Raw genomic sequence first — 57,671 nt, forward strand, 5'->3', positions numbered from 1 at the left:
GACACCTTCTATGGTCAGGCGCAGTTTACAATTATAATTAGCAATGGTAGGATCCTGCAGTCGCACGCTAAGCCAAAAGCGTTGTGAACCGATGGCAGTTAGGTCAGCCAGGTAGGGACTATAAGGTGGATTGAGTACAAGGTTGCCTTGTACGGGAAATACCTGCGCATGAACTGAAAGTGATAGCACGATCGCAATAAAAAGTAAAACATGTTTAGGTGTTGACATGTGTGCCCGCTTACTGTACAAAGAGTTTAAAGTCTGACAGGGGGCGTGTCATACGCAGCAGAAATGATCTGCTACCTTGCTTAAGTTAGTGCAGGTGTATTGTAAAAAACAATGCTCGAATGAGAGCAGAAAGTCTGAAGCTTGTTTTTCAGCGTAATTTCGAAGGGTGATGAATTTTTACGATGAAGATTGAGCTGGAGAGGATGAAGATTTTTTGGGGTAGATGGAGGTTCGAAGTTGGAGGCTCGAAGCTCGAAGTTCGATGAACAATTTTTGTTCTTTAAGTCGCTCAAACAAATCAGGTCTTATGGTGAGCCTCTTTTTTCTAAGTGATGCTGGTTGGAAAGAATCAACGAATCAGCAAATTACCGAATCAGCACATCAACCTAGATTGCTTCGTCATGCAGGCGCACTTCCCACCCTAATTCCTCGCAATGACGTGTATATTTTATTTAATTCTTTAATCACCGAATCAGCACATCAACCCATCAGCACATCACCCCAGATTGCCATAGACGTTAAAATAGCCACTTCCGCTAACAGTACACCATTAACCGCCATTTCACCAAGCAAGGGTAAGAAAATTCTAAAATAAATCTACTGAAGTGTGACTTTTTCAGTCAATCGTACACTAATAAGGCATAGAAACATAAACAGCAAAAAAAATAGTGGACAAAAGAGAAAGTTTTATAAAGGCTGTAAAAGCAAACGAGGGTTTTGTTCACAAAATTGCATCAGTCTATACTGATAATAATGAGGACAAGCACGATTTAATCCAGGAAATTCTATACCAACTTTGGAAATCCTTTGACACATTCAATCAAAAATCAAGTGTAAGCACCTGGGTGTACAGAGTGGCCTTAAATGTTTCTATTTATCAACTAAAACAATCTAAGAAAAGAGTTTCCACAATTTCTATTCATGAAGGGATGCATAATACTTTCAAAGAAGACAATACCGACTACGAAGAAAAATGGAATATTTTCAAACAGCACATTGAAAATTTAAACTTGCTCGACAAGGGAATTGTGATGCTTTATTGTGAAGACAAAAGCTATGATGAAATTGCCGAAATTATTGGGATTTCAAAAAGCAATGTTGGAACAAAGCTGCTTAGAATAAAAGAAAAATTAAAACTGCAAATCAATAAATCTTTATAACAATGGAATTAGATGATTTAAAAAATACATGGGATAAGGCTGGAAACAAAAAACAGCAACAAAATTTAACCTCCAACATAATTGACCAAATGTCACAAATAAGATATACTTCTAAAATAAATAGAATTGCTTATCCGGAAATAATTGGAAGCATAATATGCATACTCACTGCAATATTGATTGGTTTTACCTTTTACAAGTTAGAGACCATTTTTTTTCAGGCTGTTGGCATAGTAACCATTTTATTATTATTGTCAATCTCCGTAATTAGTTTTTTAAGTATTCGACAACTAAAATCATCAAACGATTTTAACCGACCATACGCAGATACGCTAAGAATGTTTGCAACGCAGAAATTAGTCTTTTATAAGTTACAAAAAATCAATATCACTTTAAGTTACTTGTTATTGGTTGTCGTCATTATTCTAATTCCCAAACTTTTTAGTGACCAGGATGTGACAGATAGCAAATATTTTTGGATGTTTTCCTTCAGCTTTGGTTACATTTTTTTATTCTATTTCTCTAAAAAAGTATCGAAGTATTATCAAAACACACTGAGAAAGTCAGAAGAATTATTAAATGAATTACCGCAATAGTCAAAAGTTATATACTTTGCTGTTCCAGATGTTCCCAAGATCATCTGGAACTTTTAATGTGCGGATTTAACATCCTTAGATAAGACTTCCGAATTACAAATTCGGAAGAGCTTAGGAGTTGAGAAATTGTTAGCTTTGTTTACTAACGCTAAATAGCATGGATATCAAATCAGAAAAAGCCCTCTTAATCAGGGAACTCGAACAAGTCGAAGATATTTCATTATTGCGGGCAATCAAGGCTATACTTCATTATGGTTTGAAAAATGAAGGAAAGATCAGTATTGAGCAGTATAATCAAGAATTGGATCAAGCAGATGCGGAAATTGATCGTGGTGAATTCATAAGCCATGAAGATTTTAAGAAGCAAGTAACCAAATGGCATTAAAATAGCAGCCAGCAATTATCTGGAACAAAAATGCTGCAACTACTTTTGAAAAAACTTATCGGTATATCAGGCAAGATTCTTTTGATAATGCAGAGAAAGTTAAGTTTGAAATAATCAAAATTATTGACAATTTGTTTGATCATCCCGAAAAATTCCCCTTGGATAAATTCAAGAAACCTAATCCAGGAAACTATCTAGCTTTTGAAAAGTATTCCCTTAGAGTTGCTTATAAGCATGATGAAAAAGAAATCCGCATTCTAAGATTTCGCCATATTAAGCGAGAGCCAAAAGAATACTAATGAAGGATTATTCAAAACTACCTCCAATTGGCGCAAGTCTTATCCCGTATTCTACTGCACACAAGCTCTCTTTAACCCAGATTAAAAATCCTTTGATAAGGCTTCCGAATTATAAATTCGGAAGAGTTAGCAAAGACAAAAAATATGAAAAAAGTAATAGCGGCTTTCAATATGATGCTTGACGGTGTTTGCGACCATACAGCAGGCATTGCAGACGAAGGACTACACCAACACTATGCCGACCTGATCAATAATGCAGGCGTACTTGTATACGGACGAACAACCTACGAGCTTATGCAGTTTTGGCAAACTCTCTTGCAAAATCCTTCAGGTGAAAAATCAATGGATGACTTTGCCGTTTCAATAGATAACATTCAAAAAATTATTTTTTCCAATACACTTAAAGAAACCGCTTGGGACAGTGCACGATTGGCCGATAAACCTCTTAACGAGGAGATTTTAGCACTTAAACAGCAAGCAGGAAAAGACATACTGGTAGGAAGTCGGAGTTTAATTATTCAACTTTTAAACGACAACCTGATTGACGAGCTTCAAATTTGTATTCACCCGATCCTAGAAGGAAAAGGGATGTTACTATTTGACCAAATTAAGCAAAGAATCGCCTTGAAACTCCTGAAGACAAAAACATTAAACTCGGGTGCAGTCGTATTGTATTATGAACCTGTACGAGCGGACGCAAGTCTTCAGCCCTAAGTGAAAGCATGTACGGAATTTGTGCTCCATTTTAATATACACAAGTTCATTGTAACCGGATTTAAATCCGGCATTATTCGTAGTTCGAGATGCGCTTCGCTAAACTGTACAATAGCTATAACAATCGGTCTGACCGCTGTATACAATAACAAGAAGCGGTCTGACCGGTCGCTGTTGTTGAACCAAAATCAATTTTTAAAATCGCTGGAAACATCTCGAACAGCGGGGCAAGAAAAACCACACATAAAAAAATCAGCGCCCCTTCCGAAACGCTGATTTAAGTTTTATCAAATCATCAAATCGATTTAAAGACTCGCCACTTCTGCCTCCGGTGAAATTTTCTTTACTAAACCTTGTAACACTTTTCCAGGACCACATTCTATATAAGTCTTTGCTCCGTCTGCTGTCATCTGTTGTACGGATTGTGTCCAACGCACGGGTGCTGTTAATTGCGACACTAGATTTTTCTTGATGGCTGCTACATCCGTTGAAGGCTTTGCATTTACATTTTGGTAAACCGCACAACGTGGCTGACTAAAATGAGTGGCTTCAATGGCTGCTGCTAATTCTTCTCTGGCTGGCTCCATCAAGGGTGAGTGAAAAGCGCCACCCACTTGCAATACCATAGCACGTTTGGCACCTGCTGCCTTCATTTTTTCACAGGCGATTTCTATACCTTTCAGTGACCCGGAAATTACTAACTGGCCCGGGCAATTATAATTGGCTGCTACTACTATCTCTTCTTTAATCGATGCGCAAACTTCTTCTACAACAGCGTCATCTAAACCAAGAATGGCTGCCATGGTGGAAGGATTTATTTCGCAGGCACGCTGCATGGCCAGAGCACGTTTGCTTACCAGCGTTAAACCATCTTTAAAAGATAAAGCTCCGTTGGCAACCAACGAGGAAAATTCACCTAATGAATGTCCCGCCACCATATCAGGGGCGAATGCATTGCTTGACAACGCTACGGCTACTGAATGAATAAAGACTGCAGGCTGTGTTACTTTGGTCTGCTTTAACTCATCGGCAGTACCATTAAACATGACTGACTTAATATCAAAGCCAAGGATGTCATTGGCTTCATCAAAAAGATTTTTAGTTGCGGTGCTGGACTCATACAAGTCTTTACCCATTCCGGTAAATTGTGCACCCTGCCCTGGAAAAATGTATGCTTTCATCTGTAAATAATTTTAATTGTAAAGACAGATAAAACCTTGCTGTTTTCATTACCCTGTGTGGGGAATTCATTCACGCCCGGTTTCATGTGCTTTAAGCCTGGGTTTGTATTAGGCCTGCAAATTAAGCATGAATTTTTAATTCACTAATCCAGAAAACGATTCTTCCACTCGGGTGAGGGAATCATACAAGCATCTTTCTTACCAAAAAACCTGTACCGATTGCGCGAAATCCAATCGTAAATGCCATCGCGTATAAACCTGGGTATAATTATAAAAGCATAGAACAATGGCCAGGCACCTGATAATCTTCGGGCAATTGTTAAGGCCGCTGTACTCTGCGAAAACCACTTATCGTTCTGCAACAGAATAATGGTTTCTACACTTGTGTTTACTTTATATTTTGACAGTAAAGTTTTGCCAGCTTCTGATTGAAGTGAGGCAAAAACGAATTGTTTTTTATTATCTCTTTTTAGAATAAATTGAACAGCTCCACTGCATAAATTGCAGACGCCATCAAAAAGTATAATGGATTTTTCTGTTGTCACCTGATGAGATGTACCCAACCTTTAATCGTCTGAATTCGATTGTCAGGATTAATTACATTAAAGGTAACGTCAGCTGCGTAGTAGTATACTCCTGAGTTCAATAGTCTGCCACTGTTATCGCGGCCATCCCAGTCTATATAAATTGTTTTATCTACGCTGTCGCCTTCAACAGATTCATAGGTATATACTTCAACACCCCAGCGGTTATATACCCTGAACAAAACTTTTTCCACAAAGCGGGCACATCTTGTTTTATCAACAGGCTGACAATTTATGCCACCACCATTGGGTATCTCCTCTCCGCCTCCATCGCGGTCACTAAAAGCACTGAATAAATCATTGCAGCCATCGCCATTGGGTGTAAATACATTAGGCAATTCGTAATACGGACAGTTGTCGTTGCAAATGGCTTCGCTCAATTCGCTCTCATTTCCGGAACGATCTACTACAGAAATTTTATAACACCTGGCAAATGAGGTCAGGTTATTGTCAACAAAAACGGTGTCTCTGGTAAAAGTTTGTCCATTAATTAATACTGGCTGAAACTCTCCGTTACTTTCATTGGCAACGTAAACACGATAACCCAATACATCGCCTTCACATTCTGTGGTGGTTACACGGTTCCACCTTATTTCATTGCTGAAAGTATTTATCCGACAAGTCGACTGATCTGCAAAAAATTCTTCGCAGGGTCTGATGCTGGCCAACACTGGTGCAGGCACACAAACGGGTGGTTCGTCATCTGCGGGTCGAGCACAAACTATCTGTGAGTAATTTTCTAAAGGTTCAGTTATGGCCGGGTTTCCATAGGTACCTCTTGTCATGATACGGTAACAATACTCTTCGTCTTCAGACAAAGGCGGCCCTCCTTCTGCAGGATCGGAGTAGATGAAACCATTAACGCTAACATTTACCTGTTGATATAAAACCAACCCTGAGCTTTCTGTCGAGCCTTCTCCTCCTCTGTAAATATCATGTAAAGGAAAATTCTGCGACAAATTTGACCAGGGTGTAAATGCCTGCCAGCTTAAGTCTAAACGCTGATCACCTGATTCCACTTCCAATCGTACCATACTGGCAGCGGCTGACGTGTCTACCGGAGCGATAGCAGGATTATTGATTGTCGCTGAGTAAAGTACTACGTGATAGCTGTAAATTTTATCTACGGTATTGAGGGCATTGTCTACAGCAGTTGTATCTGATGTAGTGCCTGAGTTAACTGCCACCCAAGGCAGTGACCCTGTGAAACCCTCTGATCTCCATACTTTGTATTGGTATGGCGGAGGAAACTGCACCTGATCAATTTCAAAAGGTTTGCGCCAGCTGATTCTTATTTGTCCATCATTTCCACTGGTCTTCTCAACAGTTACATGCGTAATAACAGGTGCATCGGCTATGATAGGATCAATGCAAAGCTCTTCTGACATATAACTTTCACCTCCTCGTGGCAGGGGGAAAAGCGCAACAAGTCTGTAACAATATTCAGCACCAACTGCCAATCCTGCACCACGGTTGGTGTCGGTATAGCTAATGGACGAGGCTGGTACTTCTGCAATCATTTCATAGCCGAGCCCGGGCGAAATACCTGTTTCGCAATTTGCTGGTGTATAGGCAAAAGAATCTACACGCCTCCATACCTGAATAGTGGATGCGTTCTGGCAAGTGTATTCATCCCAGTCTAGTTTTACATGCCTTTTGGCAAAGTCGACCGTTGCCTGATTCCATTCCGGAGCAGGGCCGACAACTTTAACAAACCATGTTTTAAAAGTAACAAGGTTGGGTTGCCCGTTATCAGTGACTTTAAATACAATCTGATAAGGTTGATCTTTTACATGCTCGCAAACAGTTTCCCATTCAAATGTTAACTCAGCGGGATTAGGAACAACCGGTTGAAAAACTGCAGGATTAGGAGATACCCTGGCCGGACTGATAAAGGTTGAACCAAACAATTCGCTAAAGGCTTCAATCTTAACATTGTTGTTATCAATGTCAATACCAAAAATAGTAACGTTAAGGGTTGTACCTGCTACAACGCATGTATCGCTGGGTATGATCAAATCCGGGCGTTCATTATCACACTCATCAATAACAATTTGCATGTCGCGTCTTACATAACCAATTTCCACCCATTCACCCGCTATCTCTCTCCACTCTACTATGTGAAAGGCAATGTTAAATTCACCTCTTATTCCCGGTGCATCCCAGGTTATTGTTCCTGTTATCGGATTAATGGCGAAGGTTGGCGGTCCACTCTGATTCTCATTAGCAGTATTATAATTACCAGTATAAAAATCAGTGTTATTAGGATCTCTGTAACCTGTCACTACGGTATTGCGATCCCTGAAAGGTATAACCATTTCATAAGATAAACTGTCTCCGTCCGGATCGAAAGCACCTGGGTTGTGCTGGAAAGCAACACCTGTACAACCCTTGTCTACTGGTGCAATTAATAACTTGGGACTATTGTTACACCCAAAGAAAGGGTCTGTATTGATTTCTGTTTCTATATAAAAGGTAGTGAGCACAGAGTTAACCATGTTTAGCACACCGATATTTCTGTTGGGCTCCTTGTACGAAATCAAATAACGGCCTGAGCCACCATAAGTATGCTGTGTGGTAAAAGAGGCAACACCAATGTTGAGTCCAAGATCGGGTCTGGCAGTACTGGGTGTTTCCGGAATAATAATTCTGGTGCCATCTCCAAAATCAAGCACATCCAAACCGTCTGACTGCCTGCCCCCAAAAACAACGGTCGATTCAGTATCTGTATAAACTGTAACAGTGATGGTAAAAGTTAAAGCTGCACAATTATCGCGCACTACTGTGATTTCTCCTGCACGCAAATGGGTTGCGTGGGCAGTAATTGCACTACTCAGTACAAGTAGAAAAACTATTAAAAATCGAGACATTGCCATGTGTGCTTTGCAAATAAATTGCCGGAACAGGTTACAAGATATAACTCTAAACGCTTTTAACGAAACTCTTGTTAGAAACGATAAGTTTCTTCTGATCGTCTATTCCTCGAAAAACTTTTTTGAAATATCATTTTGTTGATAATCTGTATGGAAAAAATGCTTTCAATCGTTATCTTGGCAGATAATAACCTAAACTAGTCATTTTTTAGACTTCATGAATTCTGAAAAAGAAAGCCTTCGCAAGCGCGAATTGGAGGTGCAACGACTGATGAGACAAATGAAGTTTGATGAACTTCAGAAAAGTCAGGTATACCGCAATTTGGAGCACGAGCTACAGAAGATTCAACAAAACCTGAATTCCCTTGCAGAACAGGGAAATTTCTCACCAACAAGCGCGAGCTACTCCGACAGCGATCGAAAGTAGTAGAATCCGAAATCCACCTTATTTCCTAAAAACCAATTAGAAATCTCATCTTTGCGCGCAATCCGGTTTTATAAACATGAGAGTTTTAAAGGAAATACCAACCCCGCACTACAAAATAACCCTATACGCCTGGAACAACCGTTACATCATTAAACTTGAACAAGGCCTGCTGGAGCAAACCTTTAAAGTGAATGAATTTGATGTAACCAGCGAGGCTGATATTGAGAAAATGATTGATGAAACCTTCATTAAAGAGGCTATGGAGCGATTTAACACCATGTCGCGCTCATTAGGAGAAGCCCTGAACAGGGTATAATTAAGACCAAAGGCTCCAATTCCAATGGTAGAATTGTGTTATTTTGCGCACCCAATAGCTGGCGATGGATATTCAGGAAAAGAAGAATAAGAATAAGAAGTACAAGCCAATTTTGGAGGGTATTCCCGATTGGCCTGTCTATAAACTCAGTAAAAACAGAAAGGAATTTATTGAAGAAGTAGCACAAAAGTCCTTTAACAGGGTTAAGGAACTTCGTGCCTCCACTAAACAATTGGTGGACGAACTCGAGGCTACCGTGTACCGGGAACAGCAACGCATGAAGCGAAACCGCTGGCGTGCCGACCCAGTAGACGAACCTAAATTCTGGAGCAAAGTAAAAGAAGATCTTCAAGTTCTTGCGGGTAAGTCTGAGGCTGAACAGCAGGAAAAGGCCAATGAAATTCTCAAACGAATAGTATCGCGTTACGCAGATGAAATTGCTGGTAATTTCAAGCCAAGCAGATACCGTTTTGCGCGCGAGGTAATTAAATTTTGGTTTGCCCGCTTGTTAAATGGCGCCCGGGTAAAAAAATTTGGAGCCTTCTGGCGCAACCAATACACCCTACGCGATAAAATCCATATTGTTGGAAAAGTAAAGCAGTTGCGAAGGCTAGCCCGTAAGGGCACCGTTGTTATGGTGCCCACGCATTTCAGTAACCTGGACTCTATCCTGATCGGATGGGTAATTCATTCCCTGGGCTTACCTGCTTTTATTTATGGTGCAGGACTAAACCTGTTCAACATTAAAATATTCGCCTACTTCATGAACAGTCTGGGTGCGTATAAGGTAGACCGCAGAAAAAAGAACATGCCCTACCTTGAAACACTCAAGCTCTATTCAACACTGGCTTTGCAAAAAGGCGCGCATAGCTTATTCTTTCCGGGAGGTACACGCTCACGGTCAGGTATGATCGAAAAACAGCTTAAGCTTGGCTTGCTGTCTTCAACTGTTGAAGCACAACGCGATGCCTATATGAATGCCTCACCGGGAGAAGAGGTTAGAAAAATTTTTATTGTACCCGTCACACTCAATTACCATTTTGTGCTGGAAGCCCCCGACCTTGTGGAAGATTATCTCTCTTCTAAAGGGCAGGATCGCTACATGCCTGAGCAAGATCGTTATGGCAGCTGGCAGCTCATTCAGTTTATGTTTAAATTCTTTACCAAAGGCTCGAGCATTTCGGTGTCTATTGGCAAAGGGCTCGACATCATGGGTAATTATGTGGATGACGAGGGCAACAGCATAGATGAGCATGGTAGACCGATCGATACCAGAGATTATTTTATAACCAACGGCCAGCTTTCAGCAGACAGACAGCGTGAAGATGAGTATACCCGTATGCTCAGCCAAAAAATTGTAAGTGAATATCACCGAATCAATCGTGTTTTTGCCAGCCACTTGGTGGCCTTTGTTGCATTTACCATGTGGCAAAAGCGACATCCTAAACTTGACCTCTTCAGCTTGTTACGCTTGCCTGAAGAAGACCTCGCATTGCCTTATGAAGAATTTCGCGATACCTGTAAGCGTGTGCGCAAGCAGATATACAGAATGAAAATCGAAAACAAAGTCAATATCGCCTCTCACCTGAAAGGTGATATTGATGAGGTGATTAAACGCGGACTTTACAACGTAGGTATATTTCACTTAAAACGCCCCTTACTCCGCAACCGTGATGGCAACATCATCACGCGCGATCTGAACGTATTGTATTATTATCACAACCGCCTGGTAGGATATGAACTCGATAAATTTATCGGACAATAAGCCTGTGGGCGTTATCGGTGCCGGTAACTTCGGCTCAGCTGTTGCCAATTTACTGGCAAGGCAGCGTCCTGTATTGCTGTATGCGAGAGATCCTGAGGTTGTTCATCGCATCAATACAACCCGCGATAACCGGGGGCATATCATAGACAAAAACATAACTGCTGTTAGTGACCTGGCCCAGGTGGCTGCAGCATGCGATGTTATTTTCCCTATTATTCCTTCATCACATTTTCGTTCTGTTATTCGCAGCCTCTCGCCACACCTGCACCCATATCATATTTTAATTCATGGTACCAAAGGCTTCGACATTACTCTGCCCAAGCACAATACCATTGAGGACATAGAAAAGCTCAACAGGCATCAGGTTAAAACCATGAGCGAAGTCATTCGCGAAGAAAGTGCTGTAGTACGGGTAGGTTGCCTGGCTGGTCCTAATCTTTCAAAAGAGTTGGCAGCCCAACATCCGGCAGCTACGGTAATTGCCAGCCCTTTTAATGAGGTAATTGAGCTGGGTAAAAAACTATTGCGCAACGACTACTTTCAGGTTTATGGCAATAACGATTTAACCGGTGTTGAGCTTGCCGGTGTATTAAAGAACGTAATCGCCATTGCTTCGGGCGCGCTTAGCGGATTGGGCTATGGTGAAAATGCAAGGGGCTTACTGATCAGCCGGGGTGTAGTTGAAATGATCTACCTGGGGCGCGCCTTGGGTGGTAATACTAAAGCATTTTTAGGGGTTGCCGGCATAGGCGATCTGGTTACTACCTGCAATAGTTCATTGAGTCGCAACTTTCAGGTGGGCCATAAATTAGCCCAGGGCAAGACTTTACAGGATATATTGAATGAGACAGATGAGGTAGCGGAGGGTATCAATACAATAAGAATTGCAAAAAAATGTGCCGATTACTACCAGGTAAAAGCACCCATTACCCATGCACTTTATCGCGTTTTATTCGAAAAACTAACAGTTCAGCAAGCTTTGCAATACCTGATGCGTTACCCCCTTAATGTCGACATTGACTTTCTGGACAAGTAACATTTGAGGGTTACATTTCTTATTCTAATTTAGCGTAGTAAACCAACCCGTTTCCTCTCAACCATGGAAATTTTCTTAACAGCCGAGGCCTGGCTAGCCCTAGTAACACTTACCTTTTTTGAGGTAGTGCTCGGCATCGATAACATTATTTTTATTTCAATTGTATCCAACAAACTCCCTATTGAGCAGCGAGCCAAAACGCGCAATATGGGCTTAGCATTAGCCATGATCGTTCGTATTATGCTCTTGCTGGGTATTACCTGGGTCATCACTTTTACTGAACCTCTATTCTTCCTGTCAGATATACTGGGGAATGGTTTAGTAGATCGATTCATTGGTCATGATCACCCCTTTAGTGGACGTGACCTGATACTTATGTTTGGTGGACTTTTTCTCATTGCAAAAAGTACCCGAGAAATGAACCATGAAGTAGAGGGTGACGATGAAGAGGGTGAAATACAGGCAAAGGCTACTAAAAGTATCACCAATGTGATCATTCAGATCATTTTGCTAGACATTATCTTCTCTTTCGATTCTATCCTTACAGCTGTGGGCCTGACACAGGAAATACTAATCATGGTGATTGCGGTGGTGATCTCCATTGGTATCATGATGGTGTTCTCCGGCAGAATTAGTGATTATATTCACAAACATCCATCGCTGGAAGTATTGGCCTTAGGTTTCCTGATCCTCATTGGTTTTATGCTCTTTCTGGAAGGATTGGAGTATGATATACCAAAAGGCTATATATACTTTGCCGTTGTCTTCTCTCTGCTGATTGAAATGTTCAATATCCGTGTGCGTAACCGAAGGGAAAAAGCCAAGCAAAAATTAAAAGCTGAAAAAGCACTGGCTAAAGAAGCTAAGACGCATGCTTGACATTGATCAACTACGGTACCCTATTGGCAAATTTGCACCACAGCCATCTTATACCAAAGAGGAAAAGAAAAGGCTGATTGCTGATATTGCTGAGCTGCCCGCTCAACTAGCGGAGGCTGTAAAACATTTTTCGAAAGAACAATTCGCGACACCCTATCGGGATGGAGGCTGGTCTGTACAACAACTGATTCACCACATTGCTGACAGCCACATGCATTCTTACATACGCTTTAAATGGACGCTTACAGAAGAGAAGCCTGTTATTAAAGCGTATGAAGAAAAGACCTGGGCAGAAACTATTGACAATCAACTCGACCCGGCTCTATCATTGGCATTCATTACTGCTTTCCATGCAAAGTGGTCAGCCATGCTCAGCTTACTTCCTGAAGAAGCCTGGCAACGAAGTTTTATTCATCCACAAACACAAAAAGAAATCAACCTGGAGCGTATGCTTGCCTTGTATGCGTGGCATGGCAAACATCACCTGGCCCATATTACATCTCTTAAAGAAAGAATGAAATGGTCTTGAGTAAAAAATATTTTATTTTAATATAAGTTGATAAAATTTAATAGTTACCAGCGTCCACCACTATTTTTTCATCCTCACGTTGAAACTATTTTTCCTTCGCTGTTCAGAACAGTAACCCTCAAGCCCTACCAGCGTGAACGCATCACAACACCTGATGATGATTTCCTGGATTTAGATTGGCTGAAACAAGGATCAGAAAAACTTGTCATTATCTCGCATGGCCTTGAAGGCAATACAGAGAGAGCCTATATGAAGGGCATGGCTAAGATTTTTTACAATCAAGACTACGATGTACTCACCTGGAACTACCGTGGCTGCAGTGAAGAAATGAATAAGCAAAGACGTTTCTACCATAGTGGCGCTACCGATGATCTGGATGTTGTGGTGCAACATGCACTTGCTCAATCTTATCAGGAGATCACACTGATTGGATTTAGTCTTGGTGGAAACTTAACATTAAAATACCTGGGTGAAAACAAAAGAGATGAACGCATTCGCAGAAGTGTTGTATTCTCTGTACCCATGCATTTACATTCCAGCTGCGTACAACTAGCGATGCCATCAAATCGCTTATATGTAAACAGGTTTTTAAAAACACTCAAACAAAAGGTAAAAGACAAAGCTGCTTTACGCAACGACCTTGACGTTAGTCGCATAGATCAGATAAATGACTTGCAAAGCTTTGATGACCAGTATACTTCTGTATTGCATGGCTATCGCGATGCTGTTGATTATTACACACAGTGCAGCTCAATCCACTTTGCAGAATTTATTCAAATACCCACATTGATTGTCAATGCCAAAAACGATCCTTTTTTAAGTGAAGCCTGCTTTCCAATTCAACTGTTTAAACAGCACCCCTTGGTTCGGTTAGAAGTAACTGACAAAGGTGGACATGTTGGTTTTGCGCAGTTCAATAAAAAGAATGTATTTTGGAGCGAAGAACGAGCTCTTCATTTTGTACAACACCATGATTGAACGCTACACCCTAACCGCCACCCGTGAACAACTGCAGCAGCGCTTTGGGGTAGATGTGCCTGAATTTTATAAACCTCTGTACAACGCAGGGCCTACGCATTTGCTGCCCGTAATATTACAAGGCTCGGCCGGTATTTCTTTTTTTTACTGGGGTACACCTCCCGAATGGGCCAAAAACAAACACGTTAGTGAAAAGCTTATCAATATAAGGGCTGAGAGCTTTGGCGAGCGCCCAGCCATGCGCAAAACACTCAAACGCTATCGTTGCCTAATTCCTGCGGATGGATTCTATGCCTGGAAAAGGGTTGGTAAGAAAACACTCATTCCTCACCGCTTTATTATTACAGATAAGAGTGCCATTTCATTTGCCGGTATCTGGGAAGAGTTTGAAGACAATGAAGGGCAGACGCATCATACCTTTATGCTGATTACAACACAGGCAAACTCATTGGTACACACCATGAACGAACGTATGCCTTTGATTTTTGAAAAAGCGCAGGAGCAAATATGGATGGATGCCGATGCCAGTGAAGAAGCTTTACTCGCATTGTTTAAAGCGTATCCGGAAAGTAAAATGAGTCTGTATACAGTGTCTCCAAGGATTAATGATAACACATTGAATGTACCTTCATTAATTATTGCTACACCGCCAGCCGACCAGTTCGGTAATCTTACTTTGTTTGATTGACACTCGAAGCTAGATGCTCGTAGCTAGCAACTCAAATCAGCATATCATCAAAACCCGTCATCTTCATCCTCCTCTTCTTTCTTAGCAGGTGTTGGCGTTGTCTCAACTGGTTTCTTCTCTTTCTTCTTCTTTACTTTCTTTGACTTACCGCTATTGGGTAATATGGTTGCCGAAGTTGTGCCTTCATAACCTTCTACGCTATCAGCCTTTGCTTTCGATTTCTTGAATAAACCTCCGCCACCTTCACGTTTAGTTTTTCCTTTGGCTTTCGGCTCATCCTTTTTCTCACCTTTCGCCTCCATGGCAGCCAGCTTAGCATCCGGTAATACAAGCACATGGCGCAAATACCACATGTAGTTATCCTGATCGTTGTTATAACCAAGGGTATCTACCCAGTATTGTCTTTTATTATTATCGTACTTCAATACCCTGATCTCAGCATCTTTAGAAATCTTATATTCTTCCACCGTAGCAAGGGTATCAATACGCACCACAGCGGTACTGTCGTTTACATTACGTTCGGCCATGGAAAAAGCTTCCTCCGGCCGCTGATATCCTTCTTTTAAAGAATCCGGCACTGCTACCCACACGGCTTTCTTCTCCACTGTTTGGATGGCCCTTTCTCTTTTTTTATACGTGGTAGGTTCAATAATCAAGAATTTCGACTTACTGGCCGCGTACACTTTGGGGGCAGAATCATTCACAAAATAGCTGAATTTCTTGCGCAAAGCGTCTTTATCATGAATGTAAGCACTTTGATAGGCAGGACAAGTCATCGGCTGGTAGGCACAGCTACTCAGCAGGGTGGTGAGTCCAACAATGACGAAAAGGCCCCTAAACATGAATTGGTTAATGCTTAAGCTATCAAAATTAAGGAAATAACTGAGAAATCCGATTTCAGAGTTCCTTTAAGATTTCTCTGTCCTTCTTTGGTAATGAGGCACTTACCAGGTTGTAGGAGTCGTCTATCCATTGGCATAACAGGCTGTCTTTTATAGTTCCGTCCATCATAACGCTGATCCAGTGCTTTTTATTCATATGATAGCCTGGTAAAACTGAAGAAAATCTTTCCTGCAGTGCCACCACCTGCTCAGGATCTGCCTTGAGGTTGATGCTTTCGAAGTTATCCAGATCGGTCAGGGCAAACATTTTACCCATAACCTTATAAACAAGTGTATTGGCATCGAAGGGAAATTCCTCTGTTACGCCTTTCTTCGCCAGGCAATATGCACGGAAGCCTTCGATGTTCATGATTAGAAATAGTTACGCACAATAATGCGGGTAACAATAATAATCACACAAGCAAGAAACATCAGTATGGATAGTTTATTTACACCATGCATCATTTTTAAACTTGCATTGGTAGGTCGGTTAGGATCTTTCGCCCTGAAAAAATAACCACCTACCTCACCTAGCTTGAAGAAATCCTTCCAGCTTTTCTTCACTCCCTGCTTTGTTATATCTCTTTGCTCTTCCATAACATTAGTTTTCTTGTTCTACCCAATCACCATGTTCACGAATCAGATTTACCAATTCATCTACTGCTTTTTCTGTTGGAATATTTCTGCGCACTACCTCTTTACCTTTATACAGGGTGATCCTGCCTGGACCTGAACCTACATACCCATAATCTGCGTCTGCCATTTCTCCTGGGCCATTCACAATACAACCCATGATGCCAATCTTCAAACCCTTTAGGTGGTTGGTGCGCACGCGAATCTTATTAGTGGTCTCTTGTAAATCAAACAAGGTTCTTCCGCACGAAGGACAAGAGATGTATTCTGTTTTTGAAATGCGTGTACGGGTAGCTTGCAAAATATTAAAGGCAGTTTCGTTCAGCATTTTTTCAGGACCACAATTAATAGCCGATAAAAATATACCATCACCCAAACCATCCAATAGCAAGGCCCCAACGTCAGTGGCTGCATGCAATTGCAATTCCTCTTGCGAGAGGTTTGCATAATTTCTTCTGATGATTACTGGTACAGAACAATCTCCATCAATAATGTTCAGCATAAGCCTTCGCTGTTCTGCCATACCATGTTCGTTGTCGGTAGTGATTATTAATACAATGTTTTTGTAGGCACGAATCATTTCTATAAAAGTTGTGCTGACATCTTCAATGGATACTTGCACAAAATTGAGAACAGGCGAAAGTGCTTTACCTTCCAATAAAGTTTTTACATCCAGTAATGGGTAGGCTCTGTCTTTTTCTTTTTGTGTAAGCCAGGTTGCGTAATCATAAATAATACCGAGGGTGCCGGGTATAGCAAAGTCAACAAGTTTATTACCTGTGTAGACATAGTCACAAGCCATGTCAGCAATATTCCACTTATCTAAAGGAACAGAGTAGTGATAACCCAATGAAAACAAAGAAGCAGGACTGATTGCTTCGCGTTGCGACAGATCAGCAATTACCCTGGGTACCCAATGCTCACCACCCATATTGACTACTTCGTGGGTAGTTCTTCTTGTGTATTCGAAAGGATTAATGGAGTAATGCTTTATTTCAGGAATGCTCTTATGGTTGGCACGTTTATCATAACGCCTGGCCAAAGTATAGGCTACCGGAACTTCTGCTTCTGGTTCTTCGGTTAATGATACACGGATGGTATCGCCTAATCCATCTTCCAGTAAAGTACCAATACCCACGGCCGATTTTATTCTGCCATCTTCACCATCGCCTGCCTCGGTAACACCTAAGTGCAAAGGATATGGTTTAAAACCACCTTCATCTAATTTTTGCACCAGCAGACGATAAGCCTGCACCATCACTTGCGGATTGCTCGACTTCATCGAAACGACAATGTTGTAGAATTGTTCGTCTTCACAAATGCGTAAAAACTCCAGTGCAGATTCGACCATGCCCAGTGGTGAATCACCATAGCGACTCATGATTCTATCAGATAAAGAACCATGGTTGGTGCCTATGCGCATGGCTGTACCGTGTTCTTTACAGATTTTTATCAGTGGTGTAAACTTATCTCGTATGCGATCCAGTTCTGCCTGATAAGAAGCTTCTGTGTAATCGATGGTTTCAAATCTTTTTTTATCTGCGTAGTTACCTGGATTAACCCGTACTTTCTCTACAATGCGTGCTGCTAATTCTGCAGCGTTGGGTGTAAAATGTATATCCGCCACCAGCGGCACATTATAACCACGCTTTCTTAATTCTTTTTTTATCTCAGCGAGATTTTGCGCTTCCTTCAAACTGGGTGCGGTAATGCGCACATACTCGCAGCCAGCCTCTACCATGCGTATGGTTTGCTCAACCGATCCAAGTGTATCCATCGTGTCGATAGTGGTCATGGACTGTACACGAATGGGGTTATTGCCCCCCATCGGCACATCGCCAATTTTAACTTCAACAGTTTGTCTGCGGTTGTACTGCACCAGGCTGTCGCAGTATTGTTTTAAAGAGGCTATTGAGTTATTCACAAGAAAATGCTTTACCCAAAATTAACCATTACTTATTGAAAATGTTCAATTAAGAGCGTCTCAAAAAATACGCGAATTACAAGCAAATACAGGTTTTAGCAGAAATCAAGTATGAGTCACTGCACCTGAAAGTGTTGAATGGCCACAAGATTAAAGCGCAGCCTTGATTTTTTCAGTGATGGCAGTCAACTCGTCTTTGGAAGGACTAAGCTTGGGTTTTGTGAAGTTGATATCACCCATGCTGTTCATAGGCACAAGATGAACATGCACATGAGGAACTTCAAGACCAATGACAGCTACCCCTACCCTTTTGCAAGGCACAGTTTTCTTGACTGCTTTGGCTACTTTTTTAGCAAAAAGCATTAAACCCGAAAGTGCATCATCTTCCAGGTCAAAAATATAATCAGATTCTGGCTTGGGGATAACCAATACGTGCCCCATTACTAAAGGACTAATGTCGTGTATGGCAATGTAACGTTCATCTTCTGCCACAATGTAACCAGGTATTTCCCTGTTAATAATTTTGGTGAAAATGCTGGCCATCGTATTAAGCAGTTATGTCCATTACCTGAAACTCAATATCACCTGCAGGTGTCTTGATTATGGCACTCTCGCCTTTCTTTTTGCCCAACAAACCTTTACCTATTGGTGATTGGGTTGACAAGCGACCTATTTTCAGGTCTTGCTCTTCTTCAGAAACCAATGTATAAGTAAAAGTGGCTCCATTCTTCATGTTCTTAATGGTAACCTTAGAAAGAATGGACACTTTAGAAGTATCAATATTGGTTTCATCTAATAAACGTGCATTAGACACCAGGTCTTCCAACTGCGCTATTTTTGCTTCGAGATGACCTTGCGCATCTTTTGCAGCATCATACTCAGCATTTTCACTCAAGTCTCCTTTATCACGCGCTTCAGCTATTTGATAGGCAATTGCAGCACGACCTTTACCTTTCAGCTCAGCTAACTCCGTCTTCAACTTCTCAAAACCTTCTTTGGTATAGTAAGATATTTTCTTGCTCATAATTATCGACTTTACTAAAAAAACAAACAACGGCTTTGCGGGGCAAAACCGTTGTCGTGTTACACAAAGGTATAGGATTCTTTTATTTAGTCAAAATCAGGTTCCAACCAGCTCTGGCAGGTTAGTTTTGATCTCTTCCAGTATTTCATCATCAAATCTTGCCATATACAGGGTTTTGGCCTTGGATAATTGTTCAATAGTAAGCCCTTTTGCCCCTCTTAAATCTGCTTTATACAAACTGGCATTTTCAAAATCGGCACCCATCAGGTAGCTGTTTTGCATGTTTGCCTCCATTAAATAAGCATTGTTGAAATTCGCCTTAATCAGGAAGGCACCTTCAAACTGAGTTTTAATCAAAAATGAATCTTTAAAATTAGCGCCACTGGCATAAGCGCCTTTCAAATTAGCCTGATTCAGGTTCGAGTTTTCAAAATTGGTTTGATTCAGGCGAGCATTTTCAAGATTTGACTCAATCAAGGATGACTGCTGTAAATTACATGAGTTGATGTTCGACCCAGCCAGGTTCACATAGTTCAAGTTGGTGCGCGCCAGATAGCAGTTTACAAGATTGATCTCATGTATTTTATGACGATTTAAACGCTTGATATTACCCACAGTACGAAAGGCAGCTTCTTCAGATTCCCACAAACGAAAATCGTCAATCTCATCTTTATAAGTACGGATACGCTGGCGTACTTCTCCATTTTGGTTGAGCCAGAATATCAAAATACCGATCACCGCGATATCGAAAATCATACCGTGTGCTTCACTCAATACCTGACCCACAAAGTTGTAGGTATCATTTACATAATAGTGGAGACTCAATGCAAGCACCAGAATGGCGACAAGCACCAATACGATGGTAGATGTAAGCAATGGCTTTTCTATGATATTATCATAGAATTCACTAAAACGCTTCATCTGCTTCTTATAAAAACCCATTTTCTTGTTCCTGTCCTTAAATTATCAAATTCTTTTGTTCAAAGAAAATTTTCTCTGCAAATCAGAAGCCCAGGGCTTGTAACTTTTGCACGAGTATTTGATTGATCTTATAATGCGATTCCTGCGTCCAGCCAGCAATATGTGGTGTAAAGATCACATTTCTCTGTTGCGTAAGAAAGGTAAAGGCTTTTGTCTGCTCCACAGTAAGTGATGTAAGTTTTTCATTCTCCAATACATCTAATGCTGCTCCCCTTATTTTACCTGACCCGATAGCAGAAGCCAAAGTAGTCATTTTAACAATCTCACCCCTGGCGGTGTTCATGAATATGAATGGTTTATTAAAACAATCAATAAATTCCAGATTAACCATGTCCCGGGTTTCATGGGTTAATGGAATGTGCAAACTCAGGATGTCGCATGCGTCAAAAATATTTTGCAATGAAGCTTCGCGCACCCATTCGTCTGAAATATTCTGCTTGTACTTATCATAGGCCAGCACTTTACATCCGAAACCCGAAAGCCGTCTTGCGAATGCCTTGCCCATATTGCCGTAACCGATGATGCCTACGGTTTTGCCCATAAGTTCCTCACCACGGTTCTCTTCTCGCAACCAAACAGATTGTCTTACCTCTGCATCTGCCCTGGGTATATTTCGCAGTAAGGAGAGCAGGGCTGCAATTGCGTATTCACCTACTGCATCCCTGTTGCCCTCTGAAGCATGCAACACTTTAATGTTATGCTTTTCTAAAAAATCAAGGTCGATGTTATCCAGACCCGCACCTGCTCTGGCTACAAACTTTATGCTGGGCTTTACACCCAGCAATTGTTCATCTACTCTCGTTCTTGTTCGTACAAACAATCCCTCATATTGATTAATCAGTGGTTTAATAACGTGTATTTCTTTGTCTGATACATCTACACCTTCCCAGCCAATTTCGCCCAGCATAGTAAAAATGCTTGCATGCATAGGATCAATAATCAAACATTGACGCAAGGAAGACATTAAATCAATAATAAGTTAACTGTGAAGAAATAAATGGTGAGGCCCAACAAATCATTGGTGGTAGTAATAAAGGGGCCCGAAGCCAAGGCAGGATTAAAACCAAAATAGTTAAGCACCATCGGGGTAACTGTACCCATAAAAGAGGCAAATAATACAACACTAAACAGCGCTATAGAAACAGTGAGTGAAAGTTCAAACTCTGTAAAAAGCAAAACATTGGCACCAAACACGATGCCAGCCAGGAAAACACCATTGAGCATGGCTACTAAAAACACTTTCACCAAACGTGGCCACAAACCTTCCACCACAAAACCCGGATTAGCCAAACTTTGCACAACAATAGAAGCCGATTGTATACCCACGTTTCCACCGGTTGCCTGAATCAGCGGAATGAAGAATGCTATGGCTGTCACCTGGATCAATTCTGCTTCAAACAGCCCCATGAATTTTGCATTCATTAAACCACCCAGTATACCAATAATCAACCAGGGCAAACGGGCACGGGTATTGCGCCACACGCTATCATCTTCTTCAACGTCTTCACTGATACCGGCCATGATCTGGCGCTCTTCTTCTGCCTGCTCTTTAATCACATCTACCACATCATCAATGGTAATGCGGCCTACTAACTGTCCATTTACATTAACAACGGGTACCGATTCCAGATCATACTTTTGCATGATATCTGCTACCTCAATATCCTCCAGGTAAGTTTCAACGGAAACAATCTCTTCCTCTTCTATAATTTCTGCTACTGATTTAGAGGCATTAGCCAAGACCAGGCTTTTTAATGAAACCCGTCCTACAAGTCGGTCAGTATTATCTACAACATAAACGGCATAAAACTTATCGACATTTTCTGCCTGCTTTCTGATTTCTTCTATACATTGGTTAACCGTCCAGGTTTGGCGAACTTTTATTAATTCTTTCGCCATTAAACCACCGGCAACTGTTTCTTCATAACGCAGCAAGTCAACTACCTGCAAACGAAGATCCGCATCAATCAAGGCCAAGACCTCCTCGCGTTCCTTCACAGGCAACTCATGCAAAATATCTGCTACATCATCTGAATTTAACTGGTTAAGCACACTTCCAATCTCAGTTGGGGTATATATCTTAAGGAAAGATTTGCGGGTATCTGAGTCCAGGTCGCGGATAATTTCCGCATGTACTTCATTATCGAGGATGTCCAATACATACTTAGACTCCTCCGAACTAAACTCGTACAAAAGAGCTGAAATATCTGCCGACTGAACAGACTCCAGCGTTTCGACAATAAAAGTATTATCACGCTCATCAAGCGCTTGCTGAAACCGATCTCTAAACTCTTTGCTTAGTTCAAACTCCATGTTGGACTGCACGACTCTTCTCTATTACCTGTGTGAGCTGAATAAAATCTTCCACGCTTAGTTGCTCAGCTCTTTTATCCATTATGGGTAAGGCCGCAACATCGCTCGACAAAGTTAGATTTTTAAGTGCATTGCGCAATGTTTTCCGTCTTTGGTTAAAGCCGGTTTTTACAACGGTTACAAAAAGTTTCTCATCACAACCTAATTGCTTCCTGTCATTCCTTACCAGTCGTATCACAGCCGACATTACTTTAGGTGGAGGTGTGAAAACACCTGGTGGAACTTTTAAAAGATGTTCGATATTATAAAACGTTTGCAAAAGCACGCTGAGAATACCGTAAGTTTTATTTCCATGTTTCGAAGCAATCCGATCGGCCACCTCTTTTTGCAACATACACACTACCTGTTCTACCCTGTTGCGTTGCTCCAAAACCCTGAAAAAGATTTGAGAGGATATGTTGTAGGGGAAATTTCCAATAATTGAAAAAGTGCCTTCAAATACTTCATCTAAATCAGTTTCGAGAAAATCGCCTTCTATAATTTTTCCTTCCAGCAAGGCAAAATGCCGCTTCAGATAGGCCACTGAGTCGCGGTCTATCTCAATCACTTTTAGTTGGAGGTTGGCTATCTGCACCAGGTATTTGGTGAGCACCCCCATACCCGGCCCTATTTCTAAAACCTGGTTGCCGGTTTTATCCAACAAAAGTCCTTCTGTAATCTTTCTGGCAATTCCTTCATCGTGCAGGAAGTGCTGACCCAGCGATTTCTTAGCTCTTACCTTATCATATGCGGCCATGGGTGCAAGTGTAAGGTAAAATACTGTATAATTGTGTTTCTATTCACACAAATTAGTTAACCAATAGTCGATGGCTGCTGGCTAACCAGAAACATCTGAAGTATGACTCAAACCACCAATACACCTCACCCACCTAAATCTGCAGATCACAAACCGCGCATAGGCATTACTTTAGGTGACATCAATGGCATTGGTCCTGAGGTTATCATTAAAGCATTATCCGATCACAGAGTAATGTCATTGTTTACGCCCGTGGTTTATGGATCAGGGCGTGTGTTGTCATTTTATAAAAAGCAGCTTAACAACGAAGAGCTCAATTACACACAAGTAAAAAATAAAGGTCAGTTTATAGCCAGGCAACTCAACCTGGTTAATTGTTGGGAGGATGTTATTGAAATCGTACCCGGAAAAGCATCAAAAGAAACCGGAAAGGCTGCTCTGCTCAGCTTACAAAAAGCTTGCGAAGAACTAAAAGAAGGCCTGATTGATGCCTTGGTTACTGCACCGATAGATAAACACACGATCCATAGCGAGGAGTTTCCTTTTAAAGGGCATACAGAATTTTTAACACAATATTTCGGTGCCAGCGACAGCCTTATGCTGCTGGTGGGGAGTTCACTGCGAGTAGGTTTGGTTACAGAACATGTGGCAGTGCGTGAAATTGCAGGCCTTATCACACGGGAACGTGTGGAAGCCAAACTTAAGCTTCTTGAGCATTCCCTTCGACATGACTTTGGTGTTAACAAACCAAGAATAGCCATACTGGGGCTTAATCCGCATGCAGGCGATGGTGGTTTGATCGGCACTGAAGAAGAGCAAATCCTGAAACCACTGATTAACGGCTGGAGAAACAAAGGCAAACTCGTGAGTGGCCCCTTTCCGGCTGATGGCTTTTTTGCCACAGGTCAATACACTAAATTTGATGGCATATTGGCTATGTACCATGATCAGGGTCTTATTCCTTTTAAAACCCTGGCTTTCGAGAATGGTGTAAACTTTACAGCAGGATTACCCGTTGTCAGAACATCTCCCGATCATGGAACTGCCTATGCTATTGCGGGTAAGAATCAGGCCGATGAAAACTCCTTCAGGGAGGCACTTTTTAAGGCTTGCGATATTGTGCAGGCCAGGAAAGAACAGCTTACAGGTAAATAATGTGAATTTATTTCCAATTTCTGCCGTTTAACCTAATCTGAGCAGCTACTTGGCATTAAATTGTATTTTTGGTTAAAGTGAAAGTTGAAATGGACGTAGTTACTAGAAAGCATTTAAACATACTTATCCAGTTGGCAGAGGCCGACAAACACTTTGCAAAAGCTGAGCGGGATATGATTTTTAAAATAGCCAAAGAGCGCAATTTCCCGGAAATTGAAGTTCAGGAGCTCATCCGGAAACCTGAACCAATTGATAGCCTCGGTGCACTTTCGGTAGACCAAAAGTTTGAGTACCTCTACAGCAGTATAGAACTTATTTTAGTAGACCAGAATATTTTCGAGAGCGAAATCATCTTTTGCAAGAGCCTTGCCATCAAACTGGGTTTCAAAAAAGCCATTATTGATTTTTTTCTAGAGCATGTAAACAAGAAATCGAAAGCACAGCTCAAGGAAATCGCCATCAAAGAATACCTGTAAATATTGATAATCAGTCGATTAGCAAATTGACTTTGGTGTAAAAACACATCTTTACTTTTAATTTTCCATTTATTCTTCTACATTTGCCGACTATTTTAAAACCGGAGGGTCAGGAAAGTGAATTTATTCGGGGTTAATATTGTAGGCTTAAGCCTCGCTGCTCATGAGTTCGAATTTGAACTGAATAGTGGCTTTTTTAAGCAGTATGGCTCCGAAATGATTGCAGAAGGCAAGTTAAAGGCCACTGTAAGTCTCAACAAACATGAGACTTTCATTGAAACGAACTTCCGAATTGAAGGTAGCATCGTACTTACTTGTGATCGGAGTTTGGATGAATTTGACTTTCCGATCAGCATCAATGAAAAGTTGATGTATAAGTATGGAGATGAGGACAAAGAGATCAGCGAAGAGGTGATGATGATACATCGTGATACCGCAACGCTGGATCTGGGACAACCAATGTTTGAATATATCGTGTTGGCGGTTCCGATAAAAAAACTTCATCCTCGCTTCATTGAAGAGGAGGACGATGATAACGAAGAAGGGAAAATAATCTATTCTTCGGCAACAAAGGATGAAAAAAGTGATGAAAGCATGGCAGATCCACGCTGGGAAGCACTGAAAAAGTTAAAAAAATAAAGCACTGATACTAAACTGTTTGAGTTATGCCAAATCCGAAACGAAAAACCTCGAAGACAAGACGTGATAAGAGGAGAACACACTATAAAGCTGAAACCAGCTCATTTACCATATGCCCAACTACAGGCGAAACACACCGTCCTCACCGTGCTTATTGGCATGAAGGTAAACTTTACTTCAAGGGTAAAGTGGTAATGGAAAGAGAAGCGCTTGCTTAATTGCATGAAAAACTTGACAATCCTACATCTCAAACGCAACCTGTTTAGTGTTGTATCGATTTCGGATTGTAAAACATCGTAATTGATAATCAATTATTGAAATGCTCGATGGTTCATCGGGCTTTTCTTTTTTATAAGGGTTTAGTAATACTGCTGTAAGGCAATAAAAAAATGAATAAGATTCGCGCAGCGATCACCGGTGTTGGCGGTTATGTACCAGAATATGTACTCACCAACAAAGAATTGGAAACCATGGTGGATACCAACGATGAATGGATCACCACCCGTACCGGTATTAAAGAAAGAAGAATATTAAAAGGTGAAGGTCTGGGTACCAGCTACATGGGTATCAGAGCTGCGCAAGAGATTATTAACAAAACTGGCATCGATCCTAAAGAAATCGACCTGGTTATTTGCGCAACCATTACACCTGATATGCCTTTTCCGGCAACAGCCAATATTATCGCTACAGAAATTGGTGCTGTCAACGCATTCAGTTACGATCTTGCCGCGGCTTGCTCCGGATTTTTATTTGCATTGGCTACAGGTGCTAATTTTATTCAAAGCGGTACTTACAAAAAAGTATTAGTGATTGGTGGCGACAAAATGTCTTCCATTATTAATTATCAGGACAGAGCCACTTGTATCATTTTTGGCGATGGTGCAGGTGCAGTATTGTTAGAGCCCACAACCGAAGACCTGGGCATTATGGATTCTATTTTACGCAGCGATGGTACCGGAGCCAACTTTTTACGCATGGAAGCGGGTGGAAGCCGTATGCCGGCAACTCATGCAACCGTTGAAGCAAAACAGCATTATGTTTTTCAGGAAGGCGCAACTGTTTATAAGTTTGCCGTAACTAACATGGCCGAAGTAGCTGCTGAAGTTTTGGAAAGAAATAACTTAACAAGCACAGATATTGCTTGGTTAGCGCCCCATCAGGCTAATAAGCGTATTATTGACGCTACTGCGAGTCGGATAGGGCTTTCAGAGGAAAAAGTAATGATGAATATTGAAAAATACGGCAATACGACTGCCGGTACGCTTCCGCTTTTACTGTGGGATTATGAGAAAAAGCTTAAAAAAGGAGATAATATTATTTTTGCAGCCTTCGGTGGTGGATTTACCTGGGGGGCTATGTGGCTTAAATGGGCCTATAATAGCAAAGCATAAGAGAGTGATTAATTAATATTTGTAACTTAAAGTCCGTTTTTTATTTATGGCAACTATTTCTGATCTGAGTAAAGGCAATTATGTGCGCTATAATGGCGAGGTTATGCAAATTGAAGAATTGCTGCACCGCACGCCTGGTAATTTAAGAGCCTTCTACCAGGTAAAGATGCGTAACGTACGCAATGGTAAACTGGCAGAAAATCGTTTTCGTCCTGGCGATGAAATTGAAATTTTGCGCGTTGAAACCAGAGAATATCAATACCTGTATGCAGATGGCGATAGCTTGGTTTGTATGGATAAAGAAACTTTCGATCAGGTGTATATTGATAAAGCTTTGTTGGGACCCTCAGTGAACTATATCAAAGAAGAAGTAACTTTATTGATCGCTTTTGAAAACGGTACAACAGCCATTACTGCAGAAGCACCGTCACACGTTGTATTTGAAATTACCTATACAGAGCCTGGTTTAGCAGGCGATACTGCAACACGCACACTGAAACCTGCTACCATTGATAATGGATCAGAAATTCGTGTTCCGCTTTTTGTGAACACTGGTGACAAGATTAAGATTGACACCCGTACGGGTGAGTATATTGAACGCGTAAAGTAATTACTATGGCCAAAGCCCGAACTACAAAACCTGTTAAAAAAGAAGCTCCTGCAAAGAAGGCTTCCTCAACTAATCAAACCGACATGAAAACATCAGAAATCAGAGACCTCATCGATTTCATCGCCCATTCCGGCTTGAATGAAGTTAATGTAGAGACGAAAGAGTTAAAGCTTTATGTGAAGCGCGAACCTGATCAAAAAATATTAAAATCTGCAGCACCCGTAGTAGCAGCGCCCGCAGTGGCTGCCGTTGCAGCTCCGGTAGTGGCTTCGCCTGCAATTGCTGCTCCTAAAGCTGAAAAGGCCGAGGTGGCAGTTACAGCTGGAAAGAAAACAGCAGATATCAAATCACCTATGATTGGTACATTCTACCGTTCATCAAATCCTGAAACACCGCCATTCATCTCTGTAGGTGATAAAGTAACCAAAGGGCAAACTGTTTGCATTATCGAAGCAATGAAACTTTTCAATGAAATCGAATCAGAAGTTTCTGGTACGGTGGTGAAAGTAATGGTTGATAACGCACAGCCTGTAGAATACGATCAGGTGTTGTTTGTTGTAGAGCCTGACTAATTATAAATTCAAGATTTGTAGATTCAAAATTGCTACATGCAATTTTAAATATTGAATTTTTCATTTTGAATTAAAACCTATGTTTAAAAAAATATTAATAGCTAACCGTGGAGAAATAGCGCTACGTGTAATTCGTACTTGTCGTGAGATGGGTATTAAAACGGTAGCCGTTTACTCTACCGCAGACAGAGAAAGTTTGCACGTGCGTTTTGCTGACGAAGCCGTTTGTATTGGCGATGCGCCCAGCAAAGATTCATACTTGAACATACCACGCATCATTTCTGCCGCTGAAATTACCAATGCCGATGCTATACACCCTGGCTATGGATTCTTGTCTGAACGTGCTGAGTTTTCAGCTGTGTGCCACGAATACGGTATCAAATTTATTGGCCCCACACCTGCCATGATCAATGCTATGGGCGATAAGTCCACAGCTAAAGACACCATGAAGAAAGCAGGGGTACCGACAATTCCTGGTTCTGACGGACTCCTTTCTTCATTGGAAGAAGGTATGGCCATTGCTAAAAAAATCAAATACCCGGTAATTGTTAAGGCAACTGCTGGTGGTGGTGGTAAGGGTATGCGCATTATTAACAACGAGTCAGAATTTCAAAAAGCCTGGGACGATGCCAAGCGTGAAGCGGCTGCCTCCTTTGGAAACGATGGCTTGTACTTAGAGAAATTTGTTGAAGAACCACGCCACATCGAAATTCAAGTTGTAGGCGATCAATATGGCAAAGTTTGTCATTTGTCTGAACGCGATTGCTCTATACAACGCAGACACCAAAAACTTTTGGAAGAAACACCTTCTCCTATTTTAAGTCAGGAACTTCGCGAGCGCATGGGTGAAGCAGCCATTAAGGGTGCTAAAGCCATCAACTATGAAGGAGCCGGTACTATCGAATTCCTGGTTGATAAACATGGAGATTTTTACTTCATGGAAATGAATACCCGTATACAGGTGGAACACCCGATTACAGAGGAGGTTACAGACTACGATTTGATTAAAGAGCAAATTAAAGTAGCTGCCGGAGTACCTATTTCCGGTAAGAACTACTTCCCTAATTTGTATTCTATGGAATGCCGTATCAATGCAGAAGATCCTGCCAATGGTTTCCGCCCTTCACCAGGTAAAATCACTAACCTGCACATGCCTGGTGGTCATGGTGTGCGTATCGACAGCCATGTGTATGCTGGCTATACCATTCCTCCTAATTACGATTCCATGATTGCCAAACTAATTGTAAGTGGCCAATCACGCGAAGAAGTAATCACCCGCATGAAGCGTGCTTTACAAGAGTTTGTTATTGAAGGAGTAAAAACTACGATTCCTTTCCATATCAAACTGATGGATAACGAAATATTCAGAAGTGGTAAATTCACTACTAAGTTTTTAGAAACCTCATTTGATTTTTCTGAACTTAAATAGCACAACTTTATAAACAGATTAGCCATGAAAATGGTTAATCCATACGATTTCCAAAAGCTCCGGTAAAACGGAGCTTTTTTTATTTTAAGAATACATTAACTTCAACATTCAAATTAGAATACATGAACTATTGGCTCGTAAAATCAGAACCTGATGTTTACCATTTCGACACCCTGGTAAAAGACAAAAAAACCATTTGGGATGGGGTGCGCAATTTTGCAGCACGCCTGCACCTGAAAGCCATGAAAAAAGGAGATTTAGTGCTCTTCTATCATTCCACAGGCGAAAAGGCTGTAGTAGGTATTGCTAAAATAATAAAGGAATGGTACCCCGAACCGGGTGAGCCCGACTGGGCAGTAGTTGAGTTGGCTCCTGAACGAAAACTTAAAAAGCCTGTAACCCTTGCCCAGGTAAAAGCCGATAAAAAACTAAGCGAGATGAAATTAGTAAAACTCGCAAGACTTTCGGTGCAACCCGTAACACCTGCTGAGTTTGATATGATACTAGCCAAGAGCGAAGAAAAATGAAAATCTTTTTGACGATCCTCTTTCTTATCACTTTCACCCAATTGCAAGCCCAGGTGGAACAGCCGCATCGTTTTGAAAATATTCAAAAATATACTGATGATGATTTTACGGTTGTTTCACTAGAGAAAGAAGGTTTGGCACTTTTCAGAGGAACAGACCAATATAAGGATCGTATGCGAAGCTGGCAGGTTATTTTGCTGGACACCACACTAAAAGTAAAAGTGGATACACTTGTCACTATTGAAAAAGAGTACAATATCATTGGCTATGAATACACTGCTGGCCTACTGAGTCTGCTCTTTCAATCCGGAGAATTTGTAAAAGATAAAATTGCACTCTGTGATATCGATTTAAAAAATTTAAGCATCAATATCCACAGCATAAAGACCGAGCTTGAACTCAAACTCGCCTTTTTCAGCAGACTGCATCAAAACATACTTTTTGCCGGGTACATAAACAATGAGCCTGCCATTGTTATGTACGATCTTACAAAGGCAAAGGCACAAATGGTACCGGGTTTTCTGCAGCGAAATACTGAATTGCTGGACATGCGTGTAAACCTGAATGGCACTTTTAATGTGGTGATGGTCGAAAAGATGTCTGGAGAAAATAAAAAAATCATTTTCAGAACATATGATGCCAATGCCAAATTACTATTGGAGGATAATATTGAAACCGAAGGAAGTCATACCATTTTTAATGCCATCAGTAGCAATCTTTACCGCGATGACTTGCTACTTATAGGCACCTGGGGTACCCGCTCATCGGATAGGGCATTGGGTTTTTACACTACACTTATTAATCCATTCGAAGAACAAAAAACACAGCTGGTTCAATTTGGTGGTTTACAGCATTACCTGGATTACCTCAAGCCACGCAGAGCCGATAAAATAAAAACCAAAACAAAAGCCGCCATAATATCAGGCAAAGTTTTCGAGTATACCAACAATGCCCTACCCTATAAAATTATTGAGCATAAAGATGGTTTTATTGTATTGGCAGAAACCTACGCCAACATAACCAACAACAATAGCTTCAATAATAATCCAAATTATAATCAAGCCTGGAACAGCCCCTATTATTATAACAATCCCTATTATCCTCGCTATGGAAATTCACGCTTTTACCAGCCACTCACCACCTATGGGCAGAATGTTACACAAGATGAAATCGAGATAAAAACATATTCATCCTCGTTGTTGTTTATCAATGCAAAAGGTATCATTGAAAATGATTTTTCTGCCAAACTTGAGGATTATAAAATCTCTGGCATTAGGCAGGTCTCTGATGTAGGATATCACAACGATTCTGCTGTGGTGGTCTATCGAAAAAAACAAGACATACTTTTTCATAAAGTTGACTTGCTTAGCAGCGAGTCAAAAAAAGGTGAAGTCAAAATTAAACTGAATGATAATTTTGACGATCTACGAAATGATGAGGACAAGGATGCAGAAATTAGACTCTGGTACAACAATACTTTTTATACCTGGGGCTATCACTCAATCCGAAATATTAACATAAAAGGCGACAAAACGCGTGAAGTATTCTATATCAATAAGGTTGTGGTGCATTAGCCTGGTCTTTATTTCTGTATCAGCATTTGCTCAGGTGGAGCAGACTGATCGGTTTGAAATTCAGGTTGATGATCCTTCATCAGGGTATGAGGTTACATCCCTTTTGCAAAGTGGTTTGTTAGTGCATCGTGTCGTCTCCACTCCTACAAGTAATGAATTTGAAATCATAAAAATTGACTCTCTCTTTAAGAAAAAATGGAGTGGAGCCATTCCTTTTGCTAAAAATTTTACGATAACACATAAAAAATTCTTCGAAAACAACTTATACATATTGGCGAAAGGAGGTACCTATTATGACTTTTTATTGATTAAGATCGATCAGGAGACAGGTCGTTACACACAGTATAATTTAAATAATTACATACCCTTTATCCCTACAGAATTTCAAGTCAACGGCAGGTTGGGCATCATTGGAGGTTATTATAACAAAGTGCCTATTGTAATATTATTCGATTTTGAAACTTTGCGTTTAAAGATTCTTCCAGGTTTGTTTAGTGAGATTGGAGAACTTGCTCAAATAAAAGTACATGAAGACAATACCTTTGATGTATTGCTCTGCGCACGCTACTTTAACAGAGAGAAAACAATCTGGATAAAAAGCTATACACCAGAAGGAGATTTTATTGTTCAGCAAGTTTTACCAGCAAATGGTAATAAAAGTCTGCTCTTTGGCAGAATTAATCAGTCAGCTGATAATATGAAGATTGTTGCCGGGGTTTATGGGAATCGTAATTCGGAATACTCTAAAGGAATATTTGTTGCCTCGATTAGTCCTTTTGGCGAAAGTCAACTAAAATATTACAACTTCGCTGATCTAGAAAACTTTTTTGGATACATGAAAGTAAATCGCCAAAGACGTATCAAAGAGCGGATTGAGAAAAGGAAAAATAAAGGTAAAGAAAACCGCTTCAATTACAGATTGCTGGTTCATGAACTCGTTCCTTACAAAAATCAATTTGTACTCTTAGGCGAGGCCTTCTATCCAAAGTATAAGACTGTTGATCGCTCAGGTCTTTTTGGACGTTCAGGTTATGGATTTGAAGGTAACAGCCAACTTGTCTTTGATGGTTACCGCTACACACATGCCACCGTACTTGCTTTTGACACAAATGGAAAGCTACAATGGGACAATACTTTTGAAATTAATGATGTGAAAACTTTTAATCTGGAACAGTTTGTAAAACTGAAGGCTGATAAAGAGAAAATCACCCTACTCTACCTTTTCGATAATACACTTCGCTCTAAAATAATTGCAGGAAACAATGTTCTTGAAAGTAAGAATGCTGAACCCATTAAAACACTGGCTGAAGGCGATGTGGTGGCTAAAGACCAAACCGTGATGAATAAACTGGAATACTGGTATGGCGATTATCTATTTGCCTACGGTATCCAAAACCTGACCAATACAAAGCAAATAGGCGGTCAAGCTGAACGCAGCGTATTTTTTATCAATAAGCTGAAATGCAAATAAATCGGCTTCTGCTTCAGAAAAGCTTCCTCCTCATTAGTAAGCATTATGGTAAAAGCCTTATCTTTGCATGCTCACGCTAGGGCTGTAGCGTTAGTTTTAAAACGGCTATGCAAAAGAAACTCATTCTTGATTCTGATCTGCTCGATATCACGCTAAGCCGTCTTTGCCAACAACTTATTGAAAACCACAATGATTTTGCCGAAAGTGCTATTCTGGGGATGCAACCCAGGGGTATTTACCTGGCCGAGTTAATCCATCAAAAACTTGAGAAGGCGCTTCGCAAAAAAATAGACCTTGGCTATCTGGATGTAACTTTCCACCGTGACGATTTCAGGAGAAGAGAAATACCAGTAAAAGCCAACGAAACCCGCGTGCCCTTCATCATTGAAAACCGAAATGTGATTCTGATTGATGATGTACTCTTTACCGGGCGTACGGTTCGCGCAGCCATGGATGCTATGATTGCTTTTGGCAGACCTAAAAAAGTTGAATTACTCGTACTCATTGACAGAAAATATAATAGAGACCTGCCTATTGCTCCGGATTATGTTGGCAAAGCGGTAAACACCCTTGCTTCACAACGCGTACAGGTAGAATGGCAGGCACAAGGAAATAAACAAAACAAAATCTGGTTGATCAATCAAGAATAAACTATGTCAAGACTCAGTCAAAAGCATCTGCTCGGTATTAAAGATATTACCCGCCAAGACATAGAGTTAATTTTTGAAACTGCTGACAATTTTAAAGACGTTATTAATCGCCCGATCAAAAAAGTTCCTTCCCTTCGCGATGTTACTGTAGCCAATGTCTTTTTTGAAAATTCTACACGAACACGGCTTTCTTTTGAACTGGCTCAAAAAAGATTATCCGCTGATGTGATCAACTTTTCTGCATCCAATAGTTCCGTAAAAAAAGGAGAAACATTATTGGATACAGTAAACAACATCCTGGCCATGAAGGTGGACATGATTGTGATGCGCCATGCGAGTCCGGGAGCTCCACATTACCTCTCCAGGCATATAAAAGCCAATATTGTTAACGCAGGCGATGGCACGCACGAACATCCAACGCAGGCACTACTGGACACATTTTCTATTCGCGAAAAACTCGGTGGCGTTGAAGGAAAGAAAATCGCCATTATTGGAGACATCTTACACTCAAGAGTAGCGCTCTCCAATATTTTCGCACTGCAAAAATTAGGCGCTAAAGTAATGGTTTGTGGCCCACCTACTTTGTTGCCAAAATATATTGCACAATTAGGGGTTCAGGTTGAACTTGATGTAATGAAGGCACTTCAATGGTGCGATGTCGCCAATGTGCTACGCATACAACTGGAGCGCCAGCAAATAAAGTACTTCCCTTCTTTACGAGAGTATTCTCTTTACTATGGTATCACGAAGAAAATACTTGACTCACTGAAAAAACAAATTGTAATCATGCACCCGGGACCCATTAACAGGGGTGTGGAATTAAGCAGCGATGCAGCCGATTCGCATCACGCCATCATACTTGATCAGGTTGAAAACGGTGTTGCCATAAGAATGGCTGTCATGTACTTACTTGCCGGTCAGGTGTAGGCATAAAAAAAAGCCACAACACCAGATTGTAGCTTTTTCACATTTCTTGGCAAGCAACTCCGGTTACTGACCGCCCTCTTTTTTAGCAGGCTTTTTTGTTTCCTTAGTTGCCTTTTTTTCAGCAGGTTTCTTTTCGGCCTTCTTATCTTCCTTAATCTTAACTTTATCTGCTTTATCTTTTTCCTTGGCTTTCTTCTTTGCCTCTTCACTTCTTTGCTCACCAAAATCTTTACCTTCCTTATTGTCTTTTTCTTTTCCGTAGGCATTACCGTCAGCCGACTTTTCGTCTTTGGCTTTTTCGTCCTTATTTTTCTCTACCTTCTCTTGTTTCTCTTTCTTCTCTTTTTCTTCTGTTTTAACTGGCTCTTGTGCATAGGCAGCCGATAGTGCAAAAGCGCTCAGCATTAAGCTTGCGAATAATAGATTCAATATTTTTTTCATAATCTTCAATTTAAAGTTTTGACCAATACCTTAATATACAAAATAAAACATTAAAAATTACATCACTCTTCGTGAGCTCTTGCTTTTAGCTGTTCTGTTTTCCACAGTTTCAACTCATCACGTCTGCGCATCAATTCTTCCTCTGTAGGTTTATAGCTGATGAACTTTTTCAAATCAGGTTGTCCCGCATCTACCCAGGCGGTGTACCAGAAATCTGCAATCATTTTTATGGCGATGCGTAGTTGTCGTTCAACCATTTTATTAAGCGCAGCATGGTATGCTGCTGAGAATTCCTTCGAGTAAACCTTTATAGTTTGCTTGCCTCGTGTTTCAAAAGAATATTTCCGATCACCAAATAAGGCTGATAGATTGCGCTCAATACTCAGCACACTATCCACTTTCAAGTGCGCACTGCTAATACCTTCCCAAATAGTAAGCTGGGGTTGTTTCAGATACTCGGCTCTCCCCACAAAAAAACTGTATTCATTTGCAAACAATTCCGGTAAACGTGATTCCCAAAAACCATGAATACCATATTGATTGGTTAGCTGCCCATTATAATTCTCGGTTGTATGCAGAGGCACATTTGCATCCGCAATGTAATGCCCAAGTTCAGCAGATATTTTTAGTATAGCAGATGGATCTTGTACCGTAAAAGCATCTTTAAGACGATGGTACATGGTGTTTATATGCCAGGGCACAATGCCATATTCCTTTAATGTATCCTCAGAAAATTTTTCGACAGCCTGTTTCCAATACCGGGGCATAGTAGCCCAGGCACTGTCACCGTAGTGATCAAGGTCTATATAATGCCTCGAAGCCTCGTCCACTACTGCCAATCTTCTCCGGTCTGGGTTTACCGAAGCTTCTGCCAGATACTGAATATTCGCCTTATAAAAGCCTACCATCTCTGGTGGTAGTGAGAAAACAGCTTGCCTGTTTATCATTGGGTGCCCGTAAAAACCCCAAAAATTCACTGAAAAAGCACATAAAAGACCCGCTAAGGGAAACAGAGCCCATTTTTTCATAAGGTTAAGATAGGAAATTCAGCAATTTTCTCCGCTACTTTTGCAATTCCCACAAAAGGCCTTACCTTTGCACTCCTTATTGCTAAAAGATATGGCAAACCACAAATCAGCAGAGAAAAGAATTCGTGCAAACGAAACAAAACGTTTAAGAAACCGCTATCAGCATAAGACCACCCGTACTGCGGTGAAAGGTCTTCGTGCAGCTAAGACTAAGGCAGAAGCTGAAGGTCTTTTAAAAGAGGTTTCTGCAATGATTGATAAGCTTGCAAAGAAAAACGTCATTCATTGGAAAAAAGCAGCTAACCAGAAGTCAAAACTGGCTAAGCAAGTAAATAAACTGGCTTAATCTCCGGGAAATATTTATAAAATCCTTTCTGATACACTCAGAAAGGATTTTTTATTGTCTAAACCTGAGCTTATTACAACATTTTAGAAATACTGCAATCCTTAATTTTAAAGGATGCAGGAGACTCCGCATAAAACATTGGGGATAAAAAAATGGGCTGCAGAAGACCGGCCCAGAGAAAAACTCCTCCTCAAAGGAAAAGCGTCACTTACGGATGCGGAATTAATCGCCATTCTGCTCGGCACGGGCACAGCATCATTCAGTGCCTTAGATCTCGCCAAGAAAGTACTGCAAACCAGTGGCAACAACCTTGATGAACTGGCCAGGTTGGATATCCCCGACTTAATAAAAACAAAAGGGATAGGCGAAGCCAAAGCCATTACTATCGTGGCTGCACTAGAGCTTGGACGAAGACGAAAAGAATTGGCATTCATCGAGAAGCCAAAAATTACTTCTTCAAAAGATGCCTTTGAACATATCAGTGCTGAGTTGATGGATTTACCTCGTGAGGAGTTCTGGATAATACTTACCAATAGGGCCAACCGCATTGTTAAAAAACAACAGATAAGCTCAGGTGGTGTAGCCGGCACTGTGGCCGACCCCAAGCTCATTTTTAAATTAGCAGTAGCAGAACTGGCTAGCGGCCTCATATTAGCGCATAACCACCCCTCAGGCAATCTCTATGCAAGTCAGGCAGATATTGCCCTTACCAAAAAAATAAAAGAAGCAGGCAATCTGCTGGAAATACAACTACTTGACCATATCATTGTTGCAGGCAAAAGATATTTTAGCTTTGCAGACGAGGGTATGCTATGAAAGTAAAAAAGAAGATTCTTGGTATCGCTATTTCTGTAATGGTTCTTTTTGTTCTGTACACATTGCTGAACAACAAATTTGCGAGTGTAAAGAAAGAGGCGACAACCAAAAGAAACAGACCCAGCGCTGATGCACCTGTTAATCCTCACCTGATCGCATTAGCAAATGAATTTGATTCTGCTTTTCAAATACTAATGAATAAGCACAACCAGCCTGGTGCTTCTATTGCCCTCGTATACGATTCCACCATCATTTTATTAAAAGGGTATGGCTTAAAGGAAGTTGGAACAAAGGATAGCGTGGATATTCATACCGTTTACAGACTGGCTTCGGTTTCAAAACCTTTCGCATCTTTTTTAACAGGTATTCTAGTTGAAGATAAAATACTGGATTGGAATCAAACCGTATTGCAACACTGGCCAGGGTTTAAATTAAAATCCTCAGAGTACACCAAAGCCGTCACCATACGTCATGTGCTTTCGCACTCCACAGGTTTACCTTATCACACCTACACCAACATGATTGAAGAGGCGCTGCCCTTTGATACCCTTCTAAGCTATCTGCGCGATATAAAACTGGTAAGTGAACCAGGCGTTTTATATAGTTATCAAAATGTGGGCTACAGTTTGATTGGAAAGGTGGTGAGTGAAGCAACAAACAAAAGCTATGAAACACAATTGCTGGAGAAGGTTTTTAAACCCTTGGGTATGACCAACGCCTCAACCAATTACCTGAGTTTTGTAAGTAACAGTAACATTGCTCAACCCCATATTTTCAGTCGCGGAAAGTTTAGGGCCACCATTATTCGTGATACGTATTACAACGTATCCCCGGCAGGCGGTGTTAATGCGAGCATCCATGATATGGCCCAGTGGCTGAAAGCTTTATTAGGACACAAAGAGGAGATTATTAAAAAAAGCACCATCGATTCACTCTTTACCCCACAAGTATTGGCCAATTCCAGAAATAGAAATTTTAATGCGTGGCAAAGGGTAAGAAAAGCATATTATGGTTTGGGATGGCGCGTTATTAATTTTACCCGCGACACGATGGTATACCACGGTGGCTATGTAACCGGATATCGCAGCGAAGTAGCTTTACTTCCATCTGAAAAAATTGCCATTTGTGTACTTACCAACGCACCGGGTAGGGTGGCAGACACAAGTCTGCCGCTCTTCTTCCAGATTTTTGACAGACATCGAGAGGCCATCAGAAAATGGAAACCAGAAACTAAAAAATAATATCGGAACAGGAGAACTAATCAGGATCACTAAAACAAACTATCATGAAACAAAAAAATATACTGTTTATCCTTTTTGTTATTGTGGCACTGATCATTGTATTCTACGCCATGCAACCTACAGGCACCAGTGAAGAATATAAAAAACAAATTGTTTCTGCTCGCAAAGACAGAGATGACTACATGCGCAACAATGCCGAATCACCTTTTGCGGACAGTGTGGAAACTTTTAAAGGTCTCTCCTATTTCGAACCAGATGAAAAATTTCGGATTTCTGCAAACCTCATTCCTGTTGAAGATAAAAAAACGGTAACCTTACCAACCAGTGATGGCCTTGAGACAAGGTATTTAGAATATGCCTATGCTGAGTTTAAAATTGACGGTGAAGCTTGCCGTCTGCTCATCCTTGAAATTATGGATATGGGGCCCACACGCGGCACACTATTTCTGGCCTTTGCAGATGCCACCAGTGCCAGTGAAACCTATGGTGCAGGGCGCTACCTGGATATTAATAAAGTACCCGGCAGCACTGCTGTTACACTCGACTTTAATAAAGCCTACAACCCGTACTGCGCGTATAACGACAGTTTTTCCTGTCCTTTTCCCCCCAAGGAAAATATCCTCAACGTAGCCATACGGGCGGGCGAAAAGGTCTATCATTAATTCATGTAAAAGCCCTATTTTTGAAGGATAATCTTCAACCTTCTGTGTGTTTAATATACAAAAGGGTTGATCACGCGATTTTTTTATGAAAATTTCTTACAACTGGCTTAAAGAATACATCAGCATACCCGAAAGTGCAGAAGAGATCGGTAAGGTATTAACCTCAACTGGTTTAGAGGTAGAAAGTGTCGAGCACTTTGAAACGGTAAAAGGCGGCTTACAAGGTGTTGTTATTGGCGAAGTGCTTACTTGTACCAAACATCCCAATGCAGATAAATTATCACTCACCACAGTTGATGTTGGCAATGGAAAAATTCACCCCATCGTTTGTGGTGCTGCTAATGTTGCAGCTGGTCAAAAAGTAGTAGTTGCTTTACCTGGTGCTACGCTGTATCCCAGCAAAGGCGATCCCTTCACGATTAAATCTGCCAAAATCAGGGGTGAAGTAAGTGAAGGCATGATCTGCGCTGAAGATGAAATTGGTTTAGGTGATAGTCACGCAGGTATTATTGTTTTGCAGACCAATGTACCGAATGGTACACCTGCCTCGTCATTCTTCAATATCCAAAGCGATTATGTAATTGAAATCGGCTTAACACCCAATCGCGTTGATGCCGCCTCACATATTGGTGTGGCCCGCGATATTAAAGCATCGCAGAAAGGAGAATTAACATTACCAGCCGTTGATGCATTTAAGGTTGACAACAATAATCTGAATATCTCAGTAAGTATTGAGAATAAAGAAGCCTGTTTGCGTTATTCCGGTTTGAGTATGACTGGCCTTACCGTAAAGGATTCTCCTGACTGGCTTAAGCATAAATTATTAGCCATTGGTATTTCACCCATTAATAACATTGTAGACATCACTAATTTTATTTGTCATGAACTGGGGCAACCCATGCACGCTTTTGATGCTGCTAAAATTGACGGCAACAAAGTTGTGGTGAAAACACTCCCCAAAGGAACAAAATTTACTACCCTTGACGGAAAAGAACGCGAACTGCAGGATACCGACCTGATGATCTGCAATGCCAGCAAAGGCATGTGTATAGCCGGTGTATTTGGTGGCGCTGATTCGGGCATCAGCCAAAGCACAACTTCAATATTTTTAGAAAGTGCCTGCTTCTCCCCCGATGCTGTGCGCAAGACATCTTTGCACCACAGCATCAAAACAGATTCTTCTTTCCGTTTTGAGCGTGGCACCGATCCCAACATGACTGTATACGCCTTGAAGCGCGCAGCCCTGTTGATTAAAGAAGTGGCTGGTGGTAGCATCAGTTCTGATATTATTGACGTTTATCCGGTTAAAGTTGAAGACAGGATCATTCGCATAAAAGATAAAAACGTAAACCGCCTGATTGGTAAAGCACTTACACGTGCTGAAGCAACCGGCATATTGGAAAGGCTGGACATTAAGGTAATAGACAGTAAGCAAGACGAGTACACTGTGTCTGTACCACCTTACCGAGTGGATGTTGTACAGGAAGCTGATGTAATCGAAGAAATTCTTCGCATCTATGGTTTTAACAATATCGAGCTGAAAGAATTTGCAGGATCAGATTTCATTTCCTCTTTCCCGGCAAAAGACATTAACAAGTTCAGAAATACACTTGGTCAGCAACTGGTGGCGAATGGTTTTTATGAAATCCTTACCAACTCACTTACCAACGCGGCCTATCAACAAAAGCACAACATCACTTTTGACGGTGACGCTGTTGAAATGCTTAATAAACTCAGTGAAGAACAGGGTATTTTACGTCAAACTATGTTATTTACGGGCCTAGAAGTTTGTGCCTACAATATTAACCGCAAGCAAAAAGACCTGAAGCTTTTTGAGTTTGGTAAAGTGTACACAAAAAAGAATGGTAAATACGAGGAAACCGAACGTCTTGCCATGTACATGTCAGGAAATATTGAAGCAGAAAGCTGGCAGCAAAAATCACAAGGCCTCACCTACCACAACCTGGCACAAATGGTAAATGGCATTTTACAAAAAAGCGCCATAGATGATGTGAAACTTGAAAAAGTTGAGGATCCGCTTTTTGATTTTGCAGTAAGCATTACCCATGGTAAAAAAGAAATAGGCAGAATAGGGAAAGTAAAAACCACCTTGCAACGCGATATGGGCATAAAGCAGGAGGTTTTCTATGCCGACCTGAGTTTTGCATCCCTTTTCGGTCAGTCAAATCCGGTGATAAGCCTTAAAGAGGTGCCCAAGTTCCCTGAGGTGCGCAGAGACCTCTCGCTTGTTATCGATAAAAATATTACTTTCGATACTGTTGAGACGCTCGCACGCCAGACAACTAAAGCATTATTGAAAAATGTAAATCTGTTTGATGTGTACGAGGGCGACAAGCTGCCAGCCGATAAAAAGGCCTATGCGCTGTCATTCTCTTTGCAGGATGAGCAGAAAACCCTTACCGATGGGGAGATTGAAAATGTAATGAATAACCTTATTAAAGCTTACGAAACAAAAATCGGAGCTGTTATTAGAAAATAATTGATAAATTGAAGGGTTAACCAGGCTTACCCTCAGAAAAACAGTATAAATGAATCAGGAAACTCTAAAAAACAACCTGCAAGGTCTAGAGCGCAAACTGCAGATACTGGTAGGCGAACATAGAAGTTTAAAAGAACAGGTTACCCTGTTAAAACAAGAGAATCAGGAACTTAAATCAGGGTTGAGAAGCCGTGATGAGCAGTTGCTCAATTTTAAAAATCAGATAAAAATCTCTAAAATTGTAGATAATTTAAACCCGGAAGACGGTAGTTCTTCGGAATTAAAGAAGAAGGTAGAAGAGTATATCCGCGAAGTGGATAGATGTATAGCGTATTTGAGCCGATAATTGTAAGTGTGTTGATGGAGGATCTTTCAATAAAAATCAAAATTGCCGACCGTGAGTATCCGATGAAGGTAAAAAGACACGATGAAGAACGTGTCCGTACTGCCGGAAGGTTGATTAACGAAAAACTGAAGACTTACAAGGAGCAATTCGGTATTGACGATAAGCAAGACCTGCTCGCGATGGTTGCTTTCGATTGTCTGGTAGATAAAATGACAGTGGAAGAAAGTCATCAGGAAATAGATCAAACTGTTTTCGAGAAGGTACATCAACTTAATCAACTGGTTTCCCAGTCTATACTCTAATCTTTTTCAATTCTATTGCTGCCGTTAGGGACATATAAACCCTAATAAATATTCTTATGTCAGCAACTATAATAACTATACTTACCTGCGCCCTTGCCACCATTGGCCTGAGCATGGTAATTGGTACTTTACTCTATAAGCGCAAGTATGCCAAAAAGCAGCGCGATGTAGAAGAACGCGCCAGCTTAACCCTGAAAGAAGCTGAAATCGAAGCTGAAAACCTGAAGAAAGACAAAATCCTGGAAGCCAAAGAGAAAATTCTGAAAATGAAGACAGAATTTGAAGAAGAAGCTAACAAGAAGAAAAACATCATCATCGCCAATGAACAAAAGATTAAGCAGCGTGAGCAAACCATCAGCAAGGAACTGGAAAACCTCAAGCGCAAAGAGACTGAGATTGATGAGCTAAAGCAGGATTTACTTCAGCAAGGTGAAGTAATCAAGAAAAGAAGAGAAGAACTGGAGAAATTCAACCAGCAAAAAATCAAGATACTTGAGGATATATCCAAGCTTACCGCTGATGATGCCCGTGAGCAGCTTATTACTTCATTACGCGATGAAGCTCAGACAAAAGCTTCTTCTTACATCAAAGACATTGTAGAGCAAGCCAAACTTACCGCTACAAAAGATGCTAAGAAAATTGTTATCGATACCATTCAACGTACAGCTACTGAACACGCCATTGAAAACTGTGTGAGTGTTTTCAATATTGAAAGCGATGATATTAAAGGTAAAATTATTGGTCGAGAAGGCCGTAACATCCGCGCGCTGGAAGCAGCTACAGGTGTAGAAATCATTGTTGACGATACCCCAGAAGCCATCATCATTTCCGGTTTCGATCCGGTAAGAAGAGAGATCGCTCGTCTTTCATTACACAGATTGGTACAAGACGGACGCATTCACCCTGCCCGCATCGAGGAAATTGTAGCTAAGACTACTAAAAACATTGATGACGAAATCATTGAAACAGGTGAACGCACCGTGATCGATTTGGGTATTCACGGTTTACACCCTGAGCTGGTGAAGATGGTTGGTCGCATGCGCTTCCGTTCTTCATACGGACAAAATCTATTGCAACATTCACGCGAAGTAGCCAACCTTTGTGCCATTATGGCCAGCGAACTTGGCTTAAACGTAAAGCAGGCAAAACGCGCAGGCTTACTCCACGATATTGGTAAAGTTTGGCCTGAGGAGTTAGAAAAGCCACACGCTATTGTGGGTATGGAGCTGGCACAGAAATACAAAGAGCATCCGGCCATTTGTAATGCCATTGGTGCCCACCACGATGAGATAGAAATGACTCACATCATTTCGCCAATCATACAAGCTTGTGATGCCATAAGCGGTGCAAGACCTGGTGCGAGACGCGAAGTGATGGAACAATACATCAAACGCCTGAGAGAGCTAGAAGACTTAGGTTTAAGCTTTGATGGTGTGGAGAAATGTTATGCCATACAAGCCGGTCGTGAATTACGTGTATTGGTCGATGCCGAGAATGTAACAGACGAACGCGCAGGGCAGTTAAGCTTCGATATCTCTCAAAAGATAGAACGCGACATGCAATACCCTGGTCAGATTAAAGTAACGGTGATTCGCGAGAAGAGAGCAGTAGCTTACGCGAAATAAACTACGATACCTCGAGTATCGTTACACGAAGTCAACCTGTTGGTTTTAAATACCAACAGGTTGTTTTTTTATATAGAAAATCTTTAACTTTATTAACGATCTCAAAAAAACAACTTCTTTAAACCATAAATGGCCTTCGTTAAAGGTTTTTATTGGATGATTGGCTAAACAGTGTGATTCTACTTCAAAAAATTAAGATTGAGTTGGCTCAATTTGTAGTTGATAAAACTATTCGAACTGAAAATGCAAAAAGGAAGTTAAAACACTTGCTGTAATTCGTCATGAAAATAATATTATACTGGATTCGTATTGGTGCATTACTGATTGACTTTTTGTTAATCGCGCTTTATGCTACTTGTCTTTTTGGTGTCGTATACTTTTTTACGGATGACAGGCCACTTGTCTTTTCTCCTTACATGGGTCAGCTAGTGGCTTTTCTTAGTCTTACACTACCTGTTCTATTGTACTTAATCTGTTTTGAATATAGTAGTAAACAAGCTTCATTAGGCAAGCAAATTTGCAAACTTCAGGTTCATAACATTAATGGCGGAAAAGCTTCGCTCCAATCGATAATTATAAGAAATGTAGTTAAGCTCTTGCCATGGGAGATTGCGCACGCTTTCGTGCAGGCACTTTTTTACTTTATACATAAGAATGAAGAACCACCAATCTGGGTATGGATTGGTTTAATAATCCCTCAGCTTGTTGCCTTCATCTATTTCATTACTCCGGCTTTAAATAAAAAAGGAAGAGGAGTCAATGATTTGATAGCAAATACTATTGTTGTACGAGAAACTTCACGATCTTAATCTGATACATGGAAATAAAACACAGAGAAATAGGTTCCAAGGGCTTGTTCTATATAGAAATCGATAAGGAGAAACTCGCGGAGATGACTTATAGCAAAGCCGGAGATAAACTCATTATCATAGACCACACTGATGTAAGTGAGAAACTAAAAGGTAAAGGCGCAGGTAAACAATTGGTACAGGCTGCCGTAGACTATGCCCGTCAACATCAAATCAAAATATTGCCGCTTTGCCCTTTCGCTAAATCGGTATTCGACAAAACACCTGAATACAAAGACGTACTGAATGCGTAGCAAATAAAAAAGCCATCTTACGATGGCTTTTTTATTATTGGTTAAGCTTAGTGTTAAACGTACTGGTTCAACATCACAGGCATTACCAACATCAATATATCTTCATTCTTATCTTTTTCTACAGGCAAAATTACACCGGCCTTATTGGGTGCCGACATGGTTAATTTAATCTGGTCTGTATCAATATTGTTCAACATCTCAATAATGAACTTGGCATTGAAACCGATCTCGATGTCTTCACCTTCATGTTCGCATGACAGACGCTCATTCGCTTCGTTAGAGAAGTCTAAATCTTCAGCAGAGATTTGTAATTCACTGCCTGTAATTTTTAAACGAACCTGGTGTGTAGTTTTGTTAGCGTAGATAGAGATACGTCTCAAAGCACTTAACAAATCCGTGCGACCGATAGTCATCTTGATATTGTTGTTGCTTGGAATTACATTTTCGTAATCAGGATAACGCTCATCAATGAGGCGGCAAATCATTTTAATGTTACCGAACTTGAAATAAGCGTTAGACATGTTAAAGTCGATGCTTACCGGCATGTTCTCTGAAGGCAACGTTGCCTTCAATAAGTTTAAGGCTTTACGTGGAATGATAATGGCATTACCATTTTCAGAGGTAATGTCATTTCTGCGGTAACGAACCAAACGGTGGCCGTCAGTAGCTACGAAAGTGGTATTTTTTTCACCCAGGTTAACGTAAACACCTGTCATAGCCGGACGTAACTCATCGTTGCTGGTAGCAAAAATGGTATTGTTAACCGCCCGTGACATTACTTCAGAAGAAATCTCAGCAGAGAAGTCATTCGATACAGTAGGTACTTTAGGGAAATCTGTTGCGTTTTCGCCTGAAAGCTTATAACGACCATTATCAGAGATAATTTCAACGCTGTAAGTAGACTCATCGATAGAGAAGGTTACAGGCTGCTCCGGCAGGTTCTTTAATGTTTCCAAAAGAATTTTAGCAGGAACGGCAATATTGCCTTTTTCCTTAGACTCAACCTGCAATTCGGTAATCATGGAGGTTTGCAGGTCAGAAGCAGTCACCGTCAGGCTTCCTTTTTCCAATTCGAAAAGAAAATTTTCAAGGATAGGCACAACCGGGTTAGTGGTGATTACCCCGTTAATATTAGAAAGCTGCTTAAGCAGATAAGCCGAGTTAACAATAAACTTCATGCTGAGTTGGTTAAAGTTTTAGAGGGCGTAAAGTTAGAAAGAAATGGCAATTTTAAAACCTGCTTTTTTAAAGCTCCTAGGCCTTTTTTCGAAAGAATTCGCGGTTTTTTACCAGACGGGCCAACTTGCGGTTATCGATCCAGGCCAGGTGATTTTCTTTTACCCGGCAGGCTGTTTTTCCGGCCTGCACATAAGGCAAAATTGAAAGACTATACATTCGGTTTGCTATATCACTTACCTGGATGGTGAGCACAGGTACTACATCCTTCAAACTATCTGTTTCTATAAACTCATCCACCGTTAATAAAGAAACCGCATCGAGGAAATCGTTGAGCTTAGTAGTGTCTGTAGGTAAATTGTTGATGGCAAAGTAATCTTCTTGGAGACTTATCGTAAAGTTATTATCACCTCTGTCAGGATAGGTTACAGCCAAATCCCGGAAGTTCGACCAATTGAAGGCAAATACATATTTATCCCACCATTGCTTTTCTGTCAGTTCAAAAACACCGGAAACATATACACGGTAACCAGGTATGTTCATTAGGTAAGCCTTACCTGTTTCATCAATAAAATAAGCTTCCGTTTTTTTAGCATTGCCACCGGCTGTAAAGCTTTTGCGCAGTACCTCACCTTCAAAAAATTTCACGCTAATACCACATGCTTTTACTTCAACTGCGATAGAATCATTCCTGTTCTCAGCGAGTGGACGTTTTACTTCTGCCTGCAATACGGTTGCAAATAAAACATCAATCATGTCGCGGTCAGCAGGTACGGTATCATTAACCATCCAACGGGTGCCGTTAAATGTTAATATGACTTTGCCTGTAGCAGATGCTAACTCAACACGGTTGATGACTTTAGTGTCGGCTAACTGAAACAAGTCTTTATTTTTTACCTCCTCACCTGTTTGATTACCTAAAAAATAAAGCGCTGTTGTCATGGCTACTAGAACCAATAGTACGGCAAACAACAGCTTATTTCTTTTTTCTTGCATCTCAGTTAATAATTAAAAGCTGGCAAACTTTTTCTTTCTTACAAATGCCCACACGATACCAAACAACACAATTACCATAATGGGCGCTGCCACATTCAACATTTGCCAGTACAATCTTTCTTGTTTTACTTTCTCCCTATCCAAAGGTCTTATTTTAACTTCTTTGGTTCTGGCTGTCAGCAAACCATTATCCTCCACCAACCACGACACCGCATTAACCAGTAAATCTAGATTAGCAAAAGTGTAATTAGAGAAACGATCGAAACCCAGGGTTTGTGCCTGGCCTGTACGGGGGTTAACATCATTGCGTGCCATATCCCCATCCGAAATTAACATCATCCTGGCAGGCTTACTACTTTCAAGTATCGTTGTGGTTTCAACGCCTTCGGGCACAAAACGATTTTTAAATAAGGAGGGGAAAGAACCCTCAGCCAAATAAGCAATTGGCAGGAATGATTGCTGAAAATCCTGTGCCTTCAGATTATTTCTGATGTCGTTGATACTTACACGAACAGGTGCAGTTAATGTTCTGGCATATTGCGAGCTGAATAAAACTGGCGTGCGCTTAACCTTAGTTACGTTAACTGTGTCAATGCTGCTGACAAACCTGGTGAGTACAGCATCAAGGTTGCGTGTAATTTCGTGCTCGGCATAGCGATTCACCAGGGGGAAGAAGGGCCAATCCATCAACTGAATTTGTGGTTTATTACCAGCCATGCCTGTTACCACCGGAAACAAAGCTGCTGCGCGGTCTTGAATTAAATCAAGGTTTATGCGAAAACCATATTTAAACAATTGATCATCCAGGTTAAGGTCGTAAGGAAAAGCAAAGTAATCCTCGCGGGAAGCGCTGTCGGCAGAAGCCTCGAGTTTATCAATGAGCAAGAGCAGATTTCCGCCCTTCATTAAGTATTGATCCAACAGAAATTTTTCCTGCTCACTAAACTTTTGCTGAGGTTTGGCAATAATAAGGGCATCAAAATTATCAAGCACCTGCGCATCATTCAGCAATGTTTCTTCCACATCAAATTTATCCTGCAAAGCATTGGTTAAACTGCTGATGGCGGCTCCACTAAGCTCTGCATGGCCCTGCACCAATCCAATTTGTTTGCGCTCATTATTACTTAACTTATAAATCGCGTTGGCTAATTCGTACTCAACACCTTCAATCGCCTGATTAATTACACCCTCAGAACCACCTTCAGCACTATTGCCTTTCAGAAGATTCACTCCGGTTTCAAAACCATCGTAAGAGATAAGTGCTCCCGGAAAAATAATTTTCTCCACTCGTTGGCCATCCTTATTATCGATAACATTTCTTGGCTGAACACCGCGGGATGCCAGGTCTTGCATAAATTCATTACGTGCTTTTTCACCAAGCGCAGTGCCCGGATCGGTAAACACAAAGCGCACCTTGCCCTTTGAGTATACACGGAACTCTTCCAGAATTTCTTTTATCGAGCGCTGAAAGCGGGTAAAGCTTGGATTTAAGTCTCCTGCTAAAAATACTTCGACATACACAGGCTCTTCAAGTTTTTCTAGCAGTGCTTTGGTGGGAGCTTTAATACTAAATCTTTTCTCTTCTGTGAGATCAAGTCTTACAAAATAATAGGAGGCCAACAAATTGATGAGCAATAACAGCACAAAGCCATTGGCCAGCAACAATACATCACCGAGTTGTTTACTTTTCCAATTTACCATGAGCGCGAGGATAAAATGGTTTTAGTAATCAGTAACATAAAAAAAGAGAGGCTGATAAAATACAACACATCACGACTATCAATCAAACCTCTGCTTAATGTTTCGTAATGATATAAAATACCAGCCTGTTTAATGAGCAAGGAAATATTGGCTGACGAAGCGAGTGATGAAGCCGAATGTAATCCACTGAAAAAGATAAAACAGAAAAAAGCTGCTATGATAAAGGCCACAATCTGATTGGTGGTGATGGATGAAGCTAACAAACCAATCGCACAGAAAACGCTGCTTAAGAGCAAAAGTCCTAGATAAGATCCTGTCACAGCTGAAGTATCAATGTTGCCCGCTGGATTCCCCAATGCGCTGATGGAAAAATAATAGATAAGGGTTGGTAGCAGTGTGATAAATACCAATGCTAATGATGCCAGAAATTTTCCGAAAATAATTTCCCACTCACTCAGCGGTTTGGTGAAGAGTAAATCCAGTGTACCATTTCTGCGCTCCTCAGCAAAAGAGCGCATAGTAATGGCTGGTATTAAAAAAATAAAAACATAAGGTGCTAATGAGAAAAGTGTGAGCATATCTGCAAAACCATAATCAAGCACAGACGTGTCGGGAAAGACCCATACCAGTAAACCCATGGCTGTTAAGAAAACAACCATAACCAGGTAGGCAATAAGTGAATTAAGAAAAGAGCGGAACTCTTTAACAAATACTGACCTCATGCTTCAATATTTTGTTTGGTAAGTTCCTGAAAAATATGCTCGAGGTTTTGCTGCTCTTGCTTAAGGCTGAGCAAGGATAAATTCTTGTCTGCAGCTATTCTGAATAAAGCTGCGCGTACATCTACCCCTGGGTCGCTTTCTATTCTGAACTTAATGGTGGCTTCATCTGGCCTGGAAATTCTGCGCACAAAGCTTATACCTGCAATCGTATTTAATAATGATTCTTCCACAGTACCTTCAAATTCAACTGTGCAAACTTGATTATCGCTTTTGTTCAGCAAATCTTTTAAGAGCGAGTCTGTAACAATCTCGCCTTTGTTAATGATTACCACGCGTTCACACAAAGCTTCTACTTCCTGCATAATGTGTGTCGAAAAAATTACGGTTTTGTTATGACTTACTTCCTTAATCAATTTTCGTATTTCTACCAATTGGTTAGGATCGAGCCCCGAAGTGGGTTCATCTAATAATAAGACCTTAGGGTCGTGCAACAGTGCCTGTGCCAAACCAACCCTTTGCCTATACCCTTTCGATAAGGTTTCAATTTTTTTGTTTTGCTCTCTTACCAACCCACATTTCTCCACCATCTCTCCCACCTTCAGCTTCAATTGCGTACCCTTTAAACCATGAAGACTCCCCATAAATTGCAGGTACTCATGTACAAACATGTCTAAGTAAAGGGGGTTATGTTCGGGTAAATAACCGATTAATTTTTTTACCTCCATCGGCTGTTCCGCTACTGAAAAACCTGCTACGTATACCGAACCTTCTGATGCCGGGATTAATCCTGTACTAATCTTAAAGGTGGTTGATTTACCGGCCCCATTCGGCCCCAAAAACCCCAATATCTCGCCTTCATTTACTGAGAAAGATATGTTGTTAAGGGCGCGCTGGGCACCATAGGTTTTAGTAAGCTGATTTACGGTGAGGGACATGGTAGTTTAATCGCACAAAACTATTAAAATTATCATGATTTAACGGAGATACAATAAAGGTTCAATTTCTGTTAAATAGTGTTAAGTGCATCTTTTTATCGCCTCATTTTTCATTTTTCGATTACCTTCGCACAGAATGGCCTATTAATTGCCACTAAATTAACTCGTTATTAAGACCAAACATATGAAACGGTTTTTCTTATCTGTTATTATTGCAATCTCCTCAACAGCTGTTTTTGCACAGGCGCCTGCCTATAAACTCGACTTCAAAATTGAGGGACTCAACGACACCACTCTTTTATTGGGGCATTATTACAGCGAAAGTACTTATGCAAAAGACACTGCCAAATCAGTAAATGGTGTTTTCAGTTTTGACGGTAAAAAACCGCTTCCCCCCGGGGTTTACTTTATCATTAAAGGCAAAATCAAACTCTTTGAACTGTTAATTAGTAATAATCAAAAGTTTCAGATGGCAACTTCCACCAAGGATTATGTTGCTAACATGAAAGTGACGGGCGATTATGATAATCAATTGTTTTTCGAAAGTATGCGTTCCAATGTTGGCTGGAATGTTGAAGCTGAGCCGCATGTGAAAGTAATGCAAGACAGTACCGCCAGCGAAGCGGCTAAAAAAGCTGCCAGAGAAGCCCTGACTAAGATTAATGATAAGGTAATGGCTTATCAGGATGGTATCATTGCCAAATATCCGGAATCATTTACCGCCAAGCTTTTTAAAACCACTAAAAGAATTGATGTACCCGAACCCCCTAAACGACCCGATGGCAGCATTGACTCTACTTTCCAATTACGTTACTACCGGGAACATTACTTCGACAATTTCGATCTAAGTGATGAAGCATTGATTCGTTTGAACCGAAATCTCTACAAAGAAAAAGTAGATGAATACCTGGATAAATTATTTGTTCCGGAAGCTGATACCTTGACTGCGGCCATCAACAAACTGATTGCTAAAACAAAAAAGAATCAAGAGGCCTATAAATACCTGACCTGGATCTGTTTATTGAAATACCAGCAACCCAAATATATGGGGCTTGATCAAGTGTATGTAAACCTGTACGATAAGTATTATGCTTCAGGTGAAATGAATTTCTGGGTAAATGATCAACTCAAGAAAAATTTAAAAGAACAGGCCGACCGTATTCGCTCCAGTGCCCTGGGCAAAAAAGCCAATAACCTTATTCTGAAAGATGTAAATGGCAACATGCGTTCGCTACACAGCATGACCAACAAATATACTGTACTCTTTATTTTCGATCCGGATTGTGGCCATTGCAAGAAGGAAACACCCAAGTTGGTCGATTTTAAAAACACCACTAAACTCGATGTCGGTGTTTATACCGTTTCTGCTGATACTTCCATGACTAAAACACAGAAGTATGTGAAGGAAATGAAGATGGAGAAGTTTGTTAATACATGTTTCTATTACAGTGCCGTTGGTAACTACCGTGATTTATATGATGCGGAGACCACACCAACCATTTACATACTTGATAAGGATAAAAAAATTATTGGGAGAAAAATTCCTGCTGCCGAAGAAATCGGACCCTTCATTGAGCGTTACGAAAAGTTTGAACAAGCAAAGGCCAAAGCAGCAGCAAGTAAAACATCGCCATAAGGTCGACATATACTGCCTGCACAATTCAATTGCCCTACATACCTGTTAATCAGGTGTGTAGGGCTTTTTAATGTAGTGTGTACTGGTTTCATATAAGGCGAGTGAGTCATGATTTACCAATATGTACTTACATTAAGCGAAGTCATCCCTGCAAAACCAAGGTTTCCATAACATCCTTATTCAATTATGCACAGGGCTTTTAACCCGATTCACTACACAAATTCCCCGGTTCATCAGTTTTTTTTCACTTTTTTTGGCTTTATGTGCAACTATTTACCCTTGTAGGAGTATCTAAGAAGTAAATTGTTTTGTATGGCATTCCTAGACACCCTATTCGCAAAGAAAAAACCCGCTTTAAAGGCTCAATGTCCGATCACGAAAGAAAGCATTGATGCTGGTTATGGCTACATGCTGACCACTGCAGAGGTTATTTCTTCAAAAAAATACTGGGATATGGTGATGACAGAGCCTGAGACCATGTCATACACGGTCTCTCATTTTAAAAATCAAAGCAGTGGTACGCACATGAGAACCATCATTTTTGAAAAGTACTCATCCATGGAAAAGCCCTGGATGGTATCGGATTCTTGCATGAATTTGTTTGAAGAAAATGTCGACAAGAAAAAAGCGAGAGAACGTGCACAAAAATGGTGGGAAAGTCAGGGCAATTTTATCCCGGAACAATCTGGTTCTGCTAATGAAGTACTTGATTCATCAACATTTAAAAATTGGAAAGATTATGCAGTGCTTGAGGCAGGGCGTAATCGTGTAATTCTATAAAGACACCTTTCATAGGTTTAGGTTTGAATGACCCTTTCTGCAGACGGTACGAAAGGGTTTTTCTTTTTGATACTGGGGATAAATGATACCTTTAACAAAACCTATTCGACTTGAAAGCAGTTTCTCCTATAACACAATGGCTCAGCCGGACTAATGGTTTCTGGTTTTCATGCTATACAGCAGTTGCTGCTTTTTGTTTATATACCTGCATTTTTGCTTTGCGCAAAACCTTTGGGGTAGCCACCTACGAAAATAATGTTGTTGCCGGAGTTGATTTTAAGGTATGGATGGTCATCTTCCAACTGATTGGCTATATGCTATCCAAGTTTATAGGCATTAAGGTTGTTTCTGAGTTAGGCGCACATGCCCGGGCAAAAGGCATTTTAATAATGGTGAGTATTGCAGGCCTTTCATGGCTTTTCTTCGCCCTTACACCCACGCCTTACAATCTAATTTTTCTATTCTTTAATGGTTTGCCTTTAGGCATGGTATGGGGCATGGTGTTTGGCTATTTAGAAGGTCGCAAGTTTACCGAAGTATTGGGTGCCAGCTTATCAGTAAGTTTCATTTTTTCATCAGGCTTTGCAAAAACGGTTGGCGGGCTCATCCTGCAGGCGGGTATTTCTGAATTCTGGATGCCATTTGTTTCGGTTTGTTTATTCTTCATTCCTTTACTCATCTTTCTCTGGTTGCTGGATAAAATTCCGGCACCTACAGCAGAAGATGAAGCCCTTCGCACCAAGCGATCACCCATGTCGCGACAAGAGCGAATTCGTTTTGCCCTGACTTTTCTTCCAGGCTTGATATTATTGATTCTTGCTTATACCTTGCTTACCGTTTATCGTGATTTTCGCGATAACTTCTCTTCCGAGATATGGATATCATTGGGTTATGGTGATAAGCCGTCCATCTTTAGTTCCACAGAAATACCAGTCACCATTGTTGTATTGATCGTCATTGCAAGTCTTATGCTGATCAAAAACAATTACAAAGCACTTATGGTCAATCACATTATTGTGCTTATTGGCTTTGTTACAGTTGGCCTGAGCACCTATGCATTTCAGGAAAAATGGATTAATGCACCAACCTGGATGGTCTTGATTGGCATGGGCTTATACTTTGGTTACATTCAGTTTAACAGCATATTCTTCGACAGGCTCATTGCAACCTTTAAATATGTAAGCACTGTAGGTTTTCTCATTTATCTGGCTGATTCAATCGGATACTTAGGCAGTGCCTCTGTACTATTTTACAGAGAGTTCGGACAGAAGCAATTAAGCTGGCTGGAATTTTTTATGTCTGGTGGTTATGTCGTTTCAATTGCCGGTAGTACACTCATCATTCTATCGCTGCTTTACTTCAGAAAAAAATTCAAGTCTGTTATTGTCTAACATGCTCTATTACTAATCACAAAATCAGAGCCAATTCATATACAAATTGGACTAAATTCTAATGCCTTAAAAATAAGGTATATATAACTTTATATTCAGCTTAGTAACCAGTTGGCAAATACTTTTATTGGTTTTGTTAAATGCGCAATCTAAAATTTTACAGACCTGCAAAATATTTGAATTGATACATAGCCATAATTAAAGCATGTGAAGTTAGCGACCCTTTTAGGAATTCTACTAGCTGCCACTCCGTGGTGTAGTTCAGCACGTCCTGTTCACACCAAAACATTAGAAATTATTTCAGACAATCAACAATATAGAGTAGAAGATTATAGTACTTTTTATTTTGATGAGAGCTCAAAACTAAAACCTGAGCAAGTACTTAAGCTATATCAGGGTAATAATTTTAAACCCTTGACAAGAGTCAATACCAACTTCACTCATAGCATTGGCACAGTTTGGCTTGCGTTTGAAATTGAAAATATGAGTGACAAAGAGCTTTATCTCAACTTCAGAAGTATTTACCTGGAACGGATAACCGTTTACTCCTTTCTGGCTGAAAATCTGATGGAGGGGGCTACAGTAGGTTCATCACTCTCCTTTAAAATGAAGGATATTAAATCTGGAGGCTACATTCTTGAAATTCCTAGTTCAATTACTCGCGATAAACATCTTGTACTTTGTGCAATAAAAATTGATGATAAAGCTCCTATGATAATCAGAGGGGAAATAGGCACGCTTAGTACAATTATAAACAACGACAGAATTCATGAGTCTGTAACCATGGCGATAATAGGTATTCTCCTGATTATGCTATTCTATAATGCCTGCCTTTTTATTGTTACTGGCGATGCATTGTATTTCCATTACTGCTGTCATCTTATATCATCAGTCATTGTAGTAGCCTGGGTTAACGGATTACTCTTTGAATGGATTTGGCCAAACAATCCAGAGTATAACAAGTTTACATGGCCGATAGCGATTTACTTTATAACTCAGCTGATTTTTATTAATCGCATGCTTCAGGTAAATATTTTTTTACCAATAATCTACAAACTGTCTTTTGTATTCAAGGGGTTATTGGTCTTAACACTATTCACTTCATTTACACATATCGGTATTAGTTCAGCCCTAATTTTTGGATCCGGCATAGTACTTCCACTGTATTATGTGTTTCTCATTTTTTCATTAATCAAAAGAAGAGAAAGGATTATATACATTTTTATTCTTGGATGGACACCAATGCTTATCGTTACACTTTTCAACTCCTTAATGACTATTGGTCTATTTAACTATACCGAAGTATTTGGATTACATGGAGTCGAAATTTGCCTTGCATGGGAGGTGGCAATATTTTCATTAGCCCTTGGTTATCGTTACAATCTGATCAAACAACAAATCATTTCAGTGCAGGAGGAAAATTTGAGCATTATTGAAAACCAAAGATCATTATTGGAAAAAATGGTTTCAGAACGGACGGAAGAAATTTTAGCACAAAATGAAGTGCTTATCAGAAACCAGGATCAGATACAAATGCAAAATGAAAAACTTGAATCTCAAAACCGTGCCTACGAAAAACTAAGAGAACTCGTACTCAAACAAAATCAAAATCTGGAATCGGCTGTTAACAAGCGAACTATAGAGCTTGCCGATGCAAATCAAGAATTAAAGAATAATCTGAGAAAAATAGAAAGGTTCAATTTTATAGCAGCCCACAATCTTAGGGGGCCCGTAGCCAGAATTCTGGGACTTTGCATGCTTATTGAAAAAGAAGAGCCCGAGAAGGATAGTATTAATTATCAAATCATTGAAAAACTTAAATATTCAACTAAAGAATTAGATGTAATTATTCACGACCTGATTTTAATTCTAGATATTCAATCACAAAACGATAAAAATTACAAAAAGATAAATCCTGTTGAAGCAATTCAAAAAGTGCTGCAACAATTTAGCAATGAATTAAAAAAAGAAAATTTTCAGATAGATTTTAATAGTTCTGTTGATATCATAACTGTAATCCCTGAATACTTTGACAACATTTTCATCAATTTAATATCTAATTCCATAAAGTATAAGACTCTTAACAACGAAAAGAAAATAACAATTGGGATCGAAATGATCGAGCGTAACATAATTATTGACTATCATGATAACGGAATAGGTTTTGAAAGTGCCCATTTCGAACAAAAACTTTTCGAGCCCTTTCAAAAGTTTCATGCAAATTCAGATGGAAAAGGCTTAGGTCTCTTTCTAATAAAAAGCCAAATAAGTGCCATGGGTGGCAAAATTAAACTTTGGAGTAAACCCGATATGGGGATAAACATTACTATCCACCTACCAGATCATGTATTGAAAAAATCAACCTATTCGGATACCAGTGATGGTAAAGCAAGCATCGCTAAAAACAACCACTAGTTTCAGTTTATAAAAGTAGCTTAAAGGGATCCTAAAATGCAGGCCTTTATTAGCCCTGCGCATGACAGATTTCAATTTGAATCTGAAATACCTCCAACACTATTTATCGATCCAGACTTTGCTACTTACGCTTTATCGTTGTGCCTCAGCTTCGTTGGCTCAGCCTGCTGCTTATCTTTTTTAAGAAGAAATCAAATAAATATTAAACATTCCTATCCACTACGGTAATAAGTCTACTGTTTGTTTCTATGTTTGTTATCGATTAAATCATCTTAAAGGATAATTTTTTTTACCGATTCCCTGATTGTGTGGTCTATCCGGTTATACAATACGAAAGGCAAAGCAATTAATAAGTAAAAAAACTAATCAATATTCAATTGAAAGAAAAAGTAATCTTTAACTGGAGTGGTGGAAAGGACTCAGCGCTAGCCTTGCATAAAATATTATCATCAAAGCAGTACGAAGTAATGTGTTTGTTGACGAGTGTAAGTGCGCAGTATCAAAGAGTTTCCATGCATGGTGTAAGGGTAGATTTATTAGAAGCACAAGCTGAAAGTATAGGCCTGCCATTAATAAAAGTTCAAATCCCTGACATGCCAACTATGGAAGTGTATGAAGCGTCCATGGGGCGCATTCTGACAGATTTAAAAAGCAAGGGTGCCAATGTCTCTGTATTCGGTGATATCTTTTTAGAAGACCTGAGAAAGTACAGAGAAGATAAACTTGCAGAATTAAATATGTCCGGACATTTCCCTTTATGGAGAATGTCCACTAAAGAACTTATTCATGAATTTATTGATACAGGATTTAAAACCATTACAGTTTGCGTGAATGATAAATACCTGGATAAAAGTTTTGTTGGTCGCATTATCGATGCTGATTTCATAAAAGACTTGCCC

63 protein-coding genes (1 of these 63 running past the window's edge) are annotated in these 57,671 nt (G+C 40.5%); 42 read left to right on the plus strand and 21 right to left on the minus strand.

Annotation, left to right across the window (positions count from 1 at the left end):
- A partial coding sequence (locus tag ACO1XM_RS06590) for a hypothetical protein (protein WP_486227101.1) occupies positions 1-228 on the minus strand: 228 nt, incomplete at its 3' end.
- A gap of 307 nt (positions 229-535) precedes the next feature.
- Between ACO1XM_RS06590 and ACO1XM_RS06595 the strand changes: the two genes are divergently transcribed.
- The 6 genes from ACO1XM_RS06595 to ACO1XM_RS06620 all read left to right on the plus strand — a co-directional run bounded on the left by ACO1XM_RS06595 (position 536) and on the right by ACO1XM_RS06620 (position 3,382).
- Positions 536-823 (plus strand): hypothetical protein, encoded by a 288-nt coding sequence (locus ACO1XM_RS06595; protein WP_486227103.1) that lies wholly within the window; start codon positions 536-538, stop codon positions 821-823.
- A 73-nt stretch (positions 824-896) separates the two neighbouring features.
- Entirely contained in the window at positions 897-1,388 is a 492-nt protein-coding gene (locus tag ACO1XM_RS06600) for a sigma-70 family RNA polymerase sigma factor (RefSeq protein WP_486227105.1), read from the plus strand.
- Positions 1,389-1,390: 2 nt separating this feature from the next.
- Positions 1,391-1,984: a hypothetical protein gene (locus ACO1XM_RS06605; RefSeq protein WP_486227107.1), complete on the plus strand. Its 594-nt coding sequence runs from the start codon at positions 1,391-1,393 to the stop codon at positions 1,982-1,984.
- A 157-nt stretch (positions 1,985-2,141) separates the two neighbouring features.
- Entirely contained in the window at positions 2,142-2,369 is a 228-nt protein-coding gene (locus ACO1XM_RS06610; RefSeq protein WP_486227109.1) for a hypothetical protein, read from the plus strand.
- Positions 2,370-2,386: 17 nt separating this feature from the next.
- Positions 2,387-2,668, plus strand: a complete 282-nt coding sequence (locus ACO1XM_RS06615) for a type II toxin-antitoxin system RelE/ParE family toxin (protein ID WP_486227414.1) — start codon at positions 2,387-2,389, stop codon at positions 2,666-2,668.
- Between the two features lie 144 nt (positions 2,669-2,812).
- On the plus strand, positions 2,813-3,382 hold the full coding sequence (locus tag ACO1XM_RS06620; RefSeq protein ID WP_486227111.1) for a dihydrofolate reductase family protein: 570 nt from the start codon (positions 2,813-2,815) through the stop codon (positions 3,380-3,382).
- A gap of 305 nt (positions 3,383-3,687) precedes the next feature.
- Here the strand turns inward: ACO1XM_RS06620 and fabD are convergent, their stop codons facing one another.
- The 3 genes from fabD to ACO1XM_RS06635 all read right to left on the minus strand — a co-directional run bounded on the left by fabD (position 3,688) and on the right by ACO1XM_RS06635 (position 8,017).
- A complete protein-coding gene (gene fabD / locus ACO1XM_RS06625) occupies positions 3,688-4,563 on the minus strand; it encodes an ACP S-malonyltransferase (protein WP_486227113.1) in 876 nt (291 codons plus the stop codon).
- Positions 4,564-4,706: 143 nt separating this feature from the next.
- Entirely contained in the window at positions 4,707-5,108 is a 402-nt protein-coding gene (locus tag ACO1XM_RS06630) for a thiol-disulfide oxidoreductase DCC family protein (RefSeq protein WP_486227115.1), read from the minus strand.
- Positions 5,105-8,017, minus strand: coding sequence for a T9SS type B sorting domain-containing protein (locus ACO1XM_RS06635; protein ID WP_486227117.1), 2,913 nt, complete (start codon positions 8,015-8,017; stop codon positions 5,105-5,107). Before ACO1XM_RS06635 ends, ACO1XM_RS06630 begins: the two co-directional genes overlap by 4 nt.
- A gap of 220 nt (positions 8,018-8,237) precedes the next feature.
- Between ACO1XM_RS06635 and ACO1XM_RS06640 the strand changes: the two genes are divergently transcribed.
- From ACO1XM_RS06640 to ACO1XM_RS06675, 8 genes are all read left to right on the plus strand, one after another.
- Positions 8,238-8,447 (plus strand): hypothetical protein, encoded by a 210-nt coding sequence (locus ACO1XM_RS06640; protein ID WP_486227119.1) that lies wholly within the window; start codon positions 8,238-8,240, stop codon positions 8,445-8,447.
- Positions 8,448-8,523: 76 nt separating this feature from the next.
- Positions 8,524-8,763: a hypothetical protein gene (locus ACO1XM_RS06645; protein ID WP_486227121.1), complete on the plus strand. Its 240-nt coding sequence runs from the start codon at positions 8,524-8,526 to the stop codon at positions 8,761-8,763.
- A 64-nt stretch (positions 8,764-8,827) separates the two neighbouring features.
- Entirely contained in the window at positions 8,828-10,528 is a 1,701-nt protein-coding gene (locus ACO1XM_RS06650; RefSeq protein ID WP_486227123.1) for a 1-acyl-sn-glycerol-3-phosphate acyltransferase, read from the plus strand.
- A complete protein-coding gene (locus tag ACO1XM_RS06655; RefSeq protein WP_486227125.1) occupies positions 10,500-11,564 on the plus strand; it encodes an NAD(P)H-dependent glycerol-3-phosphate dehydrogenase in 1,065 nt (354 codons plus the stop codon). Before ACO1XM_RS06650 ends, ACO1XM_RS06655 begins: the two co-directional genes overlap by 29 nt.
- 63 nt (positions 11,565-11,627) lie before the next feature.
- A complete protein-coding gene (locus tag ACO1XM_RS06660) occupies positions 11,628-12,443 on the plus strand; it encodes a TerC family protein (RefSeq protein ID WP_486227127.1) in 816 nt (271 codons plus the stop codon).
- Positions 12,436-12,972: a YfiT family bacillithiol transferase gene (locus tag ACO1XM_RS06665; protein ID WP_486227129.1), complete on the plus strand. Its 537-nt coding sequence runs from the start codon at positions 12,436-12,438 to the stop codon at positions 12,970-12,972. The genes ACO1XM_RS06660 and ACO1XM_RS06665 overlap by 8 nt, the downstream gene beginning before the upstream one ends.
- A 27-nt stretch (positions 12,973-12,999) precedes the next feature.
- Complete coding sequence (locus tag ACO1XM_RS06670) at positions 13,000-13,950, plus strand: YheT family hydrolase (protein WP_486227131.1); 951 nt, start codon at positions 13,000-13,002, stop codon at positions 13,948-13,950.
- On the plus strand, positions 13,943-14,638 hold the full coding sequence (locus ACO1XM_RS06675) for an SOS response-associated peptidase (protein ID WP_486227133.1): 696 nt from the start codon (positions 13,943-13,945) through the stop codon (positions 14,636-14,638). The genes ACO1XM_RS06670 and ACO1XM_RS06675 overlap by 8 nt, the downstream gene beginning before the upstream one ends.
- A gap of 47 nt (positions 14,639-14,685) precedes the next feature.
- Here the strand turns inward: ACO1XM_RS06675 and ACO1XM_RS06680 are convergent, their stop codons facing one another.
- From ACO1XM_RS06680 to rsmA, 10 genes are all read right to left on the minus strand, one after another.
- The gene (locus tag ACO1XM_RS06680; RefSeq protein ID WP_486227135.1) at positions 14,686-15,480 is read right to left on the minus strand and encodes a hypothetical protein; all 795 of its coding nucleotides are present in this window, start codon (positions 15,478-15,480) and stop codon (positions 14,686-14,688) included.
- Positions 15,481-15,535: 55 nt separating this feature from the next.
- Positions 15,536-15,889 (minus strand): MmcQ/YjbR family DNA-binding protein, encoded by a 354-nt coding sequence (locus tag ACO1XM_RS06685; protein ID WP_486227137.1) that lies wholly within the window; start codon positions 15,887-15,889, stop codon positions 15,536-15,538.
- Positions 15,890-15,891: 2 nt separating this feature from the next.
- Positions 15,892-16,116, minus strand: coding sequence for a DUF6728 family protein (locus ACO1XM_RS06690; RefSeq protein WP_486227139.1), 225 nt, complete (start codon positions 16,114-16,116; stop codon positions 15,892-15,894).
- Between the two features lie 4 nt (positions 16,117-16,120).
- Positions 16,121-18,076 carry a (E)-4-hydroxy-3-methylbut-2-enyl-diphosphate synthase gene (ispG, locus tag ACO1XM_RS06695; protein WP_486227141.1) on the minus strand — a complete coding sequence of 652 codons (1,956 nt, stop codon included), beginning with the start codon at positions 18,074-18,076 and terminating at the stop codon, positions 16,121-16,123.
- 150 nt (positions 18,077-18,226) lie between these two features.
- Positions 18,227-18,619 carry an HIT family protein gene (locus ACO1XM_RS06700; RefSeq protein ID WP_486227143.1) on the minus strand — a complete coding sequence of 131 codons (393 nt, stop codon included), beginning with the start codon at positions 18,617-18,619 and terminating at the stop codon, positions 18,227-18,229.
- A 4-nt stretch (positions 18,620-18,623) separates the two neighbouring features.
- On the minus strand, positions 18,624-19,100 hold the full coding sequence (gene greA, locus ACO1XM_RS06705; RefSeq protein WP_486227145.1) for a transcription elongation factor GreA: 477 nt from the start codon (positions 19,098-19,100) through the stop codon (positions 18,624-18,626).
- A 96-nt stretch (positions 19,101-19,196) separates the two neighbouring features.
- Positions 19,197-20,021 carry a pentapeptide repeat-containing protein gene (locus tag ACO1XM_RS06710; protein WP_486227148.1) on the minus strand — a complete coding sequence of 275 codons (825 nt, stop codon included), beginning with the start codon at positions 20,019-20,021 and terminating at the stop codon, positions 19,197-19,199.
- A gap of 82 nt (positions 20,022-20,103) precedes the next feature.
- A complete protein-coding gene (locus tag ACO1XM_RS06715) occupies positions 20,104-21,045 on the minus strand; it encodes an NAD(P)-dependent oxidoreductase (RefSeq protein WP_486227149.1) in 942 nt (313 codons plus the stop codon).
- Positions 21,045-22,394, minus strand: a complete 1,350-nt coding sequence (gene mgtE / locus ACO1XM_RS06720; RefSeq protein ID WP_486227151.1) for a magnesium transporter — start codon at positions 22,392-22,394, stop codon at positions 21,045-21,047. Before mgtE ends, ACO1XM_RS06715 begins: the two co-directional genes overlap by 1 nt.
- Positions 22,384-23,190: a 16S rRNA (adenine(1518)-N(6)/adenine(1519)-N(6))-dimethyltransferase RsmA gene (gene rsmA, locus ACO1XM_RS06725; protein WP_486227153.1), complete on the minus strand. Its 807-nt coding sequence runs from the start codon at positions 23,188-23,190 to the stop codon at positions 22,384-22,386. The genes mgtE and rsmA overlap by 11 nt, the downstream gene beginning before the upstream one ends.
- Positions 23,191-23,292: 102 nt before the next feature.
- Here rsmA and pdxA point away from each other — a divergent pair, with 102 nt between their 5' ends.
- From pdxA to ACO1XM_RS06790, 13 genes are all read left to right on the plus strand, one after another.
- Positions 23,293-24,345, plus strand: a complete 1,053-nt coding sequence (gene pdxA, locus ACO1XM_RS06730) for a 4-hydroxythreonine-4-phosphate dehydrogenase PdxA (protein WP_486227155.1) — start codon at positions 23,293-23,295, stop codon at positions 24,343-24,345.
- Positions 24,346-24,434: 89 nt separating this feature from the next.
- Entirely contained in the window at positions 24,435-24,821 is a 387-nt protein-coding gene (locus ACO1XM_RS06735; protein ID WP_486227157.1) for a TerB family tellurite resistance protein, read from the plus strand.
- 117 nt (positions 24,822-24,938) lie between these two features.
- Complete coding sequence (locus ACO1XM_RS06740; protein ID WP_486227159.1) at positions 24,939-25,460, plus strand: YceD family protein; 522 nt, start codon at positions 24,939-24,941, stop codon at positions 25,458-25,460.
- A gap of 26 nt (positions 25,461-25,486) precedes the next feature.
- Positions 25,487-25,678, plus strand: coding sequence for a 50S ribosomal protein L32 (rpmF, locus tag ACO1XM_RS06745; protein WP_486227161.1), 192 nt, complete (start codon positions 25,487-25,489; stop codon positions 25,676-25,678).
- 171 nt (positions 25,679-25,849) lie between these two features.
- Positions 25,850-26,851, plus strand: a complete 1,002-nt coding sequence (locus tag ACO1XM_RS06750; protein ID WP_486227163.1) for a beta-ketoacyl-ACP synthase III — start codon at positions 25,850-25,852, stop codon at positions 26,849-26,851.
- Positions 26,852-26,897: 46 nt separating this feature from the next.
- The gene (gene efp, locus ACO1XM_RS06755) at positions 26,898-27,461 is read left to right on the plus strand and encodes an elongation factor P (protein WP_486227165.1); all 564 of its coding nucleotides are present in this window, start codon (positions 26,898-26,900) and stop codon (positions 27,459-27,461) included.
- An 83-nt stretch (positions 27,462-27,544) separates the two neighbouring features.
- Positions 27,545-28,033, plus strand: coding sequence for an acetyl-CoA carboxylase biotin carboxyl carrier protein (gene accB / locus ACO1XM_RS06760; protein WP_486227416.1), 489 nt, complete (start codon positions 27,545-27,547; stop codon positions 28,031-28,033).
- Positions 28,034-28,112: 79 nt separating this feature from the next.
- Positions 28,113-29,462 (plus strand): acetyl-CoA carboxylase biotin carboxylase subunit, encoded by a 1,350-nt coding sequence (accC, locus tag ACO1XM_RS06765; RefSeq protein ID WP_486227167.1) that lies wholly within the window; start codon positions 28,113-28,115, stop codon positions 29,460-29,462.
- Positions 29,463-29,584: 122 nt separating this feature from the next.
- Positions 29,585-29,989, plus strand: coding sequence for an EVE domain-containing protein (locus ACO1XM_RS06770; RefSeq protein WP_486227169.1), 405 nt, complete (start codon positions 29,585-29,587; stop codon positions 29,987-29,989).
- Positions 29,986-31,563, plus strand: a complete 1,578-nt coding sequence (locus tag ACO1XM_RS06775; protein ID WP_486227171.1) for a hypothetical protein — start codon at positions 29,986-29,988, stop codon at positions 31,561-31,563. Before ACO1XM_RS06770 ends, ACO1XM_RS06775 begins: the two co-directional genes overlap by 4 nt.
- Positions 31,526-33,034, plus strand: coding sequence for a hypothetical protein (locus tag ACO1XM_RS06780; RefSeq protein WP_486227173.1), 1,509 nt, complete (start codon positions 31,526-31,528; stop codon positions 33,032-33,034). The genes ACO1XM_RS06775 and ACO1XM_RS06780 overlap by 38 nt, the downstream gene beginning before the upstream one ends.
- Before the next feature lie 107 nt (positions 33,035-33,141).
- The gene (pyrR, locus tag ACO1XM_RS06785; RefSeq protein ID WP_486227175.1) at positions 33,142-33,684 is read left to right on the plus strand and encodes a bifunctional pyr operon transcriptional regulator/uracil phosphoribosyltransferase PyrR; all 543 of its coding nucleotides are present in this window, start codon (positions 33,142-33,144) and stop codon (positions 33,682-33,684) included.
- A 3-nt stretch (positions 33,685-33,687) separates the two neighbouring features.
- On the plus strand, positions 33,688-34,611 hold the full coding sequence (locus tag ACO1XM_RS06790) for an aspartate carbamoyltransferase catalytic subunit (RefSeq protein ID WP_486227177.1): 924 nt from the start codon (positions 33,688-33,690) through the stop codon (positions 34,609-34,611).
- A 63-nt stretch (positions 34,612-34,674) separates the two neighbouring features.
- Here ACO1XM_RS06790 and ACO1XM_RS06795 read toward each other — a convergent pair whose 3' ends face one another.
- A complete protein-coding gene (locus tag ACO1XM_RS06795; protein ID WP_486227179.1) occupies positions 34,675-35,052 on the minus strand; it encodes a hypothetical protein in 378 nt (125 codons plus the stop codon).
- A gap of 62 nt (positions 35,053-35,114) precedes the next feature.
- Positions 35,115-36,080: a zinc dependent phospholipase C family protein gene (locus tag ACO1XM_RS06800; RefSeq protein ID WP_486227181.1), complete on the minus strand. Its 966-nt coding sequence runs from the start codon at positions 36,078-36,080 to the stop codon at positions 35,115-35,117.
- A gap of 91 nt (positions 36,081-36,171) precedes the next feature.
- On the opposite strand from ACO1XM_RS06800, the gene rpsT reads away from it, so the two are divergent.
- The 10 genes from rpsT (at position 36,172) to ACO1XM_RS06850 (ending at position 45,020) form a co-directional block, all read left to right on the plus strand.
- Entirely contained in the window at positions 36,172-36,426 is a 255-nt protein-coding gene (gene rpsT / locus ACO1XM_RS06805) for a 30S ribosomal protein S20 (RefSeq protein ID WP_486227183.1), read from the plus strand.
- Between the two features lie 114 nt (positions 36,427-36,540).
- Positions 36,541-37,242: a RadC family protein gene (gene radC / locus ACO1XM_RS06810; protein ID WP_486227185.1), complete on the plus strand. Its 702-nt coding sequence runs from the start codon at positions 36,541-36,543 to the stop codon at positions 37,240-37,242.
- Positions 37,239-38,483, plus strand: coding sequence for a serine hydrolase domain-containing protein (locus tag ACO1XM_RS06815; protein WP_486227187.1), 1,245 nt, complete (start codon positions 37,239-37,241; stop codon positions 38,481-38,483). The genes radC and ACO1XM_RS06815 overlap by 4 nt, the downstream gene beginning before the upstream one ends.
- A 44-nt stretch (positions 38,484-38,527) precedes the next feature.
- Entirely contained in the window at positions 38,528-39,145 is a 618-nt protein-coding gene (locus tag ACO1XM_RS06820) for a DUF1684 domain-containing protein (RefSeq protein WP_486227189.1), read from the plus strand.
- Positions 39,146-39,230: 85 nt separating this feature from the next.
- Positions 39,231-41,645, plus strand: a complete 2,415-nt coding sequence (gene pheT / locus ACO1XM_RS06825; RefSeq protein WP_486227191.1) for a phenylalanine--tRNA ligase subunit beta — start codon at positions 39,231-39,233, stop codon at positions 41,643-41,645.
- A gap of 49 nt (positions 41,646-41,694) precedes the next feature.
- Positions 41,695-41,991, plus strand: coding sequence for a hypothetical protein (locus tag ACO1XM_RS06830; RefSeq protein WP_486227193.1), 297 nt, complete (start codon positions 41,695-41,697; stop codon positions 41,989-41,991).
- 14 nt (positions 41,992-42,005) lie between these two features.
- Complete coding sequence (locus ACO1XM_RS06835) at positions 42,006-42,293, plus strand: cell division protein ZapA (protein ID WP_127122577.1); 288 nt, start codon at positions 42,006-42,008, stop codon at positions 42,291-42,293.
- Positions 42,294-42,349: 56 nt separating this feature from the next.
- On the plus strand, positions 42,350-43,918 hold the full coding sequence (gene rny / locus ACO1XM_RS06840; RefSeq protein ID WP_486227195.1) for a ribonuclease Y: 1,569 nt from the start codon (positions 42,350-42,352) through the stop codon (positions 43,916-43,918).
- Between the two features lie 281 nt (positions 43,919-44,199).
- Entirely contained in the window at positions 44,200-44,727 is a 528-nt protein-coding gene (locus ACO1XM_RS06845) for an RDD family protein (RefSeq protein WP_486227197.1), read from the plus strand.
- 8 nt (positions 44,728-44,735) lie between these two features.
- Positions 44,736-45,020: a GNAT family N-acetyltransferase gene (locus tag ACO1XM_RS06850; protein ID WP_486227199.1), complete on the plus strand. Its 285-nt coding sequence runs from the start codon at positions 44,736-44,738 to the stop codon at positions 45,018-45,020.
- A gap of 53 nt (positions 45,021-45,073) precedes the next feature.
- On the opposite strand, the gene dnaN is transcribed toward ACO1XM_RS06850, so the two are convergent.
- The 5 genes from dnaN to gldA all read right to left on the minus strand — a co-directional run bounded on the left by dnaN (position 45,074) and on the right by gldA (position 50,550).
- Positions 45,074-46,198 (minus strand): DNA polymerase III subunit beta, encoded by a 1,125-nt coding sequence (gene dnaN / locus ACO1XM_RS06855; protein WP_486227201.1) that lies wholly within the window; start codon positions 46,196-46,198, stop codon positions 45,074-45,076.
- Positions 46,199-46,274: 76 nt separating this feature from the next.
- Complete coding sequence (locus tag ACO1XM_RS06860; protein ID WP_486227203.1) at positions 46,275-47,192, minus strand: DUF4340 domain-containing protein; 918 nt, start codon at positions 47,190-47,192, stop codon at positions 46,275-46,277.
- 12 nt (positions 47,193-47,204) lie between these two features.
- The gene (gene gldG, locus ACO1XM_RS06865) at positions 47,205-48,893 is read right to left on the minus strand and encodes a gliding motility-associated ABC transporter substrate-binding protein GldG (protein WP_486227205.1); all 1,689 of its coding nucleotides are present in this window, start codon (positions 48,891-48,893) and stop codon (positions 47,205-47,207) included.
- A complete protein-coding gene (gldF, locus tag ACO1XM_RS06870) occupies positions 48,887-49,615 on the minus strand; it encodes a gliding motility-associated ABC transporter permease subunit GldF (RefSeq protein ID WP_486227207.1) in 729 nt (242 codons plus the stop codon). The genes gldG and gldF overlap by 7 nt, the downstream gene beginning before the upstream one ends.
- Entirely contained in the window at positions 49,612-50,550 is a 939-nt protein-coding gene (gldA, locus tag ACO1XM_RS06875) for a gliding motility-associated ABC transporter ATP-binding subunit GldA (RefSeq protein ID WP_486227209.1), read from the minus strand. Before gldA ends, gldF begins: the two co-directional genes overlap by 4 nt.
- A 184-nt stretch (positions 50,551-50,734) precedes the next feature.
- Between gldA and ACO1XM_RS06880 the strand changes: the two genes are divergently transcribed.
- From ACO1XM_RS06880 to ACO1XM_RS06900, 5 genes are all read left to right on the plus strand, one after another.
- Positions 50,735-52,186, plus strand: a complete 1,452-nt coding sequence (locus tag ACO1XM_RS06880; protein WP_486227210.1) for a DUF5106 domain-containing protein — start codon at positions 50,735-50,737, stop codon at positions 52,184-52,186.
- A gap of 312 nt (positions 52,187-52,498) precedes the next feature.
- On the plus strand, positions 52,499-52,966 hold the full coding sequence (locus tag ACO1XM_RS06885) for a hypothetical protein (RefSeq protein WP_486227212.1): 468 nt from the start codon (positions 52,499-52,501) through the stop codon (positions 52,964-52,966).
- 110 nt (positions 52,967-53,076) lie between these two features.
- Positions 53,077-54,357, plus strand: coding sequence for a DUF5690 family protein (locus tag ACO1XM_RS06890; protein ID WP_486227214.1), 1,281 nt, complete (start codon positions 53,077-53,079; stop codon positions 54,355-54,357).
- Positions 54,358-54,564: 207 nt separating this feature from the next.
- Positions 54,565-56,772, plus strand: coding sequence for a 7TM diverse intracellular signaling domain-containing protein (locus ACO1XM_RS06895; RefSeq protein ID WP_486227216.1), 2,208 nt, complete (start codon positions 54,565-54,567; stop codon positions 56,770-56,772).
- Between the two features lie 377 nt (positions 56,773-57,149).
- Positions 57,150-57,671, plus strand: partial view of a Dph6-related ATP pyrophosphatase gene (locus ACO1XM_RS06900; RefSeq protein WP_486227218.1) — the 5' portion only. 219 nt of this gene lie beyond the right edge of the window; only the first 522 of its 741 coding nucleotides appear in the window; the start codon lies at positions 57,150-57,152; the stop codon falls past the right edge of the window.

The organism is Chryseotalea sp. (assembly GCF_057350905.1).

Bases quoted from the DNA above. Each gene is read 5' to 3' on its own strand.
- ACO1XM_RS06595 (WP_486227103.1), top strand. From the start codon at position 536: ATGGTGAGCCTCTTTTTTCTAAGTGATGCTGGTTGGAAAGAATCAACG.
- ACO1XM_RS06605 (WP_486227107.1), top strand. From the start codon at position 1,391: ATGGAATTAGATGATTTAAAAAATACATGGGATAAGGCTGGAAACAAA.
- ACO1XM_RS06610 (WP_486227109.1), top strand. From the start codon at position 2,142: ATGGATATCAAATCAGAAAAAGCCCTCTTAATCAGGGAACTCGAACAA.
- ACO1XM_RS06620 (WP_486227111.1), top strand. From the start codon at position 2,813: ATGAAAAAAGTAATAGCGGCTTTCAATATGATGCTTGACGGTGTTTGC.
- fabD (WP_486227113.1), bottom strand. From the start codon at position 4,563: ATGAAAGCATACATTTTTCCAGGGCAGGGTGCACAATTTACCGGAATG.
- ACO1XM_RS06635 (WP_486227117.1), bottom strand. From the start codon at position 8,017: ATGTCTCGATTTTTAATAGTTTTTCTACTTGTACTGAGTAGTGCAATT.
- ACO1XM_RS06640 (WP_486227119.1), top strand. From the start codon at position 8,238: ATGAATTCTGAAAAAGAAAGCCTTCGCAAGCGCGAATTGGAGGTGCAA.
- ACO1XM_RS06645 (WP_486227121.1), top strand. From the start codon at position 8,524: ATGAGAGTTTTAAAGGAAATACCAACCCCGCACTACAAAATAACCCTA.
- ACO1XM_RS06650 (WP_486227123.1), top strand. From the start codon at position 8,828: ATGGATATTCAGGAAAAGAAGAATAAGAATAAGAAGTACAAGCCAATT.
- ACO1XM_RS06655 (WP_486227125.1), top strand. From the start codon at position 10,500: ATGAACTCGATAAATTTATCGGACAATAAGCCTGTGGGCGTTATCGGT.
- ACO1XM_RS06660 (WP_486227127.1), top strand. From the start codon at position 11,628: ATGGAAATTTTCTTAACAGCCGAGGCCTGGCTAGCCCTAGTAACACTT.
- ACO1XM_RS06665 (WP_486227129.1), top strand. From the start codon at position 12,436: ATGCTTGACATTGATCAACTACGGTACCCTATTGGCAAATTTGCACCA.
- ACO1XM_RS06675 (WP_486227133.1), top strand. From the start codon at position 13,943: ATGATTGAACGCTACACCCTAACCGCCACCCGTGAACAACTGCAGCAG.
- ACO1XM_RS06680 (WP_486227135.1), bottom strand. From the start codon at position 15,480: ATGTTTAGGGGCCTTTTCGTCATTGTTGGACTCACCACCCTGCTGAGT.
- ACO1XM_RS06685 (WP_486227137.1), bottom strand. From the start codon at position 15,889: ATGAACATCGAAGGCTTCCGTGCATATTGCCTGGCGAAGAAAGGCGTA.
- ACO1XM_RS06690 (WP_486227139.1), bottom strand. From the start codon at position 16,116: ATGGAAGAGCAAAGAGATATAACAAAGCAGGGAGTGAAGAAAAGCTGG.
- ACO1XM_RS06700 (WP_486227143.1), bottom strand. From the start codon at position 18,619: ATGGCCAGCATTTTCACCAAAATTATTAACAGGGAAATACCTGGTTAC.
- greA (WP_486227145.1), bottom strand. From the start codon at position 19,100: ATGAGCAAGAAAATATCTTACTATACCAAAGAAGGTTTTGAGAAGTTG.
- ACO1XM_RS06710 (WP_486227148.1), bottom strand. From the start codon at position 20,021: ATGAAGCGTTTTAGTGAATTCTATGATAATATCATAGAAAAGCCATTG.
- ACO1XM_RS06715 (WP_486227149.1), bottom strand. From the start codon at position 21,045: ATGTCTTCCTTGCGTCAATGTTTGATTATTGATCCTATGCATGCAAGC.
- mgtE (WP_486227151.1), bottom strand. From the start codon at position 22,394: ATGGAGTTTGAACTAAGCAAAGAGTTTAGAGATCGGTTTCAGCAAGCG.
- rsmA (WP_486227153.1), bottom strand. From the start codon at position 23,190: ATGGCCGCATATGATAAGGTAAGAGCTAAGAAATCGCTGGGTCAGCAC.
- pdxA (WP_486227155.1), top strand. From the start codon at position 23,293: ATGACTCAAACCACCAATACACCTCACCCACCTAAATCTGCAGATCAC.
- ACO1XM_RS06735 (WP_486227157.1), top strand. From the start codon at position 24,435: ATGGACGTAGTTACTAGAAAGCATTTAAACATACTTATCCAGTTGGCA.
- rpmF (WP_486227161.1), top strand. From the start codon at position 25,487: ATGCCAAATCCGAAACGAAAAACCTCGAAGACAAGACGTGATAAGAGG.
- ACO1XM_RS06750 (WP_486227163.1), top strand. From the start codon at position 25,850: ATGAATAAGATTCGCGCAGCGATCACCGGTGTTGGCGGTTATGTACCA.
- efp (WP_486227165.1), top strand. From the start codon at position 26,898: ATGGCAACTATTTCTGATCTGAGTAAAGGCAATTATGTGCGCTATAAT.
- accB (WP_486227416.1), top strand. From the start codon at position 27,545: ATGAAAACATCAGAAATCAGAGACCTCATCGATTTCATCGCCCATTCC.
- accC (WP_486227167.1), top strand. From the start codon at position 28,113: ATGTTTAAAAAAATATTAATAGCTAACCGTGGAGAAATAGCGCTACGT.
- ACO1XM_RS06770 (WP_486227169.1), top strand. From the start codon at position 29,585: ATGAACTATTGGCTCGTAAAATCAGAACCTGATGTTTACCATTTCGAC.
- ACO1XM_RS06775 (WP_486227171.1), top strand. From the start codon at position 29,986: ATGAAAATCTTTTTGACGATCCTCTTTCTTATCACTTTCACCCAATTG.
- pyrR (WP_486227175.1), top strand. From the start codon at position 33,142: ATGCAAAAGAAACTCATTCTTGATTCTGATCTGCTCGATATCACGCTA.
- ACO1XM_RS06790 (WP_486227177.1), top strand. From the start codon at position 33,688: ATGTCAAGACTCAGTCAAAAGCATCTGCTCGGTATTAAAGATATTACC.
- ACO1XM_RS06795 (WP_486227179.1), bottom strand. From the start codon at position 35,052: ATGAAAAAAATATTGAATCTATTATTCGCAAGCTTAATGCTGAGCGCT.
- ACO1XM_RS06800 (WP_486227181.1), bottom strand. From the start codon at position 36,080: ATGAAAAAATGGGCTCTGTTTCCCTTAGCGGGTCTTTTATGTGCTTTT.
- rpsT (WP_486227183.1), top strand. From the start codon at position 36,172: ATGGCAAACCACAAATCAGCAGAGAAAAGAATTCGTGCAAACGAAACA.
- radC (WP_486227185.1), top strand. From the start codon at position 36,541: ATGCAGGAGACTCCGCATAAAACATTGGGGATAAAAAAATGGGCTGCA.
- ACO1XM_RS06815 (WP_486227187.1), top strand. From the start codon at position 37,239: ATGAAAGTAAAAAAGAAGATTCTTGGTATCGCTATTTCTGTAATGGTT.
- ACO1XM_RS06820 (WP_486227189.1), top strand. From the start codon at position 38,528: ATGAAACAAAAAAATATACTGTTTATCCTTTTTGTTATTGTGGCACTG.
- pheT (WP_486227191.1), top strand. From the start codon at position 39,231: ATGAAAATTTCTTACAACTGGCTTAAAGAATACATCAGCATACCCGAA.
- ACO1XM_RS06830 (WP_486227193.1), top strand. From the start codon at position 41,695: ATGAATCAGGAAACTCTAAAAAACAACCTGCAAGGTCTAGAGCGCAAA.
- ACO1XM_RS06835 (WP_127122577.1), top strand. From the start codon at position 42,006: ATGGAGGATCTTTCAATAAAAATCAAAATTGCCGACCGTGAGTATCCG.
- rny (WP_486227195.1), top strand. From the start codon at position 42,350: ATGTCAGCAACTATAATAACTATACTTACCTGCGCCCTTGCCACCATT.
- ACO1XM_RS06845 (WP_486227197.1), top strand. From the start codon at position 44,200: ATGAAAATAATATTATACTGGATTCGTATTGGTGCATTACTGATTGAC.
- ACO1XM_RS06850 (WP_486227199.1), top strand. From the start codon at position 44,736: ATGGAAATAAAACACAGAGAAATAGGTTCCAAGGGCTTGTTCTATATA.
- dnaN (WP_486227201.1), bottom strand. From the start codon at position 46,198: ATGAAGTTTATTGTTAACTCGGCTTATCTGCTTAAGCAGCTTTCTAAT.
- ACO1XM_RS06860 (WP_486227203.1), bottom strand. From the start codon at position 47,192: ATGCAAGAAAAAAGAAATAAGCTGTTGTTTGCCGTACTATTGGTTCTA.
- gldG (WP_486227205.1), bottom strand. From the start codon at position 48,893: ATGGTAAATTGGAAAAGTAAACAACTCGGTGATGTATTGTTGCTGGCC.
- gldF (WP_486227207.1), bottom strand. From the start codon at position 49,615: ATGAGGTCAGTATTTGTTAAAGAGTTCCGCTCTTTTCTTAATTCACTT.
- gldA (WP_486227209.1), bottom strand. From the start codon at position 50,550: ATGTCCCTCACCGTAAATCAGCTTACTAAAACCTATGGTGCCCAGCGC.
- ACO1XM_RS06880 (WP_486227210.1), top strand. From the start codon at position 50,735: ATGAAACGGTTTTTCTTATCTGTTATTATTGCAATCTCCTCAACAGCT.
- ACO1XM_RS06885 (WP_486227212.1), top strand. From the start codon at position 52,499: ATGGCATTCCTAGACACCCTATTCGCAAAGAAAAAACCCGCTTTAAAG.